Source organism: Kiritimatiellia bacterium, from assembly GCA_028715905.1.
GTDB lineage: Bacteria > Verrucomicrobiota > Kiritimatiellia > JAAZAB01 > JAAZAB01 > JAQUQV01.
Map to the genome: position 1 here is coordinate 1 of JAQUQV010000011.1, position 47,933 is coordinate 47,933.

Consider the following 47,933-nt stretch of genomic DNA (forward strand, 5'->3'; position numbering starts at 1 on the left):
TCCCCTCCTGATTTAATCGCAATACCTCCGTGATTTTTCGCATGGATAACCTTTCTCTTGCCATTTTTTGGCCTCCTTTCGGAAACCTTTATGGCTTTTGTTATCCAGCGCCGCTATCTCTTTTTTTCAACCTCCGCCCATTACCCAAGGGGGGGTGGCCGATTTGACCGGAATAGGTGGCCGGTTTGAATCAGAATCGGTGGCCGGAATCAACCGGAATACGCATGTGGGATACGAAGCGATTGGATACTCCATTCTGTTGCCGGCCAGTGCCGTGCCCGGGTGGCCGGCGGAAGCGCCCTTGCCAATTGAGCCGGAATGGAAAAGAGATTACGCCGCCAGCGTTCAACGTTTGATCCGCGATGGAGTGGATTCGCATCTCGGCAACCTGTTTGTGCATGCGACCCGCGCGTTTCAACGCGACGCCGAAGGCGCGGATCGGGCGCGGAGCGCCACGGAGGCATTCCTGTATCGGCGGCTGGAAACGTTGCCCGCAACGCAGGGGAAGTTCCGCCTCAATGCCGATTTGCCGATTCCTTTTGATGGACACGGACGCATGGAGGTGGATTTGCTTTTCGCGGAAAAGCGTGTTGCGATAGAACTCGACGGCCCCCAGCATCTTTCGGATGCCGAAGCCTATCGCCGTGACCGGCGCAAGGACGCTCTGCTGCAGGAAAACGGCTATTTTGTCCTGCGGTTTCTGGCTGAGGATGTCGGCCGGCATCTGGATGCGGTCCTCGACGCCATCCTGCGCATCCTGGTGCATCAGGCAGAATTGAAGATCTTGGCGAGAAAATGGTATTTCTCGGCGGACCGCGGCAGGTCGGTAAAACCACCCTGGCTTTGAGTTTGCTGGCGGGCGGGAACGAAACACATCGCGCTTACGAAATCGCCGAATACAAAGCGCGTATTCTGCCATTTACAGTCATGGCCGGTATCATGGCTGTTTAATAAGGCTCATCTTCCATCATCTGCAACCAGTGATTCCAGCTTGTCGCACAACATGGGCAGGGTGGCGGGCGGACGGCCTTCGGCCAAAACCATGAGTTCCGGATGCGACGCGCCCCAGACGTGCGCCAGCGGACCGGTCAATGCCTCCGCAATGGTTTTTGGCTCCTCCCAGCGTTTTTCCGCGGCCTTTGCCTTGGCTACAAGACACACTGCCTCGGCCAGCGGAATATGCGCCTCGTCGGCCAATTCCGCCTGGGCCAGAGCGCGCGCCGCCTTGAGTTTGCGCGCCGCATTTTTACGGAGATCGCTAATGATGCGCTGTTCTTCCGGTGTAAGCGGCCTGGCATGCTCCGCCTCCACGGGAAAGAGGTGGCGCGTGGCGCGCACTGCGGTTGCAATTAATCCAAGTTCGGCCATTTGTTTTAAGGCTTCGGCAGCGGCACGGTCAATCACTTGCAGACGTACAGGCGCCAGAGGATCGGTTTTGTCTTTGCCGAACCATTCGGCATGCAAGGCGCCGAGTTGCTCGCGCCACGATTCGGCGTCGCGGTCCACGACCACCATCATCACCGAATGAGCGCCTTCCGCCGGGAACTGTTCCTCGCACGCCACAAGCCGCTGCTGCAGCAAGGCGGCCGCGCGTTCGGAAAAACCGAGGGCGCGGTCAGCCGGCAATGCGGCAATGTGCGGTTTTTCAACCGAAAGCGGGACCGGTGCGGTCATGATTTGCTGCAGACGCTGCAGGAAGGCCTGGCGGCCGCCTTTTAGCTTGATTTCGGCAAAATCGCCCCGGCCGTCCAGCACGCCGTCGGCCAGGCCTTTTTTCGCGGCCAGGGTTTCAAGCATGCGGCTTTCAATGGTTTTTTCGGCGACCAGGTTGACGACCGTGACGGATTTGGTCTGGAATTTACGCCAGGCGCGGCCGATGCGCTGTTCCAGCTTGGCGGGGTTCCAGGGCAGATCGCAATTGACCACCACAGAGGCATTTTGCAGGTTGAGTCCTACGCCGCCTGAATCAGTGCTCAAAAAAACGCGGCAGGCCGGATCGCTTTTGAAGGTCATGATTTCAGCCCGCCGGCGGCGCTGGGGAACCGAGCCGGTGTGCCAGGCATAACCGATCTTCTCCCGTTTGCATAAATCCCGGACCAGTTCCAGCATCCTTTCCCATTCCGAAAACACGATGATTTTGGCGTCGGTTTCGGCCAGGCAGGAGTCAAAAAGCTTGTCCAGTTCCGCCAGTTTCGGGCAAACGCGGTCATTGGGGTCAAGAATATAATTCGTATCGCATATCATGCGCATCATGGCCAATTCGCGCATGAGTTTATCCTGCTCCTGCCGGGTGAGCGGACGGCGTTTGGCAGTGCTGATTAGCCGGGCTACCCGCGCTTCATGATCGGTATAGGCCGACTGCTGGCCGGCGCTCATCGGCACGAAATAATGCTGGTCTGTGCGGCCTGGCAGTTCGGTCTCCACGTCCGCTTTGCGGCGCCGCAACATAACCGGCCTGATGCGTTGATGAAGCTTGTCCAGATTCTGATACTCCTCGGGCCGGCCGCGTTCGTCGAACCGGTAAAAATCGCGGTTAAAGCGGAAGAGCGGACCCAGTATGGACGGGTCAAGAAAACTCGTGATGGAATAGATTTCGTCAATCCGATTTTCGAGAGGAGTGCCGGTCAGCACAAAGGCATAGCGGCTCTTGAGGCGTTTCACGGCCTGAGCTGTCTTGGTATCCCAGTTTTTTATGCGCTGCGCCTCGTCCAGGATGACGATATCTGGTTTAAGCCGCGCGTTGACATCCATCACATCGCGCACGATTTGTTCGTAGTTGACGATGGTGAAGAACGGCGGCCGGGCATAATTTTCAAGCCGGGCATGGCGGCTGCCGAAGACGATCTGGAGCGGCAGGTCGGCGAAGCGTTGGATCTGGTCCTCCCATTCGGTTTTCAGCGAGGCGGGCGTGACCACCAGCACGCGCTGCGCTTTGCCGATACGCCGGAGCAAGGCGCAAGCGGCAATGGCCTGGATGGTTTTACCCAGTCCCATTTCATCGGCCAGCAGGGCCCGTTCGGTGAATGCCAGGTGCAGCATGCCCTCGCGTTGGTAGGGAAAAAGCGGCAATTTGGTTTCGTGCTGAGGATATTCGCCTGACAGGATTTTTTGCTCATAATCCCGCCGCAACCGTTTTCGTTCCTCCAGGCGTTCGAGGGTTTGCAACCAGGACGCCACGTCTTGCGACACGCGCATGAGGCCGTCCGCCTTATGCAAGGCGGCCAGCGCCTCGTGCATATCCTCCGGCGCGCAACGTCCTTCGGAATCGAAATAACGGCGCAACTTGCGCGGCAGTTTGTCAAGATTGCGTTCCACCCGAATCGAGCGGCGCTCCATGTCCGGCACTATATCCATGCGTCCGGAACTATTACAGAGAGCCTGACGGAAAACCCGCGGCGCGACTGCTTTCAGGTGATTAAGAACCGCTTCCACGTGCTTGCAAGTAGCCAGGCCGTTGATGCTGAAATCCACGCAATTGCATGAGAATTGCCGCCGGCGCAAGTCGCGGATTTCGACCTGATAGTCCATACCGCTAAGCGAAGTTACGTGAAAGTTTGAAAATACAGGATGGAATTTTTCCACTGCCCGGATGCGGAACGATTCGTGTCGTGCCCGCCATTTTCGCCGGTTGATTTCATCCTGGTCCGTGGTGTGCCAGTTGTGGGTGTTGGGCGGCTGGATTTCGCGGCCGGTCTGTGTGTTTCTGGTTTTCATGTGGGCAATGAACGTGTTGGCTTAACTTTCAATCTTGATGTTTTCGGATAGAAATATCGGGCAGTATCCGTTGTTTCATAAAATAGTAATATACGGCTTTAAGTGTGAAAATAAAGCTTTTTCAGCTTTCATCAAATGGCAGTAGAAAAGCTTGCATCTTGGTGCGTCAAAATCGAGCATCAGAAGTAGAGAATGTATAGAACAATGTAATGAACGGTAATGAATGTTTTTGTGGCTGCCCCAGTTTGCCAGATACAGGTGCGCGTCAAAATATCGGACAAGCACATCTTCGGGATCGTGCTTAAAATCGCCCCAGGAATAAGTAACCACCGCGCTGCTGGGTGATACCTCAATGTGGCTGGATAATCCTTGGACCGGCTCCTGTTCATCTTCCGTAAGTCGCCGATCAACGGCTTGCTTCACCTAATACAAATTTCGCCTCCCCCCGCGGACACGGTGATTGAAACTTGCAAATGCCGCCCGGCCTGTCATAATGCCGCGCATGAAAAATGACGTGAACATGACAACGGCGGTTTCACCGCAGAATCTGCCGGACACCGCCCTGGAGGAATGGTTTCTTAACCGTCTGCCGGAAACGAAAAATTGCTTTCGTCAATTACTGGAAGCAATCCTCCGTTTTGCCGGAAAAAATCAGACGGACAAAGCCGAGGCTTGCGCGGAGCTGCTGGAGGATGCGCTCATGAAAATCCAGGCCGGGGATGAACTGATCCTCCTGCTTGCAGAACGCGCCGCCTGGCAGACGGATCCCGATGCATACGCTTCCGCCTGCGCCGCAGTTTTGAAGGAAACGTTCCGCGGACAAAGTTTTATGCCGGCCTTTCTTGAGGAAAGCGGTTTTTTTTCCGGAAAAGAACCCAAGGAGGCGCTGCGCCGCTTGCGCGTCCTGCGCAAATTACTGCCCGGGAAATGCTGTTACGAAAAAACATGGGGGCTGGGAATTATTTCCGGAATAGATGAATTTGACCGCAAACTGGTGATAGATTTTGAAAACAAGCGCGCCCATCGCCTCGCGTTCGGCTACGCGGCGGAATCGGTCCGGCCGCTGGAGGAGGATCATTTCCTGGCGCGCAAGCTGCGCGATCCCGCAAATTTTGCCCAGTGGGTGAAAAACAATCCGGCGGCGGCGGTAAAAGCCGTGATCGCTGAATTCGGCGAAATGAATTTGCCGCAATTGCGCGTTTTGACAACCAGCCTGATTATCTCCGAAAATGAATGGAGCTCGTTCTGGGCTGCGGCCCGCGCGGAACTCGCGCGCGATCCGCTGATCCGGATGCCGGCCGGCCGCAATGGCCCGTTGAAAATTATGGTTGAAACAAAAGAATTTGATAATTGCTGGCTCCGCGATTTCCTGGCCCTGCGCGACGGAGATCGCATACTGGAGGAGTTGGATATTCTTGGCCGGAAAATTCCGCCGCACAGTCTGGACAAGGAAATGAAAGAGGCGGCGGCGGACCGCTTGAAATACGTTATCCGGGGAGCGGCGGCGGACCGGCGCGACCTCGTTGTCCGGGCGCTTTTATTTGCCGCGGCCGCCGGCCTTGATGACGACGCTTTCCACAGCGCTCTTTACAGCGGGCGGGAATTTCTCGCTTCCGCGCTTTCTTCCCTTCCCGTCCGGCTTATCCGGCCGTTCCTTGAATATCTCCGCGAAAATTCGCCGGCGGCGGCGGAAACACTCCTGCAAATCATGCCGTGCCTGCCGGTTTCCGCGCTGGGCGAGGTTGTGCTCCATTTCCGCCAGCATAACCGGCAGGAACAGGCATATGAAAAATTGCGCGTTTTTATCCGGGAAGGCAAAACCGGCGTTGATATGGTCCTGTGGATGGGACGCGATCTTCAGGAGGACGGCGGCGCGCATGTCTGCCAGCCGGAAGTTTTCGCCCGAATTGCCCTGGACGCCCTGCAGCAGGCGGCCGCCGCGGGGAAAAGGAAAGAGACCGGACAGTTATTGCGCAATATTTTTACAGACCAGGCGCTTGCAAAAAAAATGCTCCAGTCCCTGGCGGCGGCCGCGCGCCTTGATTACGTCCAGCGGTTTAAATCCATCTCCGGCCTGACCGGCGCCGATAAAACCAGGGTGGCCGCAAAAATTATTCCCCTGTTCCCCGAATTGGCCGCGGTTTTCGGCGCGCCGCCGTCCGGCGCGGTCCATCAAAAAATAACGTCCTGGCGCGTCTATCGCGAGCGGCAGGCTCAGCTGGAAAAAATCATCAAGGAGGAAATCCCGCGCAACAGCATGGAAATCGGCACGGCCAGAAGTTACGGCGACCTGCGCGAAAATTACGAATACAAGGCGGCCAAGGAAATGCAGGGACTGCTCATGCGTCGGAAGGCGGAGCTGGAACAAATGCTGTCCGAGGTCAGGGGCGCTGATTTCGCCGGTTTTCCGCATGAGGCGGCCGGACCGGGAACTGCCGTTGAACTGAAAATCCCGGACGGCAACCGCCAAGTCTATCACATTCTCGGGGAATGGGATTCGGATGAAAAACTCGGAATAATTTCATGCCGCTCCAAACTGGCCGAAGTTTTGACCGGCCGGCGCGCGGGCGATTCCGTTGAAATTCCCGGCGAAAAACAGCCGGTCCGCGCCGTGATTGGAGCAGTCCGCTCCCTTCCGCCGGAAATCATGGCGTGGATCAACGGCGGTTAAAAACAACCGGTTTTGCGCTGTCCAGTTGTTTTTTCACATGTTTTCTTGCCAGCGCAATCAGGCTTGTTATTTCCCTTGTCCGCGGCAGCACCCCGGCAATTTTTTCAATGAACGCGCGCCGCAGTAAGCGCTGGTAGGAGGGACGGAAATTAAAATCATATACCCAGGACAACTGGAGCAGGAAAAAGTCATGCAGCGATTTAACATTTTTCATGGAGACAGACTTTCTGCGTTTAATTTCCTCCAGGGCGCCGGGATTCAGTGGTCCTTCCAGGTTGACATGGAAGGTTATATCGGGACTGCGCAGTAAGTCGCCGTTTTTCCAGGCGCGGTAAAGGACAAAAGAAATATCCAGCTTGTCGGCGTCGCGGATCAGCCTGACAAAATCAATGACGTCCGGGGCAAGTCCTGCGGGCAGATTCATTTTGTTGTGGTAAAGGACGCCGGTCGTCAGCCGGCGGCGGTCCGGGTCGGAACAGGTTGCCAGGGGGACGCTTGCGGCCAGGATTTCCGCGCCGCGCCGCCCGTGGTCCAGGGAATGATCGTCGCGGAATGTCCGGTGGCGGGTAAACTGGACAAAGCGTCCGACGTCGTGGAGCAGACCGAGCGTTCCGGCCGTGCGCGCATCTCCGGAATCAAAGCCCAAGTCGCGGGCGATGGCGGCCGCGTCCGCGGCCACGCGCCGGCTGTGGTCCAGTTTTAACTGCAACATCGGCGGCAATTTCCCGTCTTTTCCGGCGAACTTCCGCAGATATGCTTCAAACCATTTTGAAAGGCGTCTGGCTTCTATTGCTTTCATCAACTCACAGGCTTTCCTCATTCATGCCGCCATGAACGGGAGGGGAAAATAAACTTAATTCGGGCGGCCGTCCAGCTTTTCTTTTTTGGGAATGGGAAAAAATGGCATTGACACATCGGGGGCGGGACATAACATGTCAAAAACAGTTTGAGCAATGCCCCGCGGAAGGCGGCACCCGGTAGTTTTGCCGGGGGGGGGAAGCATTGGCCGGGCGCATGAAAGGTTTGCAACAACATGCAAGACAATTCGTTTTTTGAGACGAGCCGCCAGTGCGCATTAAAAATCCTTGCCCCGGCCAAAAAAGATTTGGAGCACGGCCTGGAATTGCACCGCCATTCGGTCGTGGTTGACAGTTACGGGTTCGGGCCTTGCGGCACGCATGAAATGGAAGCGGAAAAAATACTCGCGGCTATCCGGGCCGGCGCTTCGCCCAATGAGATCCAGGATATGCGCGAGAATGCGATCATGACCGGCTATGTCGCCGACGCCGCGCAATCGCGCGAATTCAGGAAAATGTGGGACGCCGCAGGCGTAACGTGTGTCTTCCGCAATGCCGGCGAGGAAGGCCAGTCGCCGATGCGCCTCATAAAGCGCCTGGCCCATTATATTTATGTTACCGACCGGATGAGGGACTCTTTTTCCAAGGCGCTTGCTCCGGCCGATGTTCTCCGGGCCAAAAAGGAGCAAAAACACTGCCTTTGTCTCACCTGCAACGGAATTCCGATTGTTCAGGACTGGAATTCCGTTGAAGACGAATTGAGATATATCGGGATTTTCTTCCAGTTGGGATGCCGGATGATGCACCTGACCTATAACCGGCGCAATATGCTCGGCGACGGCTGCGCGGAAACGGCCAACGGCGGCTTGAGCGATTTCGGGCGAAGGGTGATCGGGGAGATGAACCGTATCGGCATTATTGTGGACGTGGCCCATTCCGGCTGGCGGACCAGCCTGGAAGCCGCGCGGGTTTCCGGCAAGCCGATCGTCGCCAGCCATACGGTCTGCGCCGCCCTTAACCGGCATATCCGTTCCAAGCCGGACGAGGTTATCCGGGCGATAGTGGATGGCGGCGGAGTAATCGGCATCTGCGCCGTGCCGGCTTTTCTGGGAAGAAACGGGGATATCAACGCCTTGCTTGATCATATTGATTACATGGCGAAAACTTTCGGTCCGGATTGTGTCGCCATCGGCACCGATGTCTGCGAAAACTTATCGCCTTCCAGGCCGGACAACGAATTGTCCGCTCAATTAACCGGCGAATATCCGAAGAGCCGGCGCAGTTTTGAGTCGCTCTGGCCGCCCGACGACCCGCTCTTCAGCCCGGATTGGAATAAGAAAGAGCAGCTTCTCAGCCTGGCATGGGGCAATTTTCCCCTCTTTACGGTCGGCCTCGTTCAGCGCGGTTATTCAGACGCCGATATCCAAAAAATACTGGGCGGCAACATGCTGCGCGTTTTTGACGCCGTCCTGCCGGATACGGAGAAAAACATTGCAAACTGAAACCGCAAGCGTGATTGAACAACGCAGCCTCGGCGGCGATTATCGCGTCTTGGAATTTGCCTCGTCCAAAGTGGCGCCGCGCGTCAAGCCGGGACAATTCATCCATCTGCGCGTGGATGAGCGCAACGAGCTTGTCCTGCGGCGGCCTTTCAGCGTATTCAAAACCGGAAAAAAAAGCCTGGCCATACTTTACAAGATCGTCGGACGGGGCACGCAAATACTGGCCCGCCTGCGGCCGGGCGACCGGGCCGGCATCATGGGCCCCCTCGGCAACGGGTTCCCCCTGCCGGCGTCCCAAACCTTTCCCTTGCTCGCCGCCGGCGGATACGGCGCCGCCGCGCTTTACCTGCTTGCGCAACAGGCTCGCAAAAAGGGAATAATTTTTATCGGCGGCGCGACGGCGGACGATATTCTCTGCGCTGATGATTTCAAAAAAATCGGCTGGAAGGTAAAAATTGCGACCGAAGACGGCGCGGCTGGTCAAAAAGGACTGGCGACGGATATCCTCACAGAATATCTTTCTGAAAAAAGCAAAATGCGCCAAATGGCGCTTTATGCCTGCGGCCCGATGGGAATGCTGAAGGCGGTTGCCGAAATAGCCGTCAAGAACGGACAAAAGGCATGGCTTTCGCTGGACCGGCGCATGGGCTGCGGGGTGGGGGCATGTCTGGGTTGCGTCCAGAAAGTGAAGGATGGGAAAAGCTGGAAATGGGCGCGGGTCTGCCGCGACGGGCCGGTCTTTGAATGCCGTCAGATAGTCTGGGAGAATGGCAAATGGGAAAAAGAAAAATAGACGCGCCCGCGACAAACGGACCGGATATGCGGGTCAACCTTGCCGGAATTGCGATGAAAAATCCGGTCATGGCCGCTTCCGGAACCTTCGGCTACGGAAAAGAATACGCGCCCCTGGTTGATTTGAACAAACTGGGCGCGCTCGTCGTCAAGGGCATAAGCTTGCGGCCCGAAAGAGGCAATGAAACGCCGCGCATAGTTGAAGCCGCCGGAGGCTTGATCAATGCCATCGGCCTGCAGAATCCAGGTTTTGACGGATTTACGAAAAAACACCTGCCTTTCCTGAAAAAATACAAAGTGCCCGTGATTGTCAATATCTGGGGAAGGAGCGCGGAGGAATACGCCGAGGTTGCCGGGCGCTTTGACGGGGTGCGGGGCGTGCAAGGGCTGGAGGTCAACATTTCATGCCCCAACATCAAGCGCGGAGGAATCGCCTTCGGCACCGACCCGCGCCTGACGGCCGAAGTTGTCGCCAAAACGCGCCGGAAAACGAAACTGCCGCTGATCGTTAAGCTTTCCCCGAACGTTACCAGAATCGGCGAATTTGCGCGGATTGCCGAAGCAAACGGCGCCGACGTTATTTCGCTGATCAATTCCTTCCCGGCCATGGCGATTGACATTGAAACGCGCGCACCCGTCCTGGCCAACGTTACCGGCGGCTTGAGCGGGCCGGCAATCCACCCGATCGCCTTGAAAATGGTCTGGGAGGCGGCTGCGGCCGTAGAAATACCGGTCGTCGGGATGGGAGGAATAACCTCGGAGAAAGAAGCATTGGCTTTTATCATTGCGGGCGCCGCGGCGGTGGCGGTCGGCACGGCGAATTTCACGGACCCGGGCATAATCTTGAAAGTTGTCAAGGGGATTGAGGCTTACCTGGTCCGTTGCAAACTGAAAAGCGTCCGAGAATTGACGGGCTCCCTGCAGCTCTCCTGATGTTTTCGCAATGCGGCGCGCCGCCGCATTGCGAAACATGCGCAAAAAAAATAGCCGGAGCGGGTATTCCGTCTGGGCCTTTTGGAAAACATGATGAACATGCGGGTTACCTGCAAACAACGCCCGGCTGTATGGATGTTAATCGCGTCGCTCGGCGTCTTTTTTGTTTTCTTTATTCTCCGGACGCCTCCCGACCGTCTCCGGCTACTGCGCCCGATACCGTCCGATGCGGTTTTAATCGGTGCGCACCATAAACTCGGGGCGCGTCTGCCGGAATTGAAGACAAATGTTTTTCTCAAGCCGGTCATGGACAGCGCGCATTTCCCGGCGGCAAATTTTTTTCAAAACAGGATGATTGCGGGCCGCCTGGCGGCGAAAACAACATGCTGGGCGTACGTTCCCGATTTCAACCGGACCGGCCGGCCCGTCCTTGTGATTTCCTCGTGGATCGGGGGATGGGCGACGCTCTTGCGCTGGCTGTTCTGGATTTATTGCCCGCCGGATATCGCGCCGCTGGGGGTGTACGACGGACACCGATTATGGACCATAAAGGAACCGGTGCCATTCATGGGGCATCCCAATTTTCTTTCATTTGCCTTTCACGACGGCGTCTTAATCGCCTCGTTTTCCCGGGACCGCGGCGATATAGCGCATTTAATGCGGATTTGCGACAGCCGGGGTGGTATCGTTTCCAAGTGGCAATGCCGGACGCTGAAAAATCCACCGGCGGATGAAATCCGGGCGCGCATGACGCCGCGGCGCTGCCCGCCGGAACAATCGGTTTGGGCAACCGCGTCGCTTGGGAAATTGAAAAACGATTATCTCGCGGCCGCCGTCAGGTTTGAGCCGGATTTTTGCTTTGATCGTTATTTGCTTCGGAATCAGGCCCGCGCGGGAGCCGCGGAAATGTGCGCCTGCTCCCCCTCGGCGGCGGTCTTGCTGCCCGCGGCGCTGGCGGCCGAAGGCATCAAGCGGACAATTTCTCCGGAATGGGCGCGGGAAATCATGCCGCTTATCGCGCCGCCTTCCGGCACGAACGAGGCGTGCTTGCTGATGATTTTTACGGATGATTATAGCGGACGGTTCGGCCGCGATCCTTTCAGGATCAGAGTGCCGACCTTTTTGCTGGCAGTCTCGGGGGTTCGGGAGGAAAAGGCAAAAACAACGGTTACGGGTTTGCTGGATTTCATCAATCGCAAATACCGGGCCGGCCTGATTCTGAACGCAAACCTGCCGTCGGCCGGGCGATGCCCGCTTTTCGCGATTGAAGCCACTTCCGGCGGCGCGCTGCATTCGCTCTCGGCCGAGGACTGCCCGGCGTTTGCCGTTTACAATGGATGGCTGCTGCTGGCAAGCAACAGCGCCGGATTGCGGAAACTGCTTCTCAAGTTTCAAACGCCGGATGTTCCCGGTTCCGTTGCCGCGGCTGGCAACGGCTGGCTGCAACAGGCCGCCGAACGGCAAAGAAACGCTTTTCTCTGGTTTGATCCGGACAAGGGCGGCAAGGCAATCCGTTTCGCGCTCATGGCCGGCGCCCTTGCCATGCGCGCCGACAACCGGCCGGCGGCCGGCCGGGACCCGGCCGGAGTTCTCAAGGCGGTCCGCGTCTGGCTGGAAGGAATAGGTAATTTGGAAAACTGCGCGGTCTGGCTGGAAACGGACGATAACGGCGCGCTGGTGCGCCTTGAACTGGGGCCGGGACGGAAAAAAAAACAACCATTGTCTGGCGGCCCCGGCCGTCTTGCCCCCGTGCGATAAACGGGTTAGTCGTTTGCCCGGCGCTGTTTGGCGCGCTGTTCCGGCGATAAAACGCGCGGCCATTCAATGTCGTCCGAGGCCAGCACAAACCCCCATTTTTCTCTGGCCATCCGGAACGCCTCGGCCCGGTGGGAAATCATGTTTTTGAGCGGAGCGGACATTTCCGCAAAGGTGCGGTCATAGCCTTCCGGCACAAAGAGGGGATCAAAGCCGAATCCTTCCTTGCCCCGCAATTCGTTGATGATGCGTCCTTCGCATTTTGCCTCCACGGTTTGCGCGCGGCCGGAGGGGCTGGCAAGGGCGACCACGCACCAGAAGCGCGCCGTCCGCACGGGAATGCCGTCCAGTTCATTCAGGAGCTTGGCGTTGTTGGCGGCATAGTCAACCGGTTCACCGGCATAACGCGCCGAATACACACCGGGGGCGCCGCCGAGCGCGTCAACTTCCAGTCCCGAATCATCGGCCATGGTCCACATGCGGAAAAACATCGCGAGGGTAACCGCTTTTTTGACGGCGTTGATCTGGAAAGTGTTGCCATCCTCAACCACCGGGGGCGGGTTTTCAATTTCATCCGCGCCGACGAGGGTAACCCCGGGCATGTTGAAAATCGCCCGGATTTCCTCCAGTTTGTGCCTGTTCCGGCTGGCAATGAGGATTTTCATAGGCTTGTCTGAAAATCATGCGCGGCGGCCGGACCGCCGTTCTCACCGGCAACCGCCTTTTGCGCGGCGGGCCGGCGGACTGGCTTTTGCCGCAAGAAGAAAAAAACTGCCGGGCTGGTGCACGGGGCGGGGATCGAACCCGCACGCCATTGCTGGCATTAGCCCCTTAAACTAACGCGTCTGCCATTCCGCCACCCGTGCGTTTGCGAACACCGGAAAATATATATGCGGCGCGGAAAGAAATCAAGCGTTATAAACTTTATTGACATTCAATATCGGCTGCATACACTTATCCTTCAACACATGAGCAACGGCGAAAAAAAAAGCCAGGACGGCGAAAACATCCTGCATCTGACAAAAGAGGAACGGCTGCCGGCGGCCGCCAATTCCTCCCAGGGGGCGGAACTGGTCAGGCAGATTATTGAACAAATCCTGATCAATGAACGCCGGCGCGCGCGGGTTGAATTTCTCCAGATCGGTCTTTTTTTTCTGGTTTTTTTGTTCGCGGTGCTCGGCACGGGAATCTGGTTTGCCCGGCAACTGCTGGTCCAACTGCGGGTGGAACGCCAGTTCGCGGAACAAACATGGCGCATGATGGCCGGCGGAAAAGGCAATGGAACCGCCGCTCCTTCCGCGGAAAATTGGGGCAATTTGCTTGACCAGTCCGTTATGGAAATTCCGCCGGCTTTAAACCGGGAAGAAGTCGCCAAGCTGGAGCGGAATATAAAAAATGTTTCCGAGCTCCTGAAAAACAGCCCGGAAAATCTGTCAACCACCGTCCGCGAAACACTCCGGCGCCAGCAAAACTCAATCCAGGCATTGAGCGCGCGGCTCAGTGAAATCCGAAGCGGATCGGGAGCCGTTTCCGAAAAAAACGCGCCGGTTGATTTCATTGCGGCCCCTGTCGGCGGAGATATTGACTTGCGCATGCCAATCCCTTCGTTGTAGGCAAGGCGCGGACGCCGTTTCGTCCGCTAGCCCGGGACACCCCCCCGCGGAAGGACAACTCATAAATATACGGCGCGAAATGAATGCCCCTCCTTCCAATAACGCCGAAACCGTTTCCGGCACCGTTCAAAGAATCATTTACCGCGATGAGAACACCGCTTACACCGTTTGTTCGCTGAAACCAGACGCCGGACACGATGAAATCACGGTGGTGGGCGCCAGCGCCGCCATCTGGCCGGGCGAGCGCCTGCAGGTTTCCGGCCGGTGGACACGCCACAAAACGCACGGGGTTCAGTTTAACGCGGACAAAATCGTCTGTATTGAGCCGCGGACCGTTTCCGGGATAAAAAAATATCTGGCCAGCGGTCTGATCAAGGGGGTGGGGGAGATGCTGGCCGAACGGCTGGTTAAAAAATTCGGAACGGACACCCTGCGGGTGATTGACGAGGAATCGGCGCGCCTGGAATCGGTGGAAGGAATCGGCCGCAGAAAACGCGAACGGATCAGGCAATCGTGGCTTGAACAGAAAGCGGTGCGCGACATCATGATTTTTCTTCACGCAAACGGGGTGAGCGCATCGCAGGCCACCCGCATTTACAACGCTTACGGCGATAACGCGGTCGCCGTTCTCCGGCAGAACCCGTACCGGCTTGCCGCCGATATCTGGGGGATCGGGTTCAAATCGGCCGATAAAATTGCGATGAACATGGGCATCCCGATGCAATCGGTGGTTCGCGCGCGGGCGGGGCTGGCTTATATGTTGCAAACCATGGCCGAGGAAGGACATTGCTATTGCGGCAAGGACGAATTGCTGGCCGGAACGGGCGAACAGTTGGAGATCGGATTCAATCTGCTGGAAGAAGCGCTTGGACTGGAACTGGCCGCGGGCAACCTTATCAGCGAAAACACGGAAATTTATATGCCCGCTTTATATTATTCCGAGACGGGCTGCGCCTCCAATTTAAAACGTTTGCAGGAGGACAGCGTCTCAAACGCCGGCCGCATCAAAGCGGCCAGCGCGGTGGAATGGGCCGCCGGCCGGATGAAAATTTCCTTCTCGCCGGCGCAGGCCGCGGCGCTCAATATGGCCATTAACGAGAAAGTCGGCATCATAACGGGCGGACCGGGTGTCGGGAAAACCACGATTATCAAGGCGCTCGTGGACATTTTTTCGGCCAAAAAGATGGCGGTGCGCCTGGCCGCGCCCACCGGCCGGGCCGCCAAAAGGATGGAAGAAGCCACGGGCCATCAGGCCACGACCATTCACCGCCTGTTAAAATTCCAACCCGGCCTTGAAAGGTTTGAATATGGCGCCGACAAACGACTGGAAGGCGATGTCTTTATTCTGGACGAAGTATCCATGATTGACGTTGTGCTCATGAATTGCTTTCTGCGGGCTTTGCCGGGCCGGGCGCGCCTCCTGTTGATCGGCGATGCTGACCAACTGCCGAGCGTCGGCCCCGGCAATGTGCTCCGCGACCTGATTGACAGCGGCGCTTTCCCGGCCATTAAGCTGGATAAAATTTTCCGCCAATCAGAGAAAAGCCTGATTGTGCGCAATGCGCACCTGGTGAATTCCGGCCGATTTTTTGAACTGGGCGGCGACGGTGAAAATGATTTTATCCGGGATTTTTATTTCATTGAGGAAAACGAGCCGGCGCAGGTTGTCGCCCGGATGCTTGAACTGGTTGCGGAACGCATTCCGCGCCGGTTCAGGATGAGCCCGCGCACCGATATTCAGGTGCTGACTCCCATGCGCCGCTTTGAACTGGGCGCGGACAATTTGAACGCGGTTTTACAGGGCGCGATTAATCCGCGGGGCGAGGGGATCGTTTCATTCGGACGCACCTACCGCGCCGGGGACCGGGTGATGCAGATGCGCAATAATTATGACAAAGACGTCTACAACGGCGATATCGGCCTGATTCGCAGTGTTAATCATGAGGACCAACAGGTGATTATTGATTATGACGGACGGGAGGTCGTCTACGATTTCAGCGAAATGGACGAAATCAACCTGGCCTACGCCTCTTCCATTCACAAGGCCCAGGGCAGCGAATATCCCGCGGTGATCATCCTGCTGACGACCCAGCATTTCAAGCTGCTCCAGCGCAACCTGCTGTACACGGCCCTGACCCGGGGGCGGAAACTGGTCTGCCTGGTCGGCTCCAGGAAGGCCGCGGCCATAGCCATTCATAACAATCATACCGCCGCGCGCCGCACGGGGCTTAAACAGCGCCTGTCCGGAAGAAATATAATCTGACCAGGGCGGCAGTGCCGGTCTTCTTCAAACTTCTACGCAAAAACGTGTGTATGTTTACAGAAAAGGTTCCAAAGCGGGTTATGCCCGCAACCCAAGACAATCAACCACGGATGGACACTGATGAACGCCGATAAAAAAATCAGAAAAAAAATGACTTTAACATCGTTTATGTTAAAAAAGCAAGGGAGGGGAAATAAAGTGTCAGGACAAAACATGGTCGATCTGCCGGTCGGCGCCAATCCGCCGCCGCTGGAATTTGCTCATTTCCCGACGAAACACCAGGCGGTAATCTGGCGCAACTGGGAAATGACGCCGGTTAAACGGCTGGCGGATGTTTTAATGGCCACGGAGACAGAAATAACGGTTGCCGCCGGGGAAATGGGACTGCGCGTTCCGCCGGAGGTTGAAAAGAAATGGCTTGAGCGCGGTTATATCACCATTATCCGCAGCAACTGGCATCTTTTGCCCTATGAACAGCTTCTGCAACTGCTGGGCTGGACTCCTGAAAGACTGGCCTATACATTGCGCGAGGATGATTTCCTCTGGCACAAACTGGGATCGTTGAAGCCGGCCGCGCCGGCGGTGTATTACCGGCCGCTGACTGGCGGCGAAGCCGCGCGCACGAGAGAAATCAAAGCGACAATTAAAAAGCATTTTCCTTCCGTTCCGGAAAACAGCGGCGAAAAACCATTCGCTTTCCTGGCTGAATTTCACAAGAGGGGCGGAGGACAAAAGCCGGGCAGGGATCGTTATGATAATTTTGATTTAAGGCTGGCGTATTCGTATGCGGCGGTTTACGGGGACCCGCTTCTGGAGCCGGCGCTTGATCCTTACCCGGATGATTTGCTGGCTTGTTACCGACGATATGGCATTAACGGCGTGTGGCTGCAGGGAATCCTTTACAGTCTTATTCCCTGGAAAATTGCGCCGGAGTTTTCCGCGGGCTGGGAAAAACGGCTGGCAAGCCTGAGGAAACTCACCGAACGGGCGGCCAGATACGGCATAGGAATTTACCTTTATCTTAACGAACCGCGCCCGTTGCCAATAAAATTTTTTAAGCATCATCCCGAATTGAAAGGCGCGGAATATCCCCGTTCGGGACTGGCAAATTTCTGCACTTCCAGAAAACCTGTTCTTGAGTTCTTGGAAAAATCCAGCGCGCGTCTTTTTACGGAAGCGCCCGCCCTGGCCGGGGTCTTTACCATCACCATGTCGGAAAACCCCACCAACTGTCATTCAAAAGGCCAGGTCCGGCAATGCCCGCGTTGTTCAAAGCGGCCGGCGCCGGAAGTCATTGCCGAGGTGAACCGCGTCATTGAACGCGGGATTCACCGCGCTAATCCTTCGGCCCGCGTGATTGTATGGGATTGGGCCTGGAGGACGGAATGGGAACACGCGGCCCTGGACCTTCTGCCGAACAATGTGGAATTGATGTGCACCAGCGAATGGGGCACGCCGATAAGCGCCGGTGGAATCAGAAGTTCAGTGAAGGATTATTCCATCTCGCAGGTCGGCCCGTCCGCCCGGGCGAAAGCGATGTGGGCGCATGCCCGGCGGCGCGGGCTGAAAACAATCGCCAAAATCCAGATCAACAACAGCTGGGAATGCTCGGCGGTTCCTTTTGTTCCGGTCCCGGATCTCGTGGAAAAACATCTCCGGAACCTGAAAAAATGCGGGGTGAACGGCGTGATGACCAACTGGACGCTGGGTGGATATCCGGGCGGGAATATGGAACTGTTCCGCCGCACCCCGGGGCAAATAGCCGAGAACTTCGGCCCGCGGGCAGCGGCTTATGTGCGCAAGGGACAAAAACTGTTAAGCCGGGCTTTTGCCGAATTTCCCTTTCATGTTGCGGTGCTTTATTGTGCCCCGCAGAACATGGGACCGGCCAACCTGCTCCATGCAAAACCGACCCGTTACAAAGCAACCATGGTCGGCATTCCGTATGACGATGTGACATCCTGGCGGGCGATCTATCCGCGCGCAATTTTTGAAAAGCAGTTTGAAAAATTATGCGTCGGATGGGAAAAAGGGTTCCGCCGGCTGCGGAAAGCCCTGACATTGCCGGGGGCGCGGCGCAAGCAAGAACTTGAGGAATTACTGCGAATCACCACGGCGGTCTACTGTCACTTCCGGACCGTCTGCCTGCAGACTGCCTTCGTCCGTTTGCGCGGCCGCGCCGGCCGGAAAATATCGGCAATCATTGCCGAGGAAATGGAGCTGGCAAAAACCCTGCATGGCGTCATGACCGCGGACTCGCGGATCGGGTTTGAAGCCAGTAATCATTACTATTACACGGCCAATTCTCTCATGGAAAAAGTCCTGAATTGCGCATATTTGCAGGAAGCATATGCGCGGAAAAACAAAAAACAAGAAAACGAGAGGCAGTAAAATGGCCTATCTGGATAAAAAAGAAAGCAATGTCCGCGCCGCCAACCTCCGCAAAATCATGAAAGCAAAAGCCCTTGACGCGGTCCTCGTTTATTACGACGAATTCAACATCGGCAACGGCTGGTATCTGACGGGATGGTGTCCGCAGTTTGAATGCGGCGCGGTCCTGGTGCCGGCCAGGGGCGCGCCGTTAATTCTGGGCGGACCGGAAAGCGAGCCTTTCGCCAAGCTGGACAGCGCCATTACCGATACCAGGAATTTCCCGGTCTTCATGGTGCCCGACGAGGAATATCCCAATGCCGTCATCACGGATTTCAAGGCGCTTTTCAATGAAATGAAAAAGCGCCTGGGCAGGTTAAAGAAAATCGGCCTGGTGGGCGGCGGGCGGATGCCGGCCGACTGTTCCCGTCAGATTGCGGCCGGATTTAAAAGCGTCCGGCTGGTTGACATAACGGAAGCTTTTGTACGTTTGCGCTATATTAAATCGCCATGGGAAAGATCGCAAATCCGCGCGGCTTTTAAGCTGGCCGACTGTGCATATGCGGCCATGAAAAAGACGGTCGCGCCCGGAGTGTCTGAAATTGAGGTGGCGGCCGCCGGTGAGTATGCCGTCCGCCGCCGCGGCGCGAGCGGTTTTGGATTCACCGCGATTGTGGGAAGCGGCCGGCGCTCCAACGCCGTTGTGCCCACCGCCAGCTCAAAAAAAATGACAAACGGAGAACTGGTCATGATCGGCATTGCGCCGAAAGTGCGGGGATACGCGGGTGTGGTTGGCGACGTGCTGGCGGTCAACGGGAAATACACTGCCCGGCAGAAGGAGTGCGTAAAACATCTGAAAGAAGCCTTTTGTCTTACAAGGGAGGCTTTGGCGGCCGGCAGGCCCGGCTGTGAGATTGACGCGCCGGCCCGGGCCTATTTCACGAAAGTCGGCCTGTCAAAATATCTTGTCTGCCCGTTCGTGCATACCATCGGTCTGCACGAGGCGGAATCGCCGTTCTTCGGCCCCAACAGCAAGGACGTGCTCAAGCCCGGCATGACGGTCTGTGTTGACGTAAGCTTCTTCGGGCATCCGGAATTTAACGGGGTCCGGATTGAAACGGGCTATGAAATTTCCAATAAAGGCATTATTCCTTTGAGTCCGTCAATGGACACGCATTTTACCGTCTGAACGGGATGGTTTTTTGCTTGTTTTTTTCCGGGATTGTAATAGTATTCACTTTATTTCATTCCCATAACAATCGGGGGAGAAAGGAGGAAGACGGGCATTAAATTTGCGCAATTTTCCGCATTTTCGGCAGAACGATAAACTTTAAGCAGTTATAAATCTAAAAGGAGAAATATATGAGTTGGAAAATGTTGTTGATGGTAGCCGTTGTTGCCGCGTTTTCGGCCGTGTCGTTTAACGCCGTTGCCAATGAAAAAGATGCCTGTGACAAGCAGTTGACGGCGACCCATGAAATGACCCTGACCGGGAAAATCATCCTGCAGGAAGACGCAAAGGGCGATATCAAGGCCACGGATAAAGTGGAAAAGACCAAGGAAGTCATTGACATCAAGGGGTTTGAGAAAATCACCATAAAATATGCCCTGGTTGAAGCCGATGGATCCGAAATAGCCCTGCCGATTCCCAAGGCCCGGCCCGGCGAGAAGGCCATTGATTTGGCGGCGCTTGTGGGCAAAAACGTAAAACTTGTCGCCAAGGGCAAAATCAAGGACGGCAAGAAATGCATCGCAAAAATCCTGAGCGTTGAGGAAGAAGCGGCTTCGCCGGAAACGCCGGCCTCGGCCGAGACACCGGCTGAAGTTCCGGCCGCCCCTGCCGCGGAATAACATCCGCCGGAAAAGTTGTTTTAAAAAAAAGAAGGAAGCGCCTGCATGCGTTTCCTTCTTTTTTTTATTGCGCCGCGGAAAACCGGTTATGCTTGATTTTTATGTATTACTTGTTAAAATTTATGCAAACTGAAAGGGGTTAATCGGAAAAAGTGAGCAAAACTTTTTTACCGGGTATTTTCCTTGTCATGCAATTGTTTTTTAACGCGGATTATGCCGCCTCTCAAAACCGGCAGAGTGCGGACACCGGCGATTGGCCGGAAGAAAGGGAGGCGATGGTCAGGACTTTGCGCGCCCACGGCATGCGGGACGAACGCGTGCTCGCGGCCATGGCCAAAGTGCGGCGCCACATGTTCATCCCGGAAAATTACCGCCGCCGGAGCGACGCCTACGGCGATTACCCATGCCCCATCGGTTATGACCAGACCATTTCCCAGCCGTATATTGTCGCGTACATGACCGAAAAAATCAAACCCGAGCCGGGCGAAAAAATCCTGGAAATCGGCGCCGGATCGGGGTACCAGGCCGCCGTTCTGGCGGAGTGCGGCGCCGAAGTCTACAGCATGGAAATCGTGCCCGCACTGGCGCGCCACGCGCAGGCGGCATTGAAGAAGGAAGGCTATAACAAAGTCCATGTTCTGGCCGGAGACGGATATAAGGGCTGGCCCGAACACGCGCCTTTTAACGCCATCATCGTTACATGCGCCCCGGAAGATATTCCCGGGGCGCTGGTTGACCAGTTGAAAGACAGAGGCCGGATGATCCTACCGCTGGGAAGCGCGTTCCAGCGCCTGGTCATCCTGCGGAAAAAGGACGGCAAAATTTTCAAGGAGGAAGATATTCCGGTCAGGTTCGTGCCGATGGTCAAACATTAGTTGCTTAAATTTCTCTATGAACTCCGTGGTCTCTGCGAGAAACATCTTTCTTTTATTTGGGTTGCGGGCATACCCGCTTTAGACAAAGAGGGTGGGCTTACCTTCCGGCCGCTATCTTCTCGTGATTGCCGCCGCATAACCTCCGTCCGTGCCGCTGTCCGGCGGAAAAAAACTGCGCTCGCCGGCCAGGCGGAAATCAGGATGCTTCGCCAGCCATTTCGTTATTTGCCCCCGGTTTTCTTCCGGCTCCAGGCTGCAGGTGCTGTAGACCAGAGTTCCGCCGGGCTTGAGGAGCGGCGCGAGCCGGTCAAGCATTTTTGTCTGGGTTTTTACAATCAAATTCAGCCCGTTCAGACTGAAACGCCAGCGGACATCCGGCTTGCGGCGGATGACGCCGGTGTTTGAACAGGGAACATCGGCCAGGATGCGGTCGTATTTCCGGTTGTCAGCGGGCATGGGGCCGAGAATATTTTGTTTTTTGATTGCCGCAAAATCAGATATTTGCAACCGCTGAAAATTGGTTTTCATTATCAGGATACGGTCTTCGCTGACGTCAAACGCCTGTAATTTTCCGGAAAAACGCATTTTTTCGGCGATCAGAAACGTCTTGCCGCCCGGCGCGGCGCAGGAATCCAGTATGTTTTCATCCGGCCGGGGGGCCAGCAGGTCAATGGCGTTGGCGGCAAAGGGGGCTATCACCAGGAACATGCCTTCGGCGTAACCCGGCAAATCTTCTATCCGCAGGCCGCGGGGCAGGAGAAAATAACCGTCAAAATTTGCGGACGGCAAAACGCCGCGCCGCTTCAGTTGCGCGGCAAAAGAGCGGACAAGGCCGGGGGACCGCAAAAGGTTGATTTTTATGAAAACATCCGGCCGCGTGTTGTTCCATGCGCAGAGCCGCAGGGTTGCCTTCGCGCCGCGGGCTTTTGTCCAGCGTTTCAACAAAAGATCGGGATGGGAATGCCTGATGCCGGGCGGCAGTTTGTTTGCCGCCTTCGCGATGGAATCCCTTTCGGCGGCGCAGCGCCGCAGAACGGCGTTGACAAAGTCGGTTTGTTTTTTGGAAAAATCGCTTTTTGTCAGCTTCACCGTTTCGTTGACCGCGGCGTAATCGGCCTCATTTTGCATTATCAGTATCTGGTACAACCCTGTCAGCAGGATGGATTTCAAAGAGGGTGGGGGCATACTTTTGACGTGTTGCCGGATAACCCATTCCAGGAAACGTTTCCAGCGAACGACCCCCTGGACGACTTCGGTCACAAAAGCGCCGGACGGGGGGGCGGAATTCAGGATGCGATTCGGAAAATCGCCCGTGGCCAGCCAGCGGGCGATGATTTGCGCGGCAACAGCACGCGAAGAAAGATTTCTCACCCGCTCGCTCTTCTCGCTAGAATTCACAGAGATCGCAGAGGCGGATGCTGTTTTTGTTTTTTTCTTGTTCTCCGTGAATTCTGTGCGCTCTGTGAGAAATCCCCTCTTCATTTCAAATTCTCTCAGGCGTGTCAATTCCCAGAAGCTGGAGCCCCTGCTTCAAAACCCCGGCGATGATGCTCCCCAGGCGGACGCGGCTTTCGCGAATACCGTCGGCGGCCTTCAGGAAAGGAACATTCTGATAAAAAAGGTTATACTCGGAAGCCAATTGGTAAAGATAATCGGCCAGGACGTTCGGCTTGTAAAGTTGCGCCGCGAGCGGGACAATTTCCGCAAAGCGGGCCAGGATGAGCGCCAAGTTCCGTTCCTGGGGCTCTTTTAAAAGAATATCAAATGAATGAAAGTCTTTTTGCGGAAACGCGGCGAAATATTTGTTTTCCACGCTGCGGATACGGGCATAGGTATACTGCAGGTAAGGGGCAGAATTGCCGTTCAACGCCATGGCCTTGTCCCAGTTGAAAGTAACGACGCTTTGCGGATTCTGGCAGAGGTCGGCGTATTTGACCGCGCCGATGCCCACGGCGCGCGCAACTTCTTTCTGTTCTTCGGCCGGCATTTCCGGGTTGATTTCCCGGACCAGCTCAAAAGCGCGCGCTTCGGCTTCATCCAGCAATTTTTCCAATTTGATGACATTGCCCTCGCGGGTTGAAAAGGTTCCCTGCGGCAGGCGCATCAGGCCGAACCAGACATGCTCCAGGCCGGTTTTTATGCCCATCCGCCGGCAGACGGCGAAAAGCTGCTTGAAATGCAGTTGCTGCCTTTCGTCGGTTACATAAATGATTTTTTCCGGCTGAAATTCTTCGTTCCGGCTGAGCACGGTGGCGATATCGGTTGCCAGATAATTAAACGCCCCGTCGCTTTTCCGGACGATGGCGGGGGGCAGCTTGTTTTCATCCAGAAATGCGACCAGCGCGCCTTCGCTTTCCCGGATTATGTTTTTTTCGGCGAGTGCAGATATCAGGGGGGGCAATTTTTTATGGTAAAAACTTTCGCCGCGGACAAAATCAAATTTTACATCGAGCCGCCGATAAATCTTGTCAAATTCCTCCATGGAAAATTTTACAAACTGTTCCCAGAGGGCGGTGTTTTCCCGGTCGCCGGCCTGCAACTTTACCAGTTCCCGGCGGCACTGCTCCATCCAGTCCTTATCCTGCGCGGTTTTTTCATAACTTTTGACGTAAACCCGCTCCAGTTCCTCAACCGGCGAGTTTTGCAGGGCATTTTGATTGAGGAAATTGCGGTATCCCATGATGATGATGCCGAACTGGGTGCCCCAATCGCCGAGGTGGTTGTCGGAAATGACCCGATAGCCCAGAAAACGGTGAATCCGGTCCAGCGCGTTGCCGATAACGGTTGAACGGATATGCCCGATGTGCATGGGTTTGGCCACATTGGGGCTGGAATAATCAATGATAACGACGCGGCCATGGCCGCTTTTTGGCACGCCGCGTTCCGGGTCGCGGCCGATTTCCTCCGCCCGCCGGGCAAGCCATTCATCGGAGAGAAAAATATTAATGAAGCCGGCGCCGGCCACTTCCATCTTAGCCACCCAGTCTTGCGGCACGGCTTTTTCAATTATTTGCGCGGCGACGGCACGCGGGGGCATTTTCAGGACCTTCGCCAAAGTCATGGCGGCGTTGCATTGATAATCGCCGAATTCCGGGCGGGTAGCGTGGGTAACGTGCAGCGGGACGGCTCCGTGATCAGCATCCGGGAAGGCCCTTTTGAAATTAAGGCGCATCCAGTCCGTCAATAACATGTTGGCCGGGACATTCATCTTCTCAATGCTTAGCGTCTTCATGCCGTATCTTTTCAAGGATCGCGGGTTCAGCCTGGTCGTAAATTTCGCGTATCTCCGGGGCATGGAAGTGGAAAACCCGGTCTTCAAACTTGGTCAGGGGCAGGCGGTCAAACAAGCGCTGTTTTGCGCTTTCAATATCCTTGCCGTAAATATGAAAAGAATCAACCTGCCAGTTCAGGCGTCCCAACTGCACTTCGCGTCCGGAACGGCGGCCCACCTCGGCGGCGATCACTTCCTTATTGAAAATGATGAAGCCGAACATATTCATAAAAGCGGCGCCCCATGCGTCGTTGCTCCGGAAACGGATATTGCAGTTCAGCCAGCGGCCTCCTTGCCGGTCTTCAACGATGCGGTACCAGAGCGACTGCAGGCAGGGCGGATCGTAGCATTCCAGGTCAATATTCGGCATCCAGGTGATCATCTGGGCCTGGCGGGTGAAAGGCTGGCTCACCAGTTTTTTTATCACGCCTTCAATCTGGTCCACGGAAAAATGGCCGGCCGGCGACGAACGGTTGTCGTGAATTTCGCGCCACTGCCCGTAATTTTTAAGGCGGCCGTGGTAGGTGTATTCCCAGCGCGTGTCGTCGGCGTCATTCATGTTTTTGACCCAGTGATCCTTGGCGCCCTGGACCTCCATGACGTATTCGCGTAAATCTTCAATCCCGCCCGGAAACGCCTTGTGAATCATCGGATCAGTCAACGGCTCCAGCACGGTGATGTTCATCGTGCAATCCAGGCTGGGCGGATCGCCCGGCTTGTCGTATTGGGTTTGGAACGGGATGCCGTGCATATGCAGCGCAATCAGCGCTTTTTCATAAGCTTCCGCCAAAGTTGCTTCGCTTACGTTCAAAACAGGTATATTTTGCATTTTTTCTCCTGAGCAAATTGCTGACAAGATGACGGCAAGCATAACAAACCGGCCGGCGATGGGAAACAAAAATCACCGCCAAGACCAGTCTCCCGCGCAGACTTGCTTTTACCGGCTGGAAGGAGTTTAATGCAGTTACTCCGGACACATCGTAAGGGTTCTGCTTTCCAGCGCGGCGGGGACGACAATTTGAAAATTACAGGCGTTATTATCGGCGGCATCATCATGGCGGTTCTGATTTCGCCGTTCGGCGGCCGTCTGCCGCCGTCATTAAGGTCGGGCGCGTTATTCTATCTGCCCGTGTTTCTGGCGGCGTGGCTGCTGCTGCCGGCCGTTTCACGGTCCGCAATTTTTTATGAGCGCCTGCCGAGGAGGATGTCCGCCTGGGCCGCAATCAGCCTTCTGACAATTGTTTTTGCGCTGACCGGGTTGTACTGGACCGCATCCGTCGGGGCGCATTCCGGCGATGAAGGCCATTATCTCATTTTGATTGAAAGTCTGCGCGCGGACGGCGACCTTGACATCCGCAACAACCTGGAAAATGAAATAGGGGAGGCGGCGGTTGCCGAGCTTGGCCGGTCCACTTTTCATATCAGTCCTTTTGCCCGGGGCGCGCGCTGGCACAGCCTGCATCCGGCCGGACTGCCGTTTCTGCTGGCGCCGTTCGCGGGGGGCGGGGCGGCGGGCCGGCATCTGGCGCTAGGCTTGATCGCCGCCCTGACGGTTTATGCGGTCTGGCGGCTTTGCCGCATGGCCGGGGCTTCGCCGGCCGCGTCCTTCATAATCAACGCCGGTTTTTTCGGCAGTCTCTATGGGATATGTTACGCCTCGCGCTGTCTGCCCGAGATGCTGGGGGCCGGCCTGATCGCCTGGCTTTGCTGGTGCATTTTTGCGCAGGAAGATTGGCCATGGACTTCCGCGGTTCTGGCAGGTTTCTGCTGTGCTTTCATGCCCTGGGCCCATTTGCGTTTTTATCCCCCGGCTCTGCTCGGCGTTTTATTTTACGGCGCGGCCGGACTGCGCGCGCCGGAACCCGCGGCGAGAAAAACGGTCCGGCTGGCGGTTTTTCTGGGGCTGGCTACGGGAGGGATCGTGTTTCATCAACACGTCCAGGATTGGATGTACGAAGGCGGCGCGGCGCACGCCGTGAGCGATGTTCTGTTTTCATATCCGCCGGGGCTTTGGTGCGTGTTCACGAAAGCGGCCGGATTGCTCAATGTTTTCCCCCTGGCGATCGGATTAATTGCGGCGGCCTGCATCTGGTTGTTTGCGGCGCGGGGACGGCGCGGGATGGCCATGGCGCTGGGCGCAATGTTCGGCGCAGTCTGGCTGACATCCTGCGGGGGCGAGAATTACTTCGGCGGCGCCACGCTCGGCGGGCGGTTCCTTTTTGCGGTTATGCCGCTCTTTCTTCCGGCGGCGGCGGTAATATGGGACCGGGCCGCGGGCCCGGCGCGCTGGTGGTTGCTGGTTCTGGCAATGGCTTCCATCGGCCTGGCCATTCTGGAATTGATTTATCTGCCGCAACTGGGCCGGTCGTTTATTTTTCCATACAACGCTTTACCGGTTGCGGCGCCGCTGCTGGCCGGGCTGCCGCCGCCGTTCTGCGGAATATGGCATGCGCTCGCCGCCGGCATATTAACCCTTGGCGCGCTGGGCGCGCGGCGCCGGGCGCCGGCGGCCGTGTTCGTCGGCCTGATCATTGCGGTTACGCTGGTCTGGCAGATTGCCGCCAGAATATAATCCGCGCGCGGGCAGGTTTTGAAGAAGAGAGGCGGCAGGCCGTGATATTTTGCGGCAAGAAAATCTCCGCGCCAGCCGCGGCTTACAGCGGCCCGGACGGTTATTGCTTGCGCAGAATTATGATGACTTCCGACCGCCGGTTGCATATCAACTCAAGACATGCGTCCATGTTCAACCGCCGTTTCAGGAAAAGAATCATTTCCATGATTTCCCATTCCGTCCAGGCATGATAGTGGATGGAGTAGCTGGTCTGCAGATAGATGTTCACCCGTTCAGCGGCTTTTTCCGGGTCGGTGATTTTTTCAACCAGCCGCACGTATTCCTCAAAGGCCGTCCGGCGCGACCAGGCGGGTCCCTCGCGGTAATCGCGTTCAACGTGCGCAAAACCGGTCGTCGGCCGGTCCTTGTCAAAAGTGGCGCGCTTTTCGGGCACGACCAGGTAAATGACTCCATTCGGGCGCAAGACCCTGATCATGTTCTGCAACGCCAGGATGGGGTTTTCGCAATGCTCCAGAAAATGACTGGCAACGACAAAATCCAGCGAGCCATTCGCAACGCTCGCAAGCGTCTCGCCGTTGTCAATGATGTCGGGCGCCGCCAGGCGCTTTTTTTTGAATTCCGGATACTGCCGGCGCAGTTCCGCCAGGGACATGCGGTCCACGTATTTCGCGCGCGCCCCGCGGGGAAGACAGAGCGGATTGTGCAGAGCGCCGATTTCAATGCCGTCGCCGGCAAGATAACGGGCCGCGATCCGCGTGCGCGAAAACGCGTCCGGATTGAAGCGGCGCAGAAATGGAAATATCTGGCAAGCCCGGGCGGCACAGAGAATAAAAAAATGTTTCAACATGCGTTTGCGGACGGGGAACCCCCGCTATTTGAATCCCATACCCAAACGGTAAATCCAGTTGGCCAGCAGGAGCAGTAAAAAAACAACGGCAAACATGGCCGCCGCTTTCCCGGAAACTTGCAACATTGCCCCGCGGTTGACCCGCCGGCCGAACAAGGCCGCAACCACGACAAATGCATTATAGAGAAAGACGCAGACGGCCGCAAGATAAACAACGACGGCAACGGGGCATTCATGAATGCCGCTGCCCCAGTTGCCGCGGGCGAAATCGCAAAAGGCGCGGGTAAAGCCGCAGGTGGGGCAGGGGAACCCCGTCCAATGCAGGAAGAGGCAAAACCCGGCCGGGAAACGGTCAAACGGAAACAGGCGCGCCAGCAGGAGGGCGCCGCCGCTGAACAGCAGGAGAAAGACATTGCCGGCAAACGTGTTCCCGAATCTGACGCGGCGGGCCGGCCGGGTTATTGTAAAAAACAACGCCATGAACGGAACGATCAAACAGGCCGATTGAAATCCGGCGATTAAAGGACTGATCGAGATAAATTTCCCGGCTTCAGTTCCCGGCCTGTTGCGTCTGATTTTCCTGCCGGCCGAATAAATCGCGGTAAGCCGCGGCAATGATACATGCGCCGATCGGCATAGTGATGATCATCCCGATGCCGCAGGCCAGCGCGCCGACATAACCCAGAACCATGGCGACAACCAACAATCCGGCAAACGGGAAGAAATTGGTCTTGACCAGGTTGATGCTTTCCAGGGAGGCCGGCCAGAAATTCATCTTGCGGTCAACGATCAGGAACATGCCGAACATGACCAGGGCGCTGATGACAATTGAGACAAATATTGAAAGCACTTGGCCGGCGCAGGGGATCAGGTTCAACAACAGTGTGAGGACAATGGAGATGGCCCCCCAGACTATGACAAAAAGAAACGCATCAAGAAAATATTCAAACCCCTTGAACACGTCGCCGATTTCGGCCTTAGGTTCCTTTTTGTCAATAATGGCCAGGATGATGACGATCAGGCCGGCCAGCATCGGTCCGAAAAGGATGCCCATGGTAACCGCGCTCAAGACTGCGGCAATGAGATTGGCCACCACCAAAACGACAAAATTATCGCGGTAGAGGGACAATCCGCCCTGTATCCACTCGCCGAATTTAACGATAGGCTTTGAATCGTTCATTGTTTTCCTCCTCTGGTTTTTATCCTGCTATGCATTTAACCGCGCAAATCAAACTATCCTGTATTAAACCGCAAACGGGTGAATTTGTCAAATTCTGCTGCATTTTAATCGCGGACGGAATAATGATTGCCGCCATAATGGCGAATATGACAAAGAGAACGAACGCGACTATGCTGAAATATCCCATAATCAAGCCGACCAGCGCCATGCCGTCGCCCGCAAGGTTATTGGGATCAGATTTGATTTTTGACCTGGCCATATGGCCGCAGATAATGGCAGGCACTCCGGTGACAGGCCCACACGTTACAATAGAAAGTATGCCCAGCACAAGCGACCATACCGCCAACGGGTGGTTAGACTTCATGGAAATAAGAGCCTTTCAATTAAACGACCCGGCCAGCGCATGGATTGAACCTGATGCCAATCCGGCCTTAATATAACGTCGCATAATATATCTTATGTCTACTAATATATATATCAGAATACAAGGAATAGTGTTTTTCCGCTTTGAATGAGGAAATAATACAATAACTGTCTACCGCCTGTCAATAGAGTCTTTTGGAGACAAAATGATGACGGGAAACTTCAAAAAAAATCTGTAAAAAACAAATTAAACGCGCCTGTTATCTGACCATATAAATAAGTTTTTCCTTTTGGCCTGCCCGTTCAATATTCAGGACAAACCCGTTGACGCGGTTTTTGACAAATTCACTGATAAAATATTCGGCCCTGGCCTGGCTCGTCATGGGCATGGAATTAACCTGGCGGATGACGTCGCCCGGTTGCAGGCCGAAAGCCGCGAACATATCGCCCTCGCCTTCAACAACCAGCGTGTACCCGGCAATATTCCGGCCTTCGTAAACCGGCTTCAGGGAATCATATATTTTGGCCAGCCGGTCGGTGTCATTCAAGACTTCATTGTAATAATTCATCAATTCCGACCTTGTCAACACCCAGCGCTTGTCTCCGACCATTTTTCCGAACCGGCTTTGGAGATCAGCCCCCTGCCGGATGCCGGTGGACATTGTTTGCGCGCCGTGGCCGGCAAAACAAAGCCGGATTTCTTCATCGCCGGAATTGCGGCGCAATATAATCCTGTCGGACAGAATGGACTGCACGCGCGTGTCGTTATCAATCAGGTCGCCCTCTGTAACAAGCAATTGTTCTTTTTTATGCAAATCGTCCAGGATGGCCTTGCGCGACTGCTGATTTGCCCCGAATGCGAAAAAAGTTCCGGCCAAACGGAATCTTCCGGCGGTTGATGATGCCCGCCCTGCGTCCGGCATGGCGACGCTTTTTTCAAACACAGCGGCATCAAATGCAAACATGCCGGCCGCAACCGCCGGCCAAACCGCTTTTTTGACGGCGGCGGCGTGCTCCGGGGCGCGGGGGGGAAAGTCATTCTTATCAAACCGCAGGAGATGAATGACGGCGGCGGTTCCCAGGCACAAGGTCGCCGCGAAAACAGTCAGGCTTGTCCGGTAAATCAATTGGAATGACTGCGTATCCATCAGTTCCGTTTAAACATATTACTGCAATTGAAAATTGCGGACGGCGCGGTTATAAGCCGGATTTTGTGTTCCGGCCGAAATCCGGCCGGAATGATGATCATTTGTCTTATATTGGAACAAGTTTTAATTGCCCAATAGTTTCAGCGATCAACCCGAAACTGCTCGCCGCGAAGCGAATCAGGCGGGCCGCCTGAACAGTTTCCTATTTGATCTTGCTCCGGACGGGGTTTGCCTTGCAGCCGGACATTACTGCCCGGCCCGGTGGTCTCTTACACCGCCTTTTCACCCTTGTCCCTGCGGATTACCGCAAGGACGGTTTGTTTCTGTGGCACTTTCCATCTCTTCCGTTTATTCGGAAGATTTCCCGTTGTTTACCAGGCCGAAGGCCTGATTTACATCGGGACGCCCTGCCCTTTGGAGTCCGGACTTTCCTCCCCGGCCGATTCAAAACCGGCCGGAGCGATCATCCGCCGCGCCTTCCGCAAAAATCAATTATCAAGGAACGAGGTATAATATGCGGCCGCAGAAAGAACAGGCAATCAAGTCGGATTTTTTTTTCAGGTCGCAGATGACTTGCGCCGGCAGGTGCATACGGCACCCGGCGCAGGCGCCGTTCTCAACCGCGACCAGGGCCTGGTCCCTTTTATTTTCAAGGATGCGGTTATATTTTAAGAGCCAATCCCCGGCAATGCTTTTTGCCAGATGATCCCGGTCCGCCTGCAGTTGCCTGATTTCGGTCTCCAGACCGGCCTGCCGTTCGCCGAGCGCCTGCAAACGCTCTTTAATTGCGTTTTCAGTTGCCCGTAAATTTTCCAGGGCTTTTGATTCTCTCTGCCGGGCTTCTTCCGCCATTTCCATGGAGGTTATCTCCCGGTCTTCCATAACCTTTATTTCCTCGTTTAAATTGACGATTTCCTTATTCAATGCCTTGAACTCATCATTGGACTTGATTTGAAACTGCTGTTCGCGCAATTTTGCTATTTTCTGGCGGACAGATTCAATCTCAAGCTCGGTTTTTTTAACCTCGGACTGATGAGCCATTAACTCGTCCTTTGCGGTTTTAGCCGCAAGCCGCATCTGTTCGGCCTCGCTCTCCGTTTCCTTGTATGCGCGCGGAATCTGGTCAATCTCCCTTTGACAGCGCATAATCCGCATATCCCGCTCCTGGACAATGAGGAGCTTGCTGATTGTTTCCGAAAAACCGTCTGAATTCATGCTGAAAATATATATTTGTTTTTTATTATCCGCAAGCTAAATTATCAGGGAGGGAGGCAACATGAATAAGCAACGGGATGTGAAAAGACGGACCGGCCTTGCGGACGGCATTACCATATTGCGCAGAAGCATTCAGCGGTATCCGGGCAACCCGGCGGAGGCGAAGCTGGAAGTTTTCCCCAACCCGCGTCCGGATCGGGATTACTGGATTCATTTTGAATGTCCGGAATTCACATCGCTCTGTCCGATAACCGGCCAGCCGGATTTCGCCCTGATAACGATTGACTATATCCCGGCCAAGCTTTGTCTGGAAAGCAAATCATTGAAATTATATCTGTTTTCCTACCGCAATACCGGAGTGTTTCACGAAGACGCGACAAACCGCATTCTGGACGATATCGTGAAAACATGCCGTCCGCGGCGGCTGACGGTGAACGGCCGGTTTAATTCCCGCGGCGGCATTGCCATTACGGTCAGGGTTGAACATCCAAGCCTGATCGCGAAAAGGAAGGCTTAAGGGATCATGTTTTACGGGCCGGCTTGTCAAGCTCACGCCGCACCGCCTTGGCAAGCTCCTCGCATTCATAAGGCTTGAGGAGGCATTCCCCTGCCCCGAGTTGTATGGCGTTCTTAATGCGGTTGGTAATACTGAACCCGCTCGCCATAATTGCCTTCTGCCGCGGATTAAACTTGAGCATGGCCGTATAAGTATCCAGGCCGTCAAAGCCGTCGGGCATGATCATATCCAGAATGACAAGGTCAATGGCCGGCCCTTGTCCCGCCACCGCCTTTTTAACGAGTTCCACCGCATCGGCGCCGTTGCCGGCGCCGATGACTTTGTAACCGATTGAGCGCAGGTATCCCATGATTGTTTTGCGGAGGTCGGCATCGTCATCCACGATAAGGACTGTTTCAACTCCCTGGACGTCAATGGTTTCCGAATGATCAGCAACCTGATCCGGCCCCGTATAAACTGGGAAATAAACAGATATTTCAGTGCCTTTTCCCGGCCGGGATTGAACGTCAATCATGCCTTTGTGCCCTTTAATAATGGCATAGGCGACGGCCATGCCCAGACCGTTTCCCGGAGACGAATGTTTTCCGTCGGATTTACCGGCAAATGGCTCAAAAAAACGGTTAATTTTTTCTTCGCTGATTTCCGGCCCGGTATCGGAGATTTTTAAAACGGCATATTCGCCCGTTTCCACGGCCTCGAAACCCGATATCAGTTCGTTGATTTTGCCCCGTTCCGTCAAAACCCTGACCACCCCCGTGCCGCCGATGGCAGTATACGCATTGGCGACAAGGTTCCTTATCATTTCGATCAGGTTCTGCTTGCATCCGTTTATAACCGGCGGCTGAAGAGCGGGTTCAAAACGGAATTCAACGAGGGGAAATGCCTGCTGTTGTTCTCTGAGAAACGGAGAATCAAGCGTGTCCTCAATGATCGCATTAAGGCTTAAAGGTTCCATGGCATAGTCGCGCATCTGTCCCAGAGTGATCAGGTTGCCGAGAATTTCAATCGCCTTCCGGGCCGAGTTCTGGATCACGGTCAGGTCCTGCTTAATATCATCGCCCGGCGTCAGCTTGTTCACCATCGTCCGGGAATATTCCACGATCGGCTCAATAATATGGCGCAATTGTCCGGCGACGCCGTCCGCCAGCATGCCGAGGGATTCCATTCTCTGCGCCCGGAATAAGCGCCGTTGAAACATCTGTTCCCGCGCCACGGCCTTCTGGCGGGCGGTGGTGTCGTGCAGCACAAAAACAACACCGAGAATTTTGTCGTCAAGATGCGTCAGGGGGGCGGCATGGCATTCAACCGCTATTTGCCGGCCGGCTTTGTTAATCAAAACGACCTCGTTTTCCGGAGAGGGGCATGTGTTTTCCCGAACAATCAACCCGGGATTGATTTCAACCGCGCTCATATCCCTCTTGCGCTTCAAAACAACAACTTCGTCAAACCGGCGGCCGGTCATTTCGTCCGCTGTCCAGCCGGTGAGCGCCTCGGCGACGGGATTGCAGAACTCAATCAAACCGTCCACATTCGTTGTCAGAACGCCATCGGCGATGGAACGCAATATGGTTTCAAGCCATTCGCGGTTTTGCTTCAGCTTCAGTTCCATGGCGTGCTTATAGAGCGCCATTTCAATGGTCGTGCGCAGTTCCCGCTCTTCAAACGGCTTTAATAAATAGCCGAAGGCATTGGCTTCCTTCGCGCGGCCGATGGTGCTTTCATCGGAGAAAGCCGTAAGAAAAACAACGGGCGCGCCCGAATGCGATGTGATCTGCTTCGCGGTTTCAATGCCGTCGGTTTCCCCCTTCAGCATGATATCCATCAGAACGAGGTCGGGGGGCTTTTCCCGGGCGGCGGCCAGCGCCTCCTCGCCCGAGGAAGACACGGCACAGATTGAATAACCGAGGCCCAGCAGGCTGTTTTCAATATCCTTGGCCACAATGGCCTCGTCCTCCACAATCATGATGGAAGGCGGAGGCGCGCTGTTTTTAGGCGGCATTATTTCTGCATTCATATTTTTGTTACGGCAACCCGGCGGCGGCTTTCCGCCCCTATTCTTTCGCGGCAAAATACGCGAAACGCGGCGCTGCGACCCATGGCCAACCGGCCCCCTCCGGCAGGCGATCAACCCGGCGCGCCGTTTCTTCCATAGACACTACCAAATCCACCCGCCAAAAGCACGCCTTTAATATTGCCAGGCGGGAAAAATGTCCGCAAATTTTCTTTCCAACAAGATTAATAATGTGTAAAATGCAAAACAAATGCAAATTAATTTGGCACGGATTTTAGGCTTGGCGTTTTTTGCGATCGCCCTGGCGTCGGCGGGCGAGGCGCGCATCAAGCTCGTGGCCCTGCCCGACCGCGCCAAAACCGTTATCCGCCTGGATAATCCGCGCGCCACCCTGATAGAAGAGGAACGGCTCCTCCCCCTTCAAAAAGGGCTGAACAAGATTGATTTTTCATGGAAAGGCGTCAGCATTGACGAGGATTCCATCCGGCTTCTGCCCCTTGGCAAACCCGAAGACGTTGTGATTTTGAACGTGAGTTATCCGCCCGGTGAAGAAGCCCTGCTCTGGGAAATCAACAGCCGGGAAGCCGGCGAACAGCCAATCCGGATATCGTATCTCCTTTCCAATATAGACCGGCTTATCGCCTACCGGCTGATGGTTGACAAGCCCGAAACAAAAGCCGACCTGGCGGGATACGTAATCCTGCGCAATTTCTCGGGCGAGGATTTTGAACGCTCTGTCGTAAGCCTCGGCCAGGGCGGCCCTTTTGAACAGCAGGCGCTGAGCCATGAGGAAACGCGCCGGATTCTTTTCTTGAAGGCGCCCGCCGTGCCGATAAAAAAAACATGGACATTTGACGCCGCCCGCAAGCCCTGGGACCCGGCGGAGCTTGACCGGAACGTCGGTATTCCCGTGTTTTATGAAATAACCAACTCCCGGGAAAACAACCTCGGCCAATTCATGCTTTGGGGCGGCAAATGCCGGGTTCATCAGGACGACGGCCGGGCAACCGCTATTTTCCTGGGCGAGGATGAGGCCCAAGTCGTCCCCGTCGGCGAAAAAATGGAAATCGGCGTGGGCGAAAGCCGCGACATTTCCGTGACCCAGCGGCTCATGGAACAGCGCCGGGTCAACTTGCGCAAAAACACGGACGAACGGATCATTCTTTACGACAGCGACGAAACGATCTCCGCCAAAATTGAAAATTTCAAGGATAAACCCGCCGCATTGACCATGTTACAGCATATCCGCGGGCAATGGGAAATGGCGGAATGCAATTTGAAATACGAGCGCAAAGACGCCGAAACCATCCGTTTTTTAATTGATCTGCCGCCGCAAGGACGGCAGGAACTGAAAATGCATTATATCCGCCGGAATATCCGCCCGGGGATGGAAAACGTTTCCGTGTGCGGGAAAAAGTGAAAGGATGCTTTCTTTGCGATTGAACCGATATCGCCATCACGGGCGGCGCGGCAAACATGCCGTTACTCCGCCCTCTTTTCTCACCGCGCGGGCGATGGCTTCCCGCCCCGCCCTTATTCCGCTTATGCTTCTGGCCTTTTTTTGCGCCGCCCCGCTCCCCTCCCCGGCGAAAACCGATTTGGTTACATTGCCGGCCCGGGAAAACGTGCAGTTGACCATTTATAATTCCGCGGATCTGACGCTGGTCCGCGAACAGCGCCTGCTGACCTTGAGGTCCGGGCTGAACCGTTTGCAGTTTTCCTGGGCCGGCACCCTTATTGACCCGACGAGCCTGGAACTGACGCCGAAGGAACACGGCGATAAAATTGAGGTTGTTTCCCTGGCTTATCCGCCGCGCGTTGCGCAGGCGGGGGTTTGGAGCGTCAACAGCCGCGCGGCATGCAAGGTGCCGGTTGAAATCACCTATTTGACGAGCGGTCTTTCATGGCGGGCTTTTTACCTCGGGCTGATTTCCGAAGACGAGTGCTCAATGCGCCTGGAAGCGTACGTCCGGGTAAACAACAACAGCGGCGAGGATTACGAGAACGCCAGCACGCGTTTAATCGTGGGCACAATCCATATTCTGGATGAAATCGCCGCCCTCGCCCGGCGCCATTACCCGTATGGCACTCCCCTGCCCCTCTTGCCTGATAGCGTCCGCGTGGACGGTGATATGCGGTTGGAAGACAAAGTAAGAAGACAAACTGCCAAATCCCAGGTGGTGCTGGCCGCCGCAGGGGCCATGGCGCCGAAGGAAATCGTCAAGGAAGGCCTGAGCGAATACTTTTTATACACCATTGAAGGCACGGAAACCATTCCGCACGGCTGGGGCAAACGTTTGCCAAGTTTTTCGGCGGACAATATCGCCATCACCAATCTTTACAAGTACGAAGAGGAAAAATACGGGCGGCAGGTAACGCGTTTCATCAGTTTCATCAACGATAAGGCCAACCATCTGGGGGAAACCCCCATCCCGGACGGCCAAATGAGGTTTTTCCGCCTTATTGACAAGGCCGGCGCGCTTTCCTACGAAGGCCGGTCGGAATTCAAGTATATCCCAGTAAACAAAGAAGCGGAATTAAACCTCGGCCCCGTTGACAACGTGGTCGTTGAAATCACTTTGATGGATTTCAAAAGCGATAATTACATTTTTGACGTCCATAAAAACATTTGCGGCTGGGATGAAATCCGCGAATTCAAGGTTGAAGTCAAAAACACCCGGCCTTTGCCGGTGCGGGTGGAAATAAAACGCCGTCTGCCGGTCCCCTCCTGGGAAATGACCCGCGGCGGCGACTGCGGGAATTTTGAGAAAATTGATCTGCAGACGGTAAAATTCACGCTCTCCCTGCCGGCCGCTTCAAAAAAGGAATTCCGTTACATTGCCACAACCAGGCACGGCACGCGGGCGGAAAGATAATCGCACAGGGAGGTTCACATGAAAAACAAACTTCTGGCAACAAGTCTGACGGCGTTTATGGCATTTTGTTTTTTAGAGAACGGTTTCGCGCAGCAACAGCCTTGCTGCCAGGCCGGCGCCCCTTTCGGTCCGCCCGGCTTGAAAATGCAAAAAACACAGCCATCGGCCCGTGCCGAGGACTGGGTCAATGCCTGGCAAGCGGCCAAACAGGCCTGCCCCGGGGCGGACACCGTGGCAATTCAGTTGGTTGACCGGTTGGGGCCGTCCTTCCAGGCGTTGAAAGTTTTTGAATCCGTTACTCTGGCGGCCTTCGGCGAACTCCTCGTAATCACCGTCAAAGAAACGAAAAAAAAGGAAGAACAGGTTATCGTAATCCGCGCCGCCGACATGGTCAGAATTGAGGCCGTCCGGCGCGCGGGCGCGCAAGATTGACGATAGTGTTTTTGAGCCGCCGGGCGCAAGCTGTTTTATTCGCTTTCCGATGTATCCCCGTCAGCCGACCGGCGAGCCAGGCGGCGCGCCGCGAATTTAAGGAGCGGCACAATTGCGATCCCCCCCAGCGCAGTGAGCGCGCCCATGAGAAAGATGCGGGCGATTCCGGCCGGAGTATCCGGCCATGCCTCTCCGGCGCATGACGACTGCGGCCCGTAATACAAAAGGACAAGCGCAATGAGAATCACCGGCACGGGCAGTATCCAGGAAAGCAGACGCTTGGCGTAATCCGGAAGCGGCGCGTACCAGACCAGGCAACTGATGAACGCCGTAGCCGCGGTTCCGGCGGCATACGCCGTCAGAAGCTTCAATAAATGTTCGCTCACTTGAAGGTCTCAATATTTAATTTTTCTCGGACCGCTCATATTGGAGCAGCTGGCGGCAGGCATTAATGAACGTTTCGGACAGGCTGATCTCTTCGCGGGCCTGCGCCTCGGTGAAATGCGAGAACGCGGTATAATCGCTCAATTCGCGATAGGTCTCAAGGCGGGATAAATGACCCGCGGTTTCTTCCGTAACCGTGCCGGCCCGCACAAAATTATGATGGAACAACTGAATGACCCCGCGATGGGTTTTTGCTTCAATGCCGCGCGAAACAAGAAGGGCGCGCGCCCAATGAAAAGCGGCATAATATGCCCGTGAAACGGCGTCATTATAAAAGCCGGACGATAAAAGATGCCGGGCGGCGCCAAGCGCTTCGTCTCCGCGCCGCGCTTCGTCGTCAGAATTTTTTACGGCATTATCTTTTGTCATAAATCCATTCCTTCCCGCTGCACTTCAATGGCAAAGAGACGCTCGCGTTCCAGTAATCGGGCAAAATCCGACTCAGCCATAAATAAAGGCTGGATGAGGATGCCGCTGCCGCCGACTCCCAGTTCCGTTGCCCGGCAAATAAGCCAACGTTCATCATCGCCGGCAATATGATCCAGCAAAACAAGGATATCAATATCCGATTCCGGCGACCAGTCTCCCCGCGCCGCAGAACCGTAAAGACAAATCCGGCGCAATCGGTTTTTGAAGTGTTCCCTTGTTTCCAATGCGTATTGACGGGCCAGATTCCTCACCTCGGCCAGCTTTGTCCCGCCGGTTTCAATGTCGGTTTTGGCGATCATAATGACCATCCCAGCATGGAATTAAATTTATCATCAGTTCTGACAAAATCAAGCCGCATCGTTCCGGCAAAACGGGCGGTGAATTAAAAAACAATCGCGGAAAAGACCGGATAATTCGCCAGTTTGGCCCGTCCCTTAAGGCCGGCCAGTTCAATCAGAAAGGCGATTTCCTTTATCTTTCCGCCCAGTTTTTCAATCATGGCCGCGGTGGCCGCGGCCGTGCCGCCCGTGGCCAGAAGGTCGTCAATGACAAGAATGGTCTCGCCCGGCTGGATGGCGTCAACATGCATGCTGAGCGCGGCGGAACCGTATTCAAGCTCGTAGGATTGCTCTATTGTTTGGAAAGGCAATTTGCCTTTTTTGCGGACCGGGATAAAGCCGGCGTCGAGTTTAAGCGCCGCCGCCGCGCCGAAAATAAAGCCGCGCGCGTCAACCGCCGCCACTTTGCTGACGCTCCCCCTGGGATGGCGCTTGCAAAGGATGTTGACGGCCGCCTTAAAAAGACGGGGGTCGGCCAGGACGGGGGTGATATCCCTGAAAATAATGCCCTTCTGCGGAAAATCGGGGATATCGCGGATGGCGGACTTGATTTTTTTAATGCTCATAATTTTGCTCCTCTGGATTGTTATGGCCTTTCAACGCTAAATTAACATTTCGCAAAAAACGTTCCAAGCCAATTCTTTCAACCGGAGTTCCGCTGAATTTTTTCGCAAATTCCTCCTGATTCAAGGCGGCTAATTCCGCAAGCGGCGGCACGACGGAAGGCGGCACGTCAAATTCGGGCATGACCGGCGCCGGGCGGCGGCGGTTCCACGGGCAAACCGCGGTGCAACAATCGCATCCGAAAATCGAATTGCCTGCAAAAGGCTGCCGGGCCGGGTCAAGTCCGCCTTTGTGTTCAACGGTCAAATAAGAAATGCAGCGCCGCGCGTCAACACAATTGCCGGGCATTATCGCGCCGGCCGGACAGGCGTCAACGCAAAGGCGGCAAGCGCCGCATTGCGGCCGCAATTCACGGTCCGGCTCAAGCGCGATATTGACCATCAATTCTCCGAGAAAAAAACAGCATCCGATTTCCGGGTTGACCACGCTTCCCTGCCGGCCGATCCATCCTATTCCCGCCCGCACCGCCCATTCCCTTTCGGCCAGCGGGGCCGAATCAACACACACGCGCCCGCCGCAGGCGCGGCCGGTTTTCGCGTCAAGCGCCGCGGAAAGCTGTTTCAGCTTTGCCCGCACGACATCATGGTAATCCGCGCCGCGCGCATAGTTTGATATCGGACAATCATTTTGTTCCGCAGGATAAGGGGCGGCCGCGACGATAATGGATTTTGCCTGCGGCGCCAGGTTGCGCGGGTCGGCGCGCAGCGCCGCGCGTTTTTTCAAATAATCCATCCCGCCGCAGCAACCGCGGGAAAGCCATTCATTAAAAGCGGGAAAGGATTTGCTCGGCCCGGCGGCGGCAATCCCCACCGCGCCGAAACCGAGCGCAAACGCCTGCTCGCGGATAAATTGTTCAAGCTTCATATCCGGAAAGAGCCGGTCGCGGCAAGTTTGGATGGCGCCCCGGCCGCCTTAAGCGTCCCTTGTCAAGATCAGCATGACCTCTTCCGCCACTTCCCGCGGAGCGAGGCCGGAAGTATTTATGCGGTTCGGAATTGACTCATAGAGGCCGCGGCGCTGTTCCATCAGATTTTTAATGTTCTGGAGCTTATCGCTTTTTTCCAGCAGCGGTCGCGCAGTTGAAGAAGAAACCCGGCGCAGAATTTCCTCTTCGGCGGCGAACAGACAAATCACCTTTCCGGTCCGGCTGAAATCGCGGACATTGTCCGGATCAAGGACAATGCCGCCGCCGGCGGCGATGACCTGGTTTTTTGCGGCCGCAAGCTCACGCGCCAGTTGCCGTTCCATATTGCGGAAATACGGCTCGCCGTCCTCGGCAAAAATGCGGGCGATGGATTTGCCGGTCCGCTCTTCCAGTTCGGAATCCATGTCAACGAATTTCTTGCGCAATTGTTCCGCCAGTATTTTTCCAACTGTGGTTTTGCCGGTCCCCATGAAACCGGCGAGGATTATGTTTCCAGACATGATATTTTCCTGTCAAATGGAACGGCTTAAGGCGGGCTTATGCCCGCAACCCAAATTAAAAAAAAGAACAACTACGGAGTCGCCGAGGCACGGAGTTAAACAAGAGGAGCTTTTGGTCAAATTTGAGGCCGGCGTCCCGCCGCTCCTAAATTTGACAAACCCAGTTCTCTTTTGGAGGAAGACGAGAGATTCCATCTGTTCTTCAACCGCCATTTTATGCTCCTTCTTTCTCCAATACAGTTCGTTGCTTGAAATCAGGTTTTGCGTCCGGTAAAATCTGATTTCAAGCAATCTCTTCTTCGCATCCTATCTCTGTGGTGAATCTTTTCAGATCAAACTTTCCTGTTGTTTGGCACAGCTTCAAACGTTTAAGATGCGCTCCGCAGCCAGCCCAAATACGCGGACCACCAATCGCTTCCCCCCGCCATCCAGACGATTGCCGCCAGAGCGAGATACGGTCCGAACGGGATTTTACTGCCCATGCCTTTCCGCCCGCACAAAACCATGGCAAGCCCGGCCAGGGCGCCGGCCAGGGAGGCGATCATAATCGTGAAAACAACCGCCTGCCAGCCGAGGAAAGCGCCAAGCGCCGCCAGCAGTTTCACATCCCCCATGCCCATGGCTTCCTTCCGGAAAGCCAGGCGGCCGAGTTCTCCGACCAGCCAGAGAGACATGCCGCCGATCAGCATTCCCACGAATGCGGTGCGGAAAGATTCCGCATGGGTGTTCACCCCGTGGAGTTGCGGAAAAACAATGCTGATCAGCAACCCGGCAAAAATGCCGCCGATTGTGATCTGATCGGGGATAATCATGTAATCAAAGTCTATGAAGGTGGCGATAATCAACCCCGTTGCGACCAGCCAGTAGACAAGAGTCCGGACGTCAAATCCGTAACGCAGGAAAACGACCAGGAAAAGCGCGCCCGTCAGCAGCTCAACCAGAAAGTAACGCCGCGATATTTCACCCGTACAGGCCCGGCAGCGGCCGCCCAGAAAAAGGAGGCTTAGCAACGGGATATTGTCAAACCAGGCGATCAACGCCCCGCAATCCGGACAATGCGAGCGCGGCACGATTACGGAACGCCCCAGCGGCATGCGGTAGATGCAGACATTTGCAAAACTGCCGATACATGTTCCCAGGATGAAAGCGATAATGCTGTAAAAAACAAATATTGCGTAAGGCATGAAAGCCCCTTAAATCTGGATCACAACTCGCGTCCGTACACGGCTTTTTCCAGGGTTTTGCGCATGACGTCAATCGGGGCTTTTTTTCCGGTCCAGAGTTCCAGCGCAAGCGCGCCCTGGAAGAGAAGCATATCAAGACCGTTGGCGGCCAGGGCGCCCGCCGCCCGGGCAATTTTCATCAGCCCCGTTTCGGGGAACATGTAAATCAGGTCGTAAAATTTTTGTTTCCGCGAAAAGGCGTCCTTGTCAAGCAAGGGAAGATCGTTCGGGTGCATGCCGACCGGCGTGGCTTGCACCACCAGGTCGGCGGAACGCGCCGCGCGGTTGCGCGCCGCGCGCGGCGCGGGCGCGATTTCAAGGTCAATGCGCGGCCGGGCGGCTTTGATGTCCACCGCCAGTTTTTCCGCGCGTTTCAGGTCGGAATCGGCCAGCACAATTTTTTTTGCGCCCGCCCCGGCGCAGGCCAGGGCCACCGCGCGGCCGGCTCCGCCGCAGCCCAACAGAAAAACAATCTGCCCTTCCGGCGAGCATTTAAAAGTTTTTTTGAGCGCCGCCAGAAACCCATGCCCATCCGTGCTGTAGCCTTTCATGCCGCCGGGAAAGAACTTTACGGTGTTCACCGAGCCGAGCCGCCGGGCGGCGGGATCAATGTTTTTCAACCCGCGGAAAGCCGCTTCCTTGAGCGGCACCGTAAGATTGACGCCGGCGAACCCCATTTCCATCATGCTTTTCAAAGTATCCAGCAACCGTTCGGGCCGGACATCAAACGCCAGGTAGACCGCGTCCAGCCCCATTTTTTCCAGGGCCGCATTCTGCATTTGGGGGGAAAGCGAATGGGCAATCGGGTGACCGATGACGGCATAGAGTCTGGTAGAGGAAGAGATGTTCATGATGCTTGCTTCCCGCCCATCGTCAAATGCCGGTTTACGCACGCCAGATAGGCGGCTGCGCTGGCCTGGACAATATCGGTGTTGGCGGCTTTCCCGCTGACAATGTCCGCGCCGAACGAGACGCGGACGCTCACTTCACCCTGGGCGTCTTTGCCGATGGTAACGGCCTGGATGGAATAATCAACCAATTTTCCCTTCACGCCGGAGATCCGGTCTATTGTTTTCAATGCGGCGTCCACCGGGCCGTCGCCGCAGGCCGCGTCCTGGATGATGTTGTCGCCTTTCTTCAGGCGGATAGTGGCGGTGGGCACGGTTTTCGTCCCGGTCGTCACATTGAGGTAATCAAGAATATACAAACCACCGGCGGCCTCCTCCATTTCATCGCGCGCAATGGCGACCAGGTCGTCATCATAGACGGCCTTTTTCTTGTCGGCCAGTTCAATGAAACGGCCGTAGGCCCGCTCCAGTTCGCGCGGGCTCAATTTGAATCCCATGCGCGCGAGCCTTTCGCGGAAAGCGTGCCGGCCGGAATGTTTTCCGAGAATGAGTTCCGAGCCTTCAATGCCGACGTCCTGCGGGCGCATGATTTCGTAAGTTGTTCTTTCCTTGAGGATGCCGTCCTGATGAATGCCGGCCTCATGGGCAAAGGCATTGGCGCCGACAATCGCCTTGTTGCGTTGAACGACCATGCCGGTGAGTCCGCTGACAAGCTTGCTGGCGCGGTGCAATTCGCGCGTCAAAACATCCGTTTTCAGATGAAAGGCGTCCGCGCGGGTCCGCAAGGCCATGACGAGTTCCTCAAGGGCGCAGTTCCCGGCTCTTTCGCCGATGCCGTTGATAGTGCATTCCACGCCGCGCGCGCCGTTTTTCAAGGCGGCCAGCGAATTGGCCACCGCCAGGCCGAGATCATTGTGACAGTGCACATTGATAACCGCCCCGGAAATATTCGGGACATTTTCAAACAGGGAGGCAATCAGCGCTCCGAATTCATGCGGCACGGCATAACCGACTGTGTCGGGAATATTCACGGTGGCGGCCCCGGCGTCAATCACGGCCCGCGTAACCTCCGCGAGAAAATCCGGCTCCGTGCGGGTGGCGTCCTCGGGACTGAACTCCACGTCCGGGCAGAGGCGGCGCGCGTAGCGGACGGCGGAGGATGCCTGGCGGAGAATTTCTTTTTTATCCATTTTAAGCTTGAAGCGCCGGTGGATGGGGGAAGTGGCCAGGAAAACGTGGATTCTCCCGCGTTTACCGGCCGGCGCGACCGCCTCCGCGCAGCGTTCAATGTCCTTTTTCAGGCATCTTGACAGGCCGGCAATGCGCGGCCCCTTGATGTTTTCGGCGATGGCCTTTACCGCGTGAAAATCGTCCGGGGATGCGATCGGGAATCCGGCCTCAATCACGTCAACATTGAGACGCGCCAGTTGGCGCGCGATTTCCAGTTTTTCGCGGTGGTTGAGGCTGGCGCCCGGGCACTGCTCGCCGTCCCGGAGGGTTGTGTCAAAAATCAAAACCTTGTCAGGTTTCATTGTCTTCTCCATAGCTTGTCATTTTTATAAAGTCACATCCACAACTCCCTTGCTATTCCTTCCCCTCCGTCCTTCCCAGGGCAATCACTCCGGTCCGGGAAACATCCACGATACCGTTTGCCCGCACCAATTCAAGGAAATTGTCAATTTCATCGCTGCCGCCGACAATCTGAATTGTGAGCGATTTATGATGGACATGAACCACCTCGGCCTTGAAGAGGGAGGCCAGCTCCATGACTGACGAGCGATTCCGGCCGGAAATCTGCACTTTTATCAAAGCCAGTTCGCGGTCAATGAACTTTTCGCCGGTCAAATCGTAGACCTTGATGACGTCCACCAGCTTGTTCAGCTGTTTGGTCACCTGTTCCAGGACGCGGTCGTCTCCGGGCACGGTCATGGTGATTCTGGAAACCGTCAGGTCATGGGTCGGCGCCACGTTGAGCGTCTCAATATTATAACCGCGGCCGGAAATCAGGCCGACCACCCGGGCCAGGACGCCGGGCTTGTTTTCAACCAGAACTGAAATAACATGTTTCATGTTTTTAACCTGTTAATGCTTTTATCCTTCTTCCTTTGTGCCTCTCTTCTTACGCCATGCTTTGAATCATTTCGGTCAGGGAGGCGCCCGCCGGGACCATGGGATACACGTTGGCCTCAGGCTCAACCATGCACTCCACGACCACGGGGCCGTCATGGGTAAACGCCTTTTTCAAGGTTGCCTCAACCTGCGCGCGCGCCTCCACTCTGAGTCCGAGCGCGCCGTGGGCTTCGGCCAGCCTGACGAAATCCGGCAGGTATTTGGCGCCTTTTTTTGTCTTGATGTTTTCATTCTTGCCGCGCTCCGCCTGTCCCAAACGCGTGGCGGAATATTCCTTTTTGTAAAACAGTTCCTGCCATTGCCGCACCATTCCCAGGTAACCGTTGTTCAGGATAACGATTTTGATCGGCACGTTATGCTCAACCGCCACCACCACTTCCTGGAAATTCATCTGCGCACTGCCGTCGCCGGAAATATCAACCACGATTTTATCGGGCCGGGCGATCTGGGCGCCGATGGCCGCCGGCAGACCGAAGCCCATGGTGCCCAGGCCGCCGGACGAGATAAAAGTCCGCGGCTGGGTATATTTATAATACTGAGCGGCCCACATCTGGTGCTGGCCGACCTCGGTAACAATGACCGCCTCGCCCTTGGTCAGGCTGTAAATCTGCTCAATGACGTACTGCGGCATCAATTTTTTGGAATCGCGGTCATAAGAGAAGGGATGTTTTTCTTTCCACGCCATAATCTGTTCTCGCCATTCTTTCCTTTCCCCGGAGTCAACATGGGGAAGCAATGCGCGCAGAATGCTTTTCACATCGCCCACAACCGGGATATCAACCGGCACGCTTTTTGAAATGGCGCTGGGATCAATGTCAATATGGGCGATCCGCGCTTTGGGCGCAAATTCCGATATCTTGCCCGTCACCCGGTCGTCAAACCGGGCGCCGATTGAAACCAGCAGATCGCAATGGTGCGTGGCGTAATTGGCCGTAACGCTCCCATGCATGCCGAGCATACGCAGGGCCAAGGCGTCCGTTTCCGGAAAGGCTCCCAATCCCAGAAGCGTGGTAGTGACCGGCAGTCCGCTTTTATGCGCCAGCGCCGCCACTTCCGCGGCGGCGTTGCCTGCAATGGCGCCACCGCCGACGTAAAGGAGCGGACGGGCGGCCTTGTTTATCGCTTCCGCCAGCCGCGCGATCTGTTTGGGATGGCCATCGGTCGTCGGGTGGTAACTGCGGATATCCACCGCGTCCGGCGTCGGGGCGGACGTTGAGGCGCGCTGGACATCCTTGGGAATATCTATCAGCACCGGGCCGGGCCGGCCGGTGGCGGCGATGTGAAAAGCTTCCGCGATAATCCGCGGCAATTCATCCACGTTGCGGACCAGATAATTATGTTTGGTCACCGGGCGCGTAATGCCGGTGATATCCGCCTCCTGAAAGGCGTCATTGCCGATCATGGGGGTTGGAACCTGCCCGGTGATGCAGACCAGAGGGATGGAATCCATGTTGGCGTTGGCCAGTCCGGTCACGGTATTGGTGGCGCCGGGGCCGGAAGTCGCCAGGCAGCAGCCGACCTTGCCGCTGGCGCGCGCGTAGCCGTCGGCCATATGGGTGGCGCCCTGCTCGTGCCGGGCCAGGATGAATTCAAACGGCGCGTGGTATAATTTGTTAAAAATATCCAGAACCGAGCCGCCCGGCAGACCGAATATGGTTTTCACGCCCGCCTTTTTCAATCCGTCAATCAAACATTCAACTCCTGTGCGCATATATCCCCCTGTCAGAATAATTCGTGGTATTGGCTTATATCATACTGAAAACAAAAAACCCACCGTTTTTTTCGGCGGGTTCAAATCTCGTCCGGGTTATACGATGGTCCGTATCAGCCGGGAGGTTCTCCCACCGCGGGACGCAACACTACAAGCAGGCCGGCAACCGACAGCCCCGCCCCTTTTAACCGCGCGATGGAAGTTTTATTGCTCATGGCCAACTTTTTATCAATGCAATTTTAACATGTCAAATGTTTTTTTGTTTTTTTTGTAATGCATCAGTCTTATGGGTATTTGGTGAGATTTGATGATTCTGAGAATGCGCGGCGCATTTCGTTCGAAAAACCTCCGGCGATTCCAACCCATCTGTTCCGTTGCCGCGCTCGCGCATACACGAGTATAGCGTTTCGCGCGGCGCCGGCACATCTGGGCCGGACTTGCCGGATTTTTTCGAATCCCTTGCGGGCAGCGAAATGCGTCGCGCGGATTCATATCGCGCCAGGCAGCCCCCTTGGCGCGATGGCCCGGTTAGATCGCGGCCTGTTTCGACGTGGCATCCGGTTTTAAGATGAGTTTGCGTTAAACAACGCTGTATAACGATCTATATTGGGATCGGCCGCGATTTTATCGAGGGCGGACTTGAAAGCCTGTTCGACCAAGTCATGCCGGCATGCTGTTGTATTGACGGAACGTTTTTTTAGTGTGTGCAAGACCGTCATCAGGATTTCGCGTGTTCTGGCGCCGGCATCGGATTGGGAACCAAAACTGAGCTTGCGGGCAATGACCAGGGGACGCAATTCGCGTTCAGCAAAATTATTATCGGCTGGGATCAGCGGGTCTTCAACCCAATGAAACAGGCGTTTGCCTTTTTCGCGGAAAATATTTTGAATGCCTTGAATGGCGGGATGTTGCGCTTCCGTATTAATGACTTTCAAGATGGCGCGCTTGATCTGCCGCGCCTGGCGACAAAACTGGCCTTTGGATAAAGGCAGCCGGCGCAGACTCATGGCGCTGGCCATGAGCGGCGCCAAAGCGGCCACAAACCGACGGATTTCTTCGTTATCTCGCTTCTGGCTACGGCGTCTTTTTTTCAGTGAGTCAACGGACAAGCCTAAGAAAAACAATTTTTTCGCTTTTCACCGGCGGGCGTGGGCCGCAACGGCGCGCGCCGTTTCGCGTTCCACGGTCTCCTG

General features: G+C 55.6%; 43 protein-coding genes, 1 tRNA gene and 1 other RNA gene. 18 read left to right on the forward strand and 27 right to left on the reverse strand.

Translation table 11 applies throughout. From position 1 onward, the window contains the following. The first annotated feature begins 163 nt into the window (after window positions 1-163). Window positions 164-847 carry a DUF559 domain-containing protein gene (locus PHP98_03735; protein ID MDD5482746.1) on the forward strand — a complete coding sequence of 228 codons (684 nt, stop codon included), beginning with the start codon at window positions 164-166 and terminating at the stop codon, window positions 845-847. Window positions 848-957: 110 nt separating this feature from the next. Here the strand turns inward: PHP98_03735 and PHP98_03740 are convergent, their stop codons facing one another. Together PHP98_03740 and PHP98_03745 are read right to left on the reverse strand one after the other, a co-directional pair. After that, window positions 958-3,714, reverse strand: coding sequence for a DEAD/DEAH box helicase (locus tag PHP98_03740; GenBank protein MDD5482747.1), 2,757 nt, complete (start codon window positions 3,712-3,714; stop codon window positions 958-960). 75 nt (window positions 3,715-3,789) lie between these two features. Beyond that, entirely contained in the window at window positions 3,790-4,137 is a 348-nt protein-coding gene (locus PHP98_03745) for a hypothetical protein (protein ID MDD5482748.1), read from the reverse strand. A 79-nt stretch (window positions 4,138-4,216) separates the two neighbouring features. Between PHP98_03745 and PHP98_03750 the strand changes: the two genes are divergently transcribed. Then, complete coding sequence (locus PHP98_03750; GenBank protein MDD5482749.1) at window positions 4,217-6,385, forward strand: GreA/GreB family elongation factor; 2,169 nt, start codon at window positions 4,217-4,219, stop codon at window positions 6,383-6,385. Here the strand turns inward: PHP98_03750 and PHP98_03755 are convergent. After that, on the reverse strand, window positions 6,372-7,184 hold the full coding sequence (locus PHP98_03755) for an HD domain-containing protein (protein MDD5482750.1): 813 nt from the start codon (window positions 7,182-7,184) through the stop codon (window positions 6,372-6,374). The two genes, PHP98_03750 and PHP98_03755, sit on opposite strands and share 14 nt — an antisense overlap. Window positions 7,185-7,418: 234 nt before the next feature. On the opposite strand from PHP98_03755, the gene PHP98_03760 reads away from it, so the two are divergent. From PHP98_03760 to PHP98_03775, 4 genes are all read left to right on the forward strand, one after another. After that, window positions 7,419-8,684 (forward strand): membrane dipeptidase, encoded by a 1,266-nt coding sequence (locus tag PHP98_03760; GenBank protein ID MDD5482751.1) that lies wholly within the window; start codon window positions 7,419-7,421, stop codon window positions 8,682-8,684. Continuing rightward, window positions 8,674-9,477, forward strand: coding sequence for a dihydroorotate dehydrogenase electron transfer subunit (locus PHP98_03765; GenBank protein MDD5482752.1), 804 nt, complete (start codon window positions 8,674-8,676; stop codon window positions 9,475-9,477). The genes PHP98_03760 and PHP98_03765 overlap by 11 nt, the downstream gene beginning before the upstream one ends. Then, window positions 9,459-10,409, forward strand: coding sequence for a dihydroorotate dehydrogenase (locus tag PHP98_03770; protein ID MDD5482753.1), 951 nt, complete (start codon window positions 9,459-9,461; stop codon window positions 10,407-10,409). The genes PHP98_03765 and PHP98_03770 overlap by 19 nt, the downstream gene beginning before the upstream one ends. Window positions 10,410-10,499: 90 nt before the next feature. After that, window positions 10,500-12,167 carry a hypothetical protein gene (locus PHP98_03775; protein ID MDD5482754.1) on the forward strand — a complete coding sequence of 556 codons (1,668 nt, stop codon included), beginning with the start codon at window positions 10,500-10,502 and terminating at the stop codon, window positions 12,165-12,167. A 5-nt stretch (window positions 12,168-12,172) separates the two neighbouring features. On the opposite strand, the gene rdgB is transcribed toward PHP98_03775, so the two are convergent. Both rdgB and PHP98_03785 read right to left on the reverse strand, forming a co-directional pair. Continuing rightward, the gene (gene rdgB, locus PHP98_03780) at window positions 12,173-12,829 is read right to left on the reverse strand and encodes an RdgB/HAM1 family non-canonical purine NTP pyrophosphatase (GenBank protein MDD5482755.1); all 657 of its coding nucleotides are present in this window, start codon (window positions 12,827-12,829) and stop codon (window positions 12,173-12,175) included. A gap of 115 nt (window positions 12,830-12,944) precedes the next feature. Beyond that, window positions 12,945-13,030, reverse strand: a tRNA-Leu gene (locus tag PHP98_03785). 102 nt (window positions 13,031-13,132) lie between these two features. On the opposite strand from PHP98_03785, the gene PHP98_03790 reads away from it, so the two are divergent. The 6 genes from PHP98_03790 to PHP98_03815 all read left to right on the forward strand — a co-directional run bounded on the left by PHP98_03790 (window position 13,133) and on the right by PHP98_03815 (window position 21,136). Beyond that, window positions 13,133-13,777 (forward strand): hypothetical protein, encoded by a 645-nt coding sequence (locus PHP98_03790; GenBank protein ID MDD5482756.1) that lies wholly within the window; start codon window positions 13,133-13,135, stop codon window positions 13,775-13,777. Window positions 13,778-13,856: 79 nt separating this feature from the next. After that, window positions 13,857-16,040, forward strand: a complete 2,184-nt coding sequence (locus PHP98_03795; protein ID MDD5482757.1) for an ATP-dependent RecD-like DNA helicase — start codon at window positions 13,857-13,859, stop codon at window positions 16,038-16,040. Window positions 16,041-16,238: 198 nt separating this feature from the next. Further along, a complete protein-coding gene (locus PHP98_03800; GenBank protein MDD5482758.1) occupies window positions 16,239-18,431 on the forward strand; it encodes a hypothetical protein in 2,193 nt (730 codons plus the stop codon). 1 nt (window position 18,432) lies between these two features. Then, window positions 18,433-19,599: a Xaa-Pro peptidase family protein gene (locus PHP98_03805; GenBank protein ID MDD5482759.1), complete on the forward strand. Its 1,167-nt coding sequence runs from the start codon at window positions 18,433-18,435 to the stop codon at window positions 19,597-19,599. Window positions 19,600-19,772: 173 nt separating this feature from the next. Next, the gene (locus PHP98_03810; GenBank protein ID MDD5482760.1) at window positions 19,773-20,261 is read left to right on the forward strand and encodes a hypothetical protein; all 489 of its coding nucleotides are present in this window, start codon (window positions 19,773-19,775) and stop codon (window positions 20,259-20,261) included. A 152-nt stretch (window positions 20,262-20,413) separates the two neighbouring features. After that, window positions 20,414-21,136: a protein-L-isoaspartate(D-aspartate) O-methyltransferase gene (locus tag PHP98_03815; protein ID MDD5482761.1), complete on the forward strand. Its 723-nt coding sequence runs from the start codon at window positions 20,414-20,416 to the stop codon at window positions 21,134-21,136. A gap of 111 nt (window positions 21,137-21,247) precedes the next feature. On the opposite strand, the gene PHP98_03820 is transcribed toward PHP98_03815, so the two are convergent. The 3 genes from PHP98_03820 to PHP98_03830 all read right to left on the reverse strand — a co-directional run bounded on the left by PHP98_03820 (window position 21,248) and on the right by PHP98_03830 (window position 25,236). Next, on the reverse strand, window positions 21,248-22,507 hold the full coding sequence (locus PHP98_03820; GenBank protein ID MDD5482762.1) for a transcription antitermination factor NusB: 1,260 nt from the start codon (window positions 22,505-22,507) through the stop codon (window positions 21,248-21,250). A 112-nt stretch (window positions 22,508-22,619) separates the two neighbouring features. Then, entirely contained in the window at window positions 22,620-24,368 is a 1,749-nt protein-coding gene (argS, locus tag PHP98_03825; protein MDD5482763.1) for an arginine--tRNA ligase, read from the reverse strand. Then, window positions 24,349-25,236 (reverse strand): thymidylate synthase, encoded by an 888-nt coding sequence (locus PHP98_03830; GenBank protein ID MDD5482764.1) that lies wholly within the window; start codon window positions 25,234-25,236, stop codon window positions 24,349-24,351. Before PHP98_03830 ends, argS begins: the two co-directional genes overlap by 20 nt. A 189-nt stretch (window positions 25,237-25,425) precedes the next feature. Here PHP98_03830 and PHP98_03835 point away from each other — a divergent pair, with 189 nt between their 5' ends. After that, complete coding sequence (locus PHP98_03835; GenBank protein MDD5482765.1) at window positions 25,426-26,979, forward strand: hypothetical protein; 1,554 nt, start codon at window positions 25,426-25,428, stop codon at window positions 26,977-26,979. 100 nt (window positions 26,980-27,079) lie between these two features. Here the strand turns inward: PHP98_03835 and PHP98_03840 are convergent, their stop codons facing one another. From PHP98_03840 to PHP98_03850, 3 genes are all read right to left on the reverse strand, one after another. Beyond that, complete coding sequence (locus PHP98_03840; GenBank protein ID MDD5482766.1) at window positions 27,080-27,826, reverse strand: methyltransferase domain-containing protein; 747 nt, start codon at window positions 27,824-27,826, stop codon at window positions 27,080-27,082. A 24-nt stretch (window positions 27,827-27,850) separates the two neighbouring features. Continuing rightward, a complete protein-coding gene (locus tag PHP98_03845; protein ID MDD5482767.1) occupies window positions 27,851-28,306 on the reverse strand; it encodes a DUF2752 domain-containing protein in 456 nt (151 codons plus the stop codon). A gap of 70 nt (window positions 28,307-28,376) precedes the next feature. Then, window positions 28,377-29,006, reverse strand: coding sequence for a hypothetical protein (locus tag PHP98_03850; protein MDD5482768.1), 630 nt, complete (start codon window positions 29,004-29,006; stop codon window positions 28,377-28,379). On the opposite strand from PHP98_03850, the gene PHP98_03855 reads away from it, so the two are divergent. Further along, window positions 28,994-29,446: a hypothetical protein gene (locus tag PHP98_03855; GenBank protein ID MDD5482769.1), complete on the forward strand. Its 453-nt coding sequence runs from the start codon at window positions 28,994-28,996 to the stop codon at window positions 29,444-29,446. The two genes, PHP98_03850 and PHP98_03855, sit on opposite strands and share 13 nt — an antisense overlap. A 183-nt stretch (window positions 29,447-29,629) precedes the next feature. Here PHP98_03855 and PHP98_03860 read toward each other — a convergent pair whose 3' ends face one another. From PHP98_03860 to PHP98_03870, 3 genes are all read right to left on the reverse strand, one after another. Further along, window positions 29,630-30,517, reverse strand: a complete 888-nt coding sequence (locus tag PHP98_03860; protein MDD5482770.1) for a hypothetical protein — start codon at window positions 30,515-30,517, stop codon at window positions 29,630-29,632. Between the two features lie 36 nt (window positions 30,518-30,553). Next, window positions 30,554-30,996: RNase P RNA component class A (rnpB, locus tag PHP98_03865), an RNA gene on the reverse strand. Window positions 30,997-31,012: 16 nt separating this feature from the next. Then, the gene (locus PHP98_03870; protein MDD5482771.1) at window positions 31,013-31,732 is read right to left on the reverse strand and encodes a C4-type zinc ribbon domain-containing protein; all 720 of its coding nucleotides are present in this window, start codon (window positions 31,730-31,732) and stop codon (window positions 31,013-31,015) included. A 61-nt stretch (window positions 31,733-31,793) separates the two neighbouring features. On the opposite strand from PHP98_03870, the gene queF reads away from it, so the two are divergent. Continuing rightward, window positions 31,794-32,249, forward strand: a complete 456-nt coding sequence (gene queF, locus PHP98_03875; GenBank protein ID MDD5482772.1) for a preQ(1) synthase — start codon at window positions 31,794-31,796, stop codon at window positions 32,247-32,249. Window positions 32,250-32,253: 4 nt separating this feature from the next. Here queF and PHP98_03880 read toward each other — a convergent pair whose 3' ends face one another. Beyond that, window positions 32,254-34,263 (reverse strand): response regulator, encoded by a 2,010-nt coding sequence (locus PHP98_03880; protein ID MDD5482773.1) that lies wholly within the window; start codon window positions 34,261-34,263, stop codon window positions 32,254-32,256. 247 nt (window positions 34,264-34,510) lie between these two features. Here PHP98_03880 and PHP98_03885 point away from each other — a divergent pair, with 247 nt between their 5' ends. From PHP98_03885 to PHP98_03895, 3 genes are read left to right on the forward strand one after another with little or no spacing between them, the layout of a single operon-like run. After that, window positions 34,511-35,680, forward strand: coding sequence for a hypothetical protein (locus tag PHP98_03885; GenBank protein MDD5482774.1), 1,170 nt, complete (start codon window positions 34,511-34,513; stop codon window positions 35,678-35,680). A gap of 4 nt (window positions 35,681-35,684) precedes the next feature. Beyond that, window positions 35,685-37,136 carry a DUF4139 domain-containing protein gene (locus tag PHP98_03890; GenBank protein ID MDD5482775.1) on the forward strand — a complete coding sequence of 484 codons (1,452 nt, stop codon included), beginning with the start codon at window positions 35,685-35,687 and terminating at the stop codon, window positions 37,134-37,136. Between the two features lie 18 nt (window positions 37,137-37,154). Beyond that, window positions 37,155-37,568 carry a hypothetical protein gene (locus PHP98_03895; protein ID MDD5482776.1) on the forward strand — a complete coding sequence of 138 codons (414 nt, stop codon included), beginning with the start codon at window positions 37,155-37,157 and terminating at the stop codon, window positions 37,566-37,568. A gap of 35 nt (window positions 37,569-37,603) precedes the next feature. Here the strand turns inward: PHP98_03895 and PHP98_03900 are convergent, their stop codons facing one another. From PHP98_03900 to PHP98_03955, 12 genes are all read right to left on the reverse strand, one after another. Then, window positions 37,604-37,954 carry a hypothetical protein gene (locus tag PHP98_03900; GenBank protein MDD5482777.1) on the reverse strand — a complete coding sequence of 117 codons (351 nt, stop codon included), beginning with the start codon at window positions 37,952-37,954 and terminating at the stop codon, window positions 37,604-37,606. Window positions 37,955-37,970: 16 nt separating this feature from the next. Beyond that, window positions 37,971-38,381, reverse strand: a complete 411-nt coding sequence (locus PHP98_03905; GenBank protein MDD5482778.1) for a HEPN domain-containing protein — start codon at window positions 38,379-38,381, stop codon at window positions 37,971-37,973. Then, window positions 38,378-38,740 (reverse strand): nucleotidyltransferase domain-containing protein, encoded by a 363-nt coding sequence (locus PHP98_03910; GenBank protein MDD5482779.1) that lies wholly within the window; start codon window positions 38,738-38,740, stop codon window positions 38,378-38,380. Before PHP98_03910 ends, PHP98_03905 begins: the two co-directional genes overlap by 4 nt. Before the next feature lie 83 nt (window positions 38,741-38,823). After that, entirely contained in the window at window positions 38,824-39,345 is a 522-nt protein-coding gene (locus PHP98_03915; GenBank protein MDD5482780.1) for an adenine phosphoribosyltransferase, read from the reverse strand. Continuing rightward, window positions 39,335-40,267: a tRNA epoxyqueuosine(34) reductase QueG gene (gene queG, locus PHP98_03920; GenBank protein ID MDD5482781.1), complete on the reverse strand. Its 933-nt coding sequence runs from the start codon at window positions 40,265-40,267 to the stop codon at window positions 39,335-39,337. Before queG ends, PHP98_03915 begins: the two co-directional genes overlap by 11 nt. Before the next feature lie 48 nt (window positions 40,268-40,315). Beyond that, window positions 40,316-40,828: a shikimate kinase gene (locus PHP98_03925; protein MDD5482782.1), complete on the reverse strand. Its 513-nt coding sequence runs from the start codon at window positions 40,826-40,828 to the stop codon at window positions 40,316-40,318. A 368-nt stretch (window positions 40,829-41,196) separates the two neighbouring features. Next, the gene (locus PHP98_03930; GenBank protein MDD5482783.1) at window positions 41,197-42,012 is read right to left on the reverse strand and encodes a prepilin peptidase; all 816 of its coding nucleotides are present in this window, start codon (window positions 42,010-42,012) and stop codon (window positions 41,197-41,199) included. 20 nt (window positions 42,013-42,032) lie between these two features. Beyond that, window positions 42,033-42,902: a shikimate dehydrogenase gene (aroE, locus tag PHP98_03935; protein ID MDD5482784.1), complete on the reverse strand. Its 870-nt coding sequence runs from the start codon at window positions 42,900-42,902 to the stop codon at window positions 42,033-42,035. Next, window positions 42,899-44,431 (reverse strand): 2-isopropylmalate synthase, encoded by a 1,533-nt coding sequence (locus tag PHP98_03940; GenBank protein MDD5482785.1) that lies wholly within the window; start codon window positions 44,429-44,431, stop codon window positions 42,899-42,901. Before PHP98_03940 ends, aroE begins: the two co-directional genes overlap by 4 nt. A 52-nt stretch (window positions 44,432-44,483) precedes the next feature. Then, a complete protein-coding gene (ilvN, locus tag PHP98_03945) occupies window positions 44,484-44,969 on the reverse strand; it encodes an acetolactate synthase small subunit (GenBank protein MDD5482786.1) in 486 nt (161 codons plus the stop codon). A gap of 49 nt (window positions 44,970-45,018) precedes the next feature. Beyond that, window positions 45,019-46,740 carry a biosynthetic-type acetolactate synthase large subunit gene (gene ilvB, locus PHP98_03950; GenBank protein ID MDD5482787.1) on the reverse strand — a complete coding sequence of 574 codons (1,722 nt, stop codon included), beginning with the start codon at window positions 46,738-46,740 and terminating at the stop codon, window positions 45,019-45,021. Between the two features lie 563 nt (window positions 46,741-47,303). Then, complete coding sequence (locus tag PHP98_03955; GenBank protein ID MDD5482788.1) at window positions 47,304-47,780, reverse strand: transposase; 477 nt, start codon at window positions 47,778-47,780, stop codon at window positions 47,304-47,306. Window positions 47,781-47,933 lie beyond the last annotated feature (153 nt).

Coding starts and splice junctions, on each gene's coding strand:
- PHP98_03740 (MDD5482747.1), bottom strand. CDS start 3,714: ATGAAAACCAGAAACACACAGACCGGCCGCGAAATCCAGCCGCCCAAC.
- PHP98_03750 (MDD5482749.1), top strand. CDS start 4,217: ATGAAAAATGACGTGAACATGACAACGGCGGTTTCACCGCAGAATCTG.
- PHP98_03755 (MDD5482750.1), bottom strand. CDS start 7,184: ATGAAAGCAATAGAAGCCAGACGCCTTTCAAAATGGTTTGAAGCATAT.
- PHP98_03760 (MDD5482751.1), top strand. CDS start 7,419: ATGCAAGACAATTCGTTTTTTGAGACGAGCCGCCAGTGCGCATTAAAA.
- PHP98_03770 (MDD5482753.1), top strand. CDS start 9,459: ATGGGAAAAAGAAAAATAGACGCGCCCGCGACAAACGGACCGGATATG.
- PHP98_03775 (MDD5482754.1), top strand. CDS start 10,500: ATGATGAACATGCGGGTTACCTGCAAACAACGCCCGGCTGTATGGATG.
- rdgB (MDD5482755.1), bottom strand. CDS start 12,829: ATGAAAATCCTCATTGCCAGCCGGAACAGGCACAAACTGGAGGAAATC.
- PHP98_03790 (MDD5482756.1), top strand. CDS start 13,133: ATGAGCAACGGCGAAAAAAAAAGCCAGGACGGCGAAAACATCCTGCAT.
- PHP98_03795 (MDD5482757.1), top strand. CDS start 13,857: ATGAATGCCCCTCCTTCCAATAACGCCGAAACCGTTTCCGGCACCGTT.
- PHP98_03805 (MDD5482759.1), top strand. CDS start 18,433: ATGGCCTATCTGGATAAAAAAGAAAGCAATGTCCGCGCCGCCAACCTC.
- PHP98_03810 (MDD5482760.1), top strand. CDS start 19,773: ATGAGTTGGAAAATGTTGTTGATGGTAGCCGTTGTTGCCGCGTTTTCG.
- argS (MDD5482763.1), bottom strand. CDS start 24,368: ATGAAGACGCTAAGCATTGAGAAGATGAATGTCCCGGCCAACATGTTA.
- PHP98_03830 (MDD5482764.1), bottom strand. CDS start 25,236: ATGCAAAATATACCTGTTTTGAACGTAAGCGAAGCAACTTTGGCGGAA.
- PHP98_03840 (MDD5482766.1), bottom strand. CDS start 27,826: ATGTTGAAACATTTTTTTATTCTCTGTGCCGCCCGGGCTTGCCAGATA.
- PHP98_03845 (MDD5482767.1), bottom strand. CDS start 28,306: ATGGCGTTGTTTTTTACAATAACCCGGCCGGCCCGCCGCGTCAGATTC.
- PHP98_03850 (MDD5482768.1), bottom strand. CDS start 29,006: ATGAACGATTCAAAGCCTATCGTTAAATTCGGCGAGTGGATACAGGGC.
- PHP98_03860 (MDD5482770.1), bottom strand. CDS start 30,517: ATGGATACGCAGTCATTCCAATTGATTTACCGGACAAGCCTGACTGTT.
- PHP98_03870 (MDD5482771.1), bottom strand. CDS start 31,732: ATGAATTCAGACGGTTTTTCGGAAACAATCAGCAAGCTCCTCATTGTC.
- queF (MDD5482772.1), top strand. CDS start 31,794: ATGAATAAGCAACGGGATGTGAAAAGACGGACCGGCCTTGCGGACGGC.
- PHP98_03880 (MDD5482773.1), bottom strand. CDS start 34,263: ATGAATGCAGAAATAATGCCGCCTAAAAACAGCGCGCCTCCGCCTTCC.
- PHP98_03885 (MDD5482774.1), top strand. CDS start 34,511: ATGCAAATTAATTTGGCACGGATTTTAGGCTTGGCGTTTTTTGCGATC.
- PHP98_03890 (MDD5482775.1), top strand. CDS start 35,685: ATGCTTTCTTTGCGATTGAACCGATATCGCCATCACGGGCGGCGCGGC.
- PHP98_03895 (MDD5482776.1), top strand. CDS start 37,155: ATGAAAAACAAACTTCTGGCAACAAGTCTGACGGCGTTTATGGCATTT.
- PHP98_03905 (MDD5482778.1), bottom strand. CDS start 38,381: ATGACAAAAGATAATGCCGTAAAAAATTCTGACGACGAAGCGCGGCGC.
- PHP98_03910 (MDD5482779.1), bottom strand. CDS start 38,740: ATGATCGCCAAAACCGACATTGAAACCGGCGGGACAAAGCTGGCCGAG.
- PHP98_03915 (MDD5482780.1), bottom strand. CDS start 39,345: ATGAGCATTAAAAAAATCAAGTCCGCCATCCGCGATATCCCCGATTTT.
- queG (MDD5482781.1), bottom strand. CDS start 40,267: ATGAAGCTTGAACAATTTATCCGCGAGCAGGCGTTTGCGCTCGGTTTC.
- PHP98_03925 (MDD5482782.1), bottom strand. CDS start 40,828: ATGTCTGGAAACATAATCCTCGCCGGTTTCATGGGGACCGGCAAAACC.
- PHP98_03930 (MDD5482783.1), bottom strand. CDS start 42,012: ATGCCTTACGCAATATTTGTTTTTTACAGCATTATCGCTTTCATCCTG.
- aroE (MDD5482784.1), bottom strand. CDS start 42,902: ATGAACATCTCTTCCTCTACCAGACTCTATGCCGTCATCGGTCACCCG.
- PHP98_03940 (MDD5482785.1), bottom strand. CDS start 44,431: ATGAAACCTGACAAGGTTTTGATTTTTGACACAACCCTCCGGGACGGC.
- ilvN (MDD5482786.1), bottom strand. CDS start 44,969: ATGAAACATGTTATTTCAGTTCTGGTTGAAAACAAGCCCGGCGTCCTG.
- ilvB (MDD5482787.1), bottom strand. CDS start 46,740: ATGCGCACAGGAGTTGAATGTTTGATTGACGGATTGAAAAAGGCGGGC.